We start from the raw sequence: 54,234 nt of genomic DNA, 5'->3' as shown, positions 1-54,234 counted from the left end.
TTATATCTTAAATTTGATGAAAAATATTATCAAGATATGAAAAAAGTTATAGATGATGTTTATAATAGTTGGTTAAAAGAATTGGAGAATTATAAAAATTAGCGGATTGTATGGAGGAGAAATGAGAAAATTAGATGATGTAAAACTTGGAAAATTTTTAAGTCTTATTCTTAGACATAAACCAGAAACAATAGGAATAACTTTAGATAAAAATGGTTGGGTAAATGTAAATGAGTTAATAGAAAAAATAAAACTTTCAGGTAGATATATTGATATGGAAATACTGGAAAGAATAGTTAGAGAAAATAATAAGAAGAGATACTCTTTTGATGAAAATAAAAAGAAAATAAGAGCTAGTCAAGGACACTCTATTGAAGTAGAGTTAAATTTAAAAGAGATGACACCTCCAACTATTCTATATCATGGAACAGCAACTAGATTTTTGGAAAGTATTAGAGAAAAAGGGATAATAAAAGGAAATAGGCAATATGTTCATCTATCTAAAGATATAGAAACAGCTAAAAATGTTGGAAAAAGACATGGGGAAGTAGTTATTTTACCAATAGATATAGAGGGTTTAAAGAAGATAGGACATAAATTTTATCTATCAGAGAATAAAATATGGTTAAGTGATGACATTCCAAGCAGATATATTTTATGGGATAAAATTATTTATTAATATAAGAAGGAGCTATGGATATAAAATATTTTAAAGATGTAGATTTTAATACTGATTATTTTGAAACAACAATAGAGGTTTGCAATAAAAAAGTTCAACTTGATATAAATACTGGTGCAGTTCTTGAAGAAAATAATTGGGTAAAAGAATATGAAGAATATATATCGTTATCAAAGGATTGAGGGAAATATACCAAAGATACTTATTATGAATCTATTATAAAAAATATAAAAGAGTTAAATCACTATTATAGAAGAAATTAATAAAATAGTTAAAAAAAATTCCAAAGGAAGATTATACAAAAGAGAGGTATAAACCTACTTGGAGTTAAGGGGGAGTTTATGGGAATTTTAACAAAAGAAGTAATTAAAAAATTGGAAAAACAGGAATATGCAGTGGATGTTTTACCAATACTGGATAAATTTCAAGAAGAACACAATTATTCTGATGAAGAGATGAATAGCGATTTAGAAGTTGTACTTTGGAAATCTTATGCTTACATAAACGTGAATAAGTATGAATTTTTTGAATTGACAGAAAAAGTCCTTTCTAATGTTAAAGAAGAGGGAGTTAAAAATCATGAATGGTGTTATAGATATGCTTGTGCAATAGTTTATTTAAGAAGATTTGAAGAAGCCTTAGAATATTGTAAAAAATCTGTAGAGATTAATCCTGATTTTGTTTGGGCATGGTTGGAACTTGCAAAGATTTATTATAAGTTTGGTTTATTAGATGAAGCTTATAAAGCAATTGAAAGAGGTTTGCAGTTGAAACCCAATGAGTATACTTTTTTAACTTTAAAGGATGATATAGATAATAATAGAGGATTTGCTTTTTGTCTTACTCACTATGTTGATGAGGAAGCAGACAAAGATGAAGACAGGGAAGAACTTCTTAATATTGAGGATGAAAAGCTCTATAATGAATTTTTAAATAGAAGTGAGCTAGAAAAAGAGATTATAATTTTAGATGAATTAGAAAAATTTCAAGAGATAATAGATTTAATATCTTCTCTTCCTAAAGAAAAATTGACTAATAATATTATTTATTCTCTTTCTAAAGCATATCAAGATAATGGTGAAGTTGAAAAAGCTATACAAACTTTATTTACAATGGAAGATGAAGAAAAGAATACGGCTCTTTGGAATCATCGAATGGCATACTTATATTTACAAATAAATAGTATAAATCCTGATCTGCCACTAAATATAGAGAGCTTGGAAGAAGCTGAAAAATATATTAGAAAATCCTTAGAGATAGATCCTAAAGGAGAAAAATCAACGATATTGTATATGATAATATGTACAAAGCTGGGGAAAAGTAAGGTTGAATCAGAAAAATATGAGGATGGATTAAAATATCTTTTGAAGGCCAGAGAATTAGCATTAGATGAAGAACATATTATTTTGACTGAGGAAGATTTAGGATGGGCATATGATCACATGGAAGAGTATACAAAGGCTTATCCTTATTTACAAAATGCTGTTTTATTGGGAGTAGATGATATTTGGGTCAATTCTGAATTAGGATTTTGTTTGGGTGGATTAAAAAAATTTGAAGAGGCCATAAAATATTTTGAAAGAGCTATTGAGCTGGGAAGAAATGATAGCTGGATATATGAAAGAATTGGAGTTGCATATGAAGAATTAGAAAAATATGATGAAGCTTTAAAATTTTTCTTAAAAGCCAGTAAAGTTAAGGCAAGAAATACTGATTTAAGTTGGTTACTTTCTGAAATTGCTTGGATTTATAATAAGAAATCAGATTATGCAAAAGGATTGGAGTACTTAGAAAAGGCAAAAAAATTAGGTAGAGATGATATTTGGATTAATTCTGAATTTGGTTGGGTATATAATGAGTTGAAAGATTATCCTAGAGGATTAAAACATTTATTAAAGGCTCAGGAACTTGGAAGGGATGACCAATGGATCAATTATGAATTAGGATATTCTCTTGGTAGAATGGAGAGAGGAGAGGAAGCTTTAGAATATTTGTTTAAAGCAGAAAAGTTAGGAAAAACTGATGAGTGGCTTTTTTCTGAGATTGCCTACTGTTTAAATAGGGTGGATAGATATGAAGATGCTTTGCCATATCTTATGAAAGCCAGAGAAAAAAGGGAAGACAGTTGGATAAATTCAGAAATTGGTTACTGTTTGAATAGACTAGAAAGATATGAAGATGGATTGTTTTACTTAGAACAAGCAGTGGAAGAGAGCAAAAATGACGAATGGTTTAATTCGGAAATGGGGTTTTGTTTAAAAAATCTGGGAAGATATGAGGAAGCTTTAAGTTTTTATAAAAAGGCTGAAAAACTGGGCAGAAATGATGAGTGGTTAAATTGTGCCTTGGCTGAGTGCTTAGAAAACTTGGGGAAAATAGAACAGGCTATCGTTAAATTGAAAGAAGCTCTTACTTTTGAAGAGTGTGATGAATTATTTATAAAAGGTGAACTTGGAAGATTATATGGACAAGAAAAGGGAAATTATAGTGAAGCTTTAAAATATCTGTATGAAGCTGAAAAAATAAAAAATGATGATATATGGATTTGCTCAGAAATAGGTTGGAATTTATCAAATATCTGTGATGAAATTGAAAATACTCAGGAAAAAACAGTTAATCTTCAAAAAGCTTTGGAATATCTAAATAGAGCTAAGGAACTTGGAAGAGATGATTCGTGGCTTATGTCTCAAATAGGGTTTATCTATAAAAAATTTGGTAAATTAAATGAGGCTATTTCTTATTTCGAAAAGGCTAGAGTTAGTGACATGAGTAATCAGTGGATAAACTATAATTTAGCTGCTATGTATAGAGAAACAGGAGAAATAGAAAAAGCCTTGAACTTACTTGAAGTAGTTATAGAAAGTGGACAGTTTAAAGGGTGGACAGATTTAGAACTCGCCTGGTGTTATGCTCTAATTGACGAGAAAGAAAAAGCAAAGGTATACTTAGATGAAACAAGGAAGTATATTGGTAGAGAAATTGAATCAGATCCAGACGTAAAAAAAGATTTTGAAAGTGTTAGGAAGTTAATTTCCAGCACTGTATATTTTTCTTGATTGATATGTTTGCGTAAAACATTGAAACTTATCAGAAAGACTAAAAAGGGAGAGATAATATATGTGGTTTTCTGGACAGAAAAAGGAAATTTCTAAGATTGATATATTTGAAAATAAAATAGTGATTGATGATAAAATTTTAAGTTTTCCTTTGGCACTTGCTGATATTGAAGAGGTTTTAGGAAAGCCTAGTAGACAATATAAGACTAATAGAGAGTGGCAAACTCATCAAAGTATTTTGTATATCTATGATAGTATGGGAATAGTATTCGAGGCTGATTTAATGAATACATTTAAAAATTATTATAAAAAATGCAATGTCTATATTGACGAATACCATACTATATACATGCTAAAACTCTATTTTGGGAATAAGGTTGTGCCGATGTATCACGATACGATAGATGAGTTGCCTAAAAAAATATGTAAAGCCAAAGTTACATTCGAAAGCAGAATTCCGTATTTCTTTTCTGACCGAGGGGAATGTGGAGATTTTAGATTAATTTTGTGGGCTCCCTATGGAGAAGATGTATGTGGAGAGATTGATAATTTAACTTATCCATTATCAATTACTTTTTCACCTAAAAGAATTAGTGAACCTGCAAATTATACAATTAAGAAGAATGTAGAAGACGCTTTGCATTTTGATAATATGAATTTTAAATTATCAATTATTCAAGTATTAATGTATGAATTGGAAGTTTTAGAGCCGTACTTTGATATATATGATTTTGCTTTGCAATATAGGGGTAAAGAGATTGATACTGAAAGCGATAAAATAATAAAGCCAGCTCTTAATTTTTTTAAAAGATTACCCATACCTAAAGCACTTGCATCTAAGGTTGAAGAAATTTATATGGATGGTGGAAATAATATTTATATGAACATTATACCTCAATGGAGCGGAGAAGATGGCACTTTTGATCTGAATGAAATTACCTTGGGAGAATTACAACAATTTCCAAATTTAAAAAAAGCGACGATAATGAGCAGTAATTTTGATGAGATAAAAACTATTTTTGAGAATGCAGGTATTGAAGTAGAAACAGTATAATTATCTAAGATAGCAACTGGAATAGTAAATTTTAGAAATAGATAGAGTGATAAATAAGAGTTTTCAAAGGCAGTGACTTGCATGGAAAATTTAGATATTTTTGAGATAGCATCTAAATATTTTTCTCGAGAACTTATCTGGAATGAATTTAATATATTTTTTGAAAAAACATATATAAAAAATATTCAGCGTCTTTCTAATAATAAAAAATAGGACGATATCAATTTGTGGCAACAAATTCCAAAGGAGATAGTATCGGATGTATAATTTATTTAGCTGGAGAATGGAATATATCTCAGATTACTCTTTCGGCTTTTGTTGCAGATAGATATAAAAATATGGATTATGTGGGACCTTAGTTTTTTGAGATTACAAAATTTTATTTTTTAGTGATGGAGAAAATTACTATGATAACAGATGAAAGAAAAGAAGTTTTAGAGGAGTTAGTATTTAAAGCAAGTGTTGCAGGAAATAAAGATTGCTTTGATATGACAGAAGAAGAATTTGCAGAAGAAATCGAGCAGGATGAAGAATGGATTGTATATAAGGAATTTTCAAAGCAAAGAAAAATTGGATTTGAAGAGTATGCTAATCAAGTTAAAAAAGAAATTCAGAAGATTTGTTCATCTGAAGAACTTCATTTTATGGCATATAGTCATAATTATGACGATGGAACCTTTTTGCTTGAACAAATAATAGATAATCCTAACTGTGCTATTGAGACTGCTCAAATGATTTATTGGCTTTCAGCACCTGATTATTACTATGATGAATTTGGTGGGCCAGAAAACTGTAATGAGGAGTATAATAAAGACTTTGCTGATCTATTGGTTAAAATGAATAATAAAGCAAATGGGAAAGGGTTCATAATTGATAGTGGAATAATGTTTTCTGATGAAATGAATGAGCATATTAAAAATTCTCAGCTTGATTATACAAAAGAAGTATATTCTAAAATTCCTAAATGTTTTAGAAAATAGATATATCTCAGAGCTATGAGGTATTGAATAAATGGAGAATAGTAGTTTGAAGACTATAAAAAAATATGATTTCATAGAGGAAATTAAAAAATGACTGCTACGATGTCATGGATAGCAAAGATGATCTCTTATAGACTTTTTTCTACTCAGTAGTATCTGAACCAGCTGGGTTTGATCCAAAGGATAAATGTGGAATAAAAGTCTATTGGTTTGAAGATTTGTCTGCATTATCAAAGGCGGAATTTCCAGAGGATTTGGATGAAGATTCTATTTTCCCAATGGTGAAAATTAAAATAAAGAATGAGAATTCCTATCCTTGCTGGGATGATTTTACGATTAATGTTCAAAGCTCATTCTGAAAAGTTTGTGTTTGATAGAGAATATGAGGGATATTAATTAAAAGAATGAGAGAGGAGCTAAACAGAATGAGTCAAAATAGTTGATAAAATACTTAAAAATAAAGTCAATGGTTATTAAATTAATAGAGGGGGAATTTATTATGGAAAATACGTCAGTTGGTAAATTTTGTGGAAGTGTTTTGCTTTCTGAAAATATGTGGGACAAACAGCAGTTATTAAATGATTTAAAGGAAGAATGGGGAATTGAAATTTCTCCAGAAGGGACTGAAGAAGATAATGATAACGTTATTGGTGATGTGAATGGTTATAGAATTGTTATAAGCAAATTCCCCATGCCTGTTCCCAATCATGAGGCAGAAGTAAACGCAGAAAATAATTATATGTGGCAGGAGGCAGTGGAAGTCACAAGTACTCACAAAGCACACATTCTTATTGCAGTATTAGGTGATGGGACAGATTTAATAGATCGTGGTCTAATTTATACAAAAATTATGTCAATTTGCACAAAGCAAAAATATGCTATTGGAGTATTTACAAGTGGAGTGGTATTTGAGCCAAACTATTATTTTGATGTTGCACAATCTATGAAAAAGGACGAACTACCTATTCTAAATTGGATATGGTTTGGATTGTATACAACAGACAATGGGATTTCAGGCTATACCTATGGAATGGACGTGTTTGGAAAAAATGAGATTGAAATTTTAGATGCCAAAGATGATGCTGAAAAGATATATGAATTTCTTATCACTTTGGCAAGCTATGTCATAGAAGAAGATGTAGAACTGAAAGATGGAGAAACCATTGGATTTTCAAAAAAGGATATTCATGAGATTAAGCTTAGCAAGGGAGTTGCACTTCCAGAGTAGGATACACTTAAAATCTCCTATGAAGTGAAGAAAAAACATTGGTGGAAGAGATAAGAAATAATGAAATTTTATGTGTCAAAGTTAAACCTAATTTTGATTATAGAGAGAATTGATTGTTGGTGCTTTAAAAAAGAAGAACAGGAACATTTAATTATTCTATGCGATGCGTATTTGAGATACATGGGGATAACGATCCAATTCCTATTAAATGGAGAAATTATATGAAAAGGTGTAGAAACTTGAGAGAAGAACAAGTAAATAATATTTTGAATATCATTATAGAAACGGACTATAGTGGTCATGTTTGTAGTATGAAATATTTATAGTAGGAAGGCGGTAATAGCTTGAAAATCATAAGTAAATTCAAAGATTTCTACGACTTTGAGATGGTAAAATACGGTATTGATGAAAAGCTAATCTTCAATAGAAAAACAAGTGAATATTGCCATGAACCATCTCAAAATTATGAAGTCAAAAAGGATTCTACCGGAAGAAATCATTTGGTATTGTTGATTGGAGACAAAACATTTTATCTATTAAAAAATGAAATAGAATCTATACACATTTCGATTTAATGGACTCTGAAAACATTATACAAAAATATTTAATCTGGAAAAATAAGAATTATTGGCAAACATTTTACTTAGATCTAAAAAATGGTATAAAGATCCCTCTCATAACTGAATTTGGAGCTTTATTCAATGAGATGTTAAGTGCAAATAGAGATAAAATGCTCCATTATTTTAGCAATTGTATGGGATATTATAGAGGGAAAACCTTAGTTTTAAATGAAAAAATCTCAGGTCAATTTTTAAGTGAACCAATCGTATTGATTGAGTACTTACATACAATCATAGACTTTGATACGAGAAAATGTCATAAAATTTTTAAATTTAAGTACAATCCTAATTTAAGTCAAATGGGCATCTATATAGACTCTGATATTGTCTGGCAGAGTCTGGTAGAATTTCTCTCTCGAAAAAGAAGTGAAAAAGAGGTTATGCCGGAAATTCACAATGATATAAAGATTGAGGAGCATGGCTTTGACTTAAAAACCTCTTTTAAACCTAAGATGAAAAAGAAAAAATAGAGGGAGTTATATTTTTATTGTAAGGACATTTATCTTATGCTATACTTACCATTAATAGAGCATATTAAATACTAAAATTTGGAAGATTGGGGATATGGTTATGAATAAACATTTTATATCAGGAGTGAGAGCATCTATTCCTGCATGCCTTGGTGTTATTCCAGTTGGGATTTCTATAGGAATGTTAGGGGTGCGTGCAGGGTTAACAGAGATTGAAATAATTTTAATGTCTGTAATGGTTATGGCTGGTTCATCTCAATTAATGGCAATTAGTATGATTACACAGGGAGCAGCCTTATCAACTATCATTATTGGAACTTTCTTTATTAACCTGCGTCATATAGTAATGAGCAGTTCTGCAATGCATAGAATAAAAGGAACAACATTGTTTAAACGGCTTTTAGGTGCTTTTGCACTGTGTGATGAATCTTTTGCTGTTTTTTCCCTATCAGATAATAGTGATTATTCATTTCTTTTAGGTTCTAATACTGCTTTATATGTCAGTTTTGTTGGAAGTACGGTTATTGGTAGTTTTATAACTAGTTTTTTACCACAAATTGTTGTTGATAGCTTTGGTATTGCATTTTATGCAGCTTTCTTGGGATTACTTGTTCCTGGAATTAAGCATAATGTAAAATTAATTATGCTGGTTATCATAACTGGTCTTTTAAACTGTATTTACCAATGTTTTTTACCTGCAAGCTGGTCGGTAATTTTGTCTATGATATCTGGTGCACTGATAGGTGTATGGTTGGTAGATGATGAAACTTTAGTAGCAGAAAAGGAGGCATAAAATGAACTATCCTATTATTTTACTTATTATTGGAATGGCACTTGTTACATACATCCCAAGAGCATTGCCTGCTGTTGTTGTTGAACATCTTACTTTTTCTCCAAAGGCTAAAAAGTTTTTAAGTCTTATTCCTTTTACAGCAATGGCATCACTTATCTTTCCAGGTATTGTCTTTGTTGATAATGAAAGACTTGAAATTGGTATCATTGGAGGGGTTGTTGCAGGATTACTAGCATGGAAAAAATGTCCTGTTATTATTTGTGTTGTTGTTGCTATTCTTGTAGATATGGTTTTATATTTGATGTTTTGAAGTTTGAAAACGGACGATTTTTTAGCTTAAAATGGTGGAAACAATGAAATGAAGAGAGTTTGCAATAAAAAAACCGTATATTTATATAAATATACGGTAATTATTCTCAAATGGTGCCCGGAGCGGGACTCGAACCCGCAAGGCATTACTGCCAACAGATTTTGAGTCTGTCACGTTTACCAATTTCATCACCCGGGCTTTGGGTTTATTATTTCGTTTACCTGTCTATATTACAATATTTCGGCTCTTTTGTCAAGGAAAAAATTAGTGATATTTTTATCTGAATAAGCTGTTGAATTCATTAGGTATTTCACTTGTAAAAGAGAATACCTCTTTTGTTATTGGATGTGTAAAAACAATTGAGTGTGCATGAAGTCCCAATCTCTTAATTGGGTTAGTAGTTGCACCATATTTTTTATCTCCAATTACACTGTGTCCAAGCTCCTGCATATGAACACGAATCTGATTTTTTCTACCAGTTTCAATATTTACTTCTACCATAGAGTATCTCTTATTCTTTTTAAGAACCTTGTATGTAGAGATAGCTTTCTTTCCTTCCTCTTTATTGTCAGTAGAATAAGTTATATAAGCCTTGTTCTCAGCAAGGTAAGAAGTAATAGTATCACTGTCTTTTTCCATAGTTCCTTCTACCACTGCAACATAAGTTCTTTCTTTTACCATATCATTCCAATTTGTCTGTAAAATATCCTGAGCCTTTGCAGTTTTAGCAAAAAGCATAACTCCTGATGTATCTCTATCTAAACGATGTACAACAAAAATCATATTTTTAGGATCTTTTTCCTTCAGATATTTTTTTAGAATAGAGTAAGCTGTATTATCCTTTTCTTTAGCAGTAGCCACTGAAAGAAGACCTTTTGCCTTTTCAATAACTATTATATCCTTATCCTCATAAAGAATAGTTACCCCTTTAAGATCCTGTTTACTTATTTTTGCTTTACCAATGCTTACAGTTTGACCTGCCTTTAAAAGATAGTTATATTGTGATACAACCTCGTCATCAACTAGGACTCTTTTATGTGTAAGCATAGATTTTATACTGTTACGACTGTTTTCAGGCATTTTTTCCATTAAAAACTTCATAAGTTCCATACTGTTATCAACTTTAAATACTGTATTTTGTTTAGCCATATTTTCCTCCATTAATATATTTACTCCCTATTATATCACATCTTTCAAAGAAAAAATATATTTAAATAGAGGGAATAAAAATTAATCAAAATAATGGAAATATGATATAATATGAATGGACAATTTGTATTAAGGAGGGAAAGTAAGATGGGAATTAAAGTATTAGAATGTAAAGAGGAAAAAAATAGATTTAGTATAGTAGTTGAACCTAAGGATATATTTTATGTAGATGGAAAAGGCGGACAGCTTGGAGATAGAGGTACTATTGGAAATTCAGATGTTTTAGAAGTATTAGAAGGTAAGATCTATGTAAATCGTAGATTAGAGGTTGGAGAACATGACTATACTATTGATGAAGGAAGACGTAAAGATATAGCTCAGCAACATACAGCACAGCATACTTTTTCAGCAGTAGCTTTTAATGACTATGATTATAATACTGTGGGATTTAGAATGAGTGATGATTATACAACAGTTGACCTTGATTCTAATGATCTTACAGATGAGATAATAAACAAGATAGAGAAGAAAGTAAATGATATTATAAATTCAGGAATTGATATCAAAATCTACACATTAAACCATGAGGAGGCTATGGAGAAAACAGGACTTCGTAAACCAATAAAGGAGAAAATAACTGGTGATGTAAGATTTGTTGAGATACCTCATATAGATCTTGGAGCATGTGCTGGATTTCATGTTGGGAACACAAGAGAGATGAGACTTTTCAAGATTATAAATTATGAAAGAGTAAAAGGTGGATATACAAGATTCTACTTTATAGCTGGAGATAGAGCACTTAAAGATTATTCATACAAGCATCTGATGAGCAGAGATCTATGTCATATGTTCAGTTGTAAAGAGAGCCAAATACTTGATATGGTAGATAAGATGAATGAGGCAAAACAGGAGCTTGAAAATGAAATGAAGAGCCTTGCTTTTGAATATTCAGAACTTTTAAGTAAAAAACTTTTAGCTGAAGCTGTAAAAATTGGAGATCACAGAGTTGTACTATATTCAGGAAATAAACTTGTAGGAGAGGATCTTCATAAAAATATAAGTGATGGGGATGTTATACTTATTACAAATCATGGAGAAAATTACTCAGTTGCTTCACAAAGTGTTGATTGTAAAGGGTTAATTGGATATATTATGAAAAATGAAAGTGGAATAAAAGGTGGAGGAAGCAAGGTAAGAGGAAACTTTAAAGGTGTAATTAGTCAGGACAGGCTAAAAGAGTGTGTTGAGGGGTATATAAAGAGTATCTAATTTAGTTGTAATTCTTTGTATATTCTGATATAATACATTGCTAATGAATTAATATGGAGGAAATAATGTCAGAAAAAATAAATTTACTTAATTTAAATCAAGAGGAACTAGTAGAATTAGTTGTTTCACTGGGGATGAAGAAGTTTTACGGGAAACAGTTATTCAACTGGTTACATAAAAAAATAGTTAGAGATCTTAATGATATAACAAACCTATCTTTAAAGGATAGAGAACTGCTTTCTGAAAAAGCATATATACCATTTTTAAATCTTTTAAGACATCAGGTTTCAAAAATAGATAAAACAGAAAAATTCCTATTCCAATTAGAAGATGGAAATACAATTGAAACTGTACTTTTAAGACACAAGGATAAGAGAAATACACTATGTATCTCATCACAGGTTGGATGTGCAGTAAAATGTGCATTCTGTGCTACAGGACAAGGTGGATTTGTAAGAAACCTTAATGTAAGTGAGATTATAAATCAGGTGTATACAGTTGAAAGAAGACTTGTAAAACAGGGAACAAACCTTAATAATATCGTATTTATGGGAATGGGAGAACCATTACTTAACCTTTCAAATGTGTCAAAAGCACTTGAGATACTATCAAATGAAAATGGAATAAATATCTCAAAAAGAAAGATCACTATCTCTACTTGTGGAATAGTACCAAGTATAGAAAAAATCTTACTTGAAAAACTTCCAGTAGAACTTGCAATCTCTTTACACAGTGCAATAAATGATAAAAGAGATCAGATTATTCCAATCAATAAAAAATATCCATTGGAAGATTTACATGCTGTTTTACAGGAATACCAAAGACAGACTAAGAGAAGAATTACATTTGAATATATCTTAATCAATAACTTCAACGTATCTGAAAATGATGCAAATGCACTTGCAGACTTTGTACATGACTTTGATCACGTTGTAAATCTAATCCCTTGCAACCCAGTTGAGGGAACAGATCTTGAAAGACCATCAGATAAGAAGATAGAAAAATTTGTAAATTTCCTTGAAACAGTTAGAAAGGTAAATGTTACAATAAGAAGAGAAAAAGGTACTGATATAGATGGTGCCTGTGGACAATTGAGACAGAAAACTCCTAAAAAATAACTAACTGATTAGGGAGGAGAGTTATGAAGTTAAAGAACTTTTTGAAATTTCTACTGGTTATCATTATAGTCGGTGGAATAGCAACAGCAGGAGCTGGTTTTTATATTTTAAATAAGTATTACAAAGCTCTTCCTGATATTTCAAATATCATTGAGGAGTATTCTCCATCAGTACCTAGTACTGTTTATGATAGAAAAGGTAGAGTAATAGATGTAATTTCAAAAGAAACAAGGGATATAGCAAAGTTTAAAGAGATACCTCTGAATGTTAGAAATGCATTTTTAGCTATTGAAGACAAAAAGTTTTATGAACATCATGGTATCCATTTTAAAAGACTTATAGGAGCTATTGTAGCTAACCTAAAAAGTGGACGTGCAGTGCAGGGAGCGAGCTCATTTACTCAGCAACTTGCAAGAAATGCCTTTCTTTCACATGAAAAGAGTCTTGACAGAAAGATAAAAGAGGCACTTATTACCTTTGAGATAGAGAGAAAATATACAAAGGATGAGATATTTACAAAATATTTAAATGAGATATATTTTGGAGCTGGAGCATATGGTATAAAAACTGCTGCAGAGAGATTCTATAGAAAGGATATTTCTCAGGTAAATCTTCCTGAGGCAGCTTTACTTGCAGGTATTCCAAATAGACCTGAAAGATATAATCCTACCAGAAAGCTCGATAATGCTCTAAATAGAATGAGACTTATACTTTCTGAGATGTATAAAGATGGTAAGATAACAAAAGAGGAGTATGACAAGGCTTTAGCACATAAATTCTACAATGATAAAAATCTTCCAAAGGATTTTGTAATGGATGATAATACCACTATAATATATGGTGATAAAAACTTTGTAGAGTACAATGTACCTGACTTTTCAACTCTTGTTTTGGATATTCTTTCAAAGGAATTTGAGGAGAACACCCTGTATACAGGTGGACTTAAGATATATACAACACTTGACCTTGATATGCAGAAAGTTGCAAAAGAGACTTTTGAAAACTACCCTCTTTTAAAAAGAGAGAATATGCAAGGTGGTATGATTACCATTGACCCAAATAATGGTGAGGTAATAAGTATCGTTGCAGGTAAGAACTTCAAAATTGGTGGATTTAATAGAGCCACAATGGCAAAACGTCAGTTAGGTTCATCTTTTAAACCATTCCTATACTTTACAGCTCTGCAAAATGGATTTGAACTTAATACAATAGTTGAAGACAGATATCTGCAATATGGTAACTGGATACCTAAAAACTATGGTAGCAGATACAATAGAAATATGACTTTAGTTACAGCTCTTGATAGATCTGTAAATACTGTATCTGTTCAGCTATTAGAAAAAGTTGGAATAAGTACTTTTAAGAAAAATATGGCACTTTTAGATCCAGAACTTAAAATACCTGATAACCTTACAGCTTCTTTAGGAACTGTTGAACGTACACCACTTCAGCAGGCACTTAATTACAGTGTATTTGCAAATGGTGGATACAAGATAGAACCTGTAATTGTAACATCTGTTGTAGATAAATATGGTAACGTGCTTTATGAAAATCATGGTAAGAAGGAAAAAATCTATGACAGTCTGGATACAAGCCTTATTACATATATGTTAAAGAGCTCTGTAATGTTTGGAAGTTCTAATAGAGCTTCAGTTTATGATGCTAATAAACGTAGAATTGAACAGGGTGGTAAAACTGGAACAACTAATGAAAATAGAACTCTTTGGTATGCTGGAATCACTCCTAACTATGTAACAACTGTCTATGTTGGGTATGATGATAATAAGCCTATACCAGGACGTATAAGTGGTGGTACAGGTGTTGCTCCATTGTGGGGAGAATATTATCAGGCACTTGTAAATAAGGGAATGTATGACACTACTGCTAAGTTCTCTTTCCTTGATAACTATTTAAAATCTGGAGATCTTGTAAATGAGACTTTATCACTTACATCTGGACTTTTGGTAGACAGTGGAAGAAACTTTGTTATGAGAAGAGGAAGGGTTGAGATAGAAAGTGATGCTAAGTATTCTAAGGGAATACAGGGAATCTGTGAAAATATGGGATATTATAATAATACTCAAGCTGTGACTCCAAATACTGGAAATCAGAATACACAGATGCCAAATCATGATATCAACAACCAACCTGATACAAATGAGTCTACTGACCCATTGTTACAAAGACTTTTAGGAAATTAGACATTAAGCTGTGTGAATAATTATTTGCACAGCTTTTTTTTATTTAATGTTATAAAATAAAATTCTCTTAGCTATCAATTTTTTCTATTTATTTTGCTCACAGAAAGAAAATCCGAAACTCACTTCGTTCAGACAGTCGAATTTTCAGTATTCTGTTTCGCTACATAAATTACGAAACAATTTCTAATGCCCGTGAATTTTATTTTTTATAAGAACAGTATAATAGAAAAATCCATATTTTAGATGAAATAAAAAAAATAAATGGTAAAATAGAAGTGTAGGGCTAGAGATTACAGAATTAAGGGGGAGGAATATGGAGAAAAATTTTACTTGGATAGATTTTTACAAGGAGTTTGCTACTAAGCTTGTTGAATATGAAAACAGAAGGGAATTACTTTTGGATAATATTTATAAAACATTAGAAGAGAGTAAGATAAAATCTAATTATTTAGGAAAAAATGGAGAAAGAACAACAGACATAGATCCATTTACGATATTTGGTATCTTTAATAGAGGTTTAACGAATGAAAATAGAAAGAAAATAGTTGAAAATATTAAGAGAATTTTTGATATAAATGAAAAAGTAGATGAGATAAACTTTGGAGGCATTCCACTGCTGAATAATCAGGCAGCACTTTTTTATAAATTTGAAGATGAAAGAGAAGAAAGTGATATACCAAATTTGTGGAGGTTATTTAAAGCAGCAGTCAATTACTCAGAAGAAGCGAATGAAACTAATACAAATACATTTATAATGAGTCTGGATGATTGTTTAAAAATAAAGGGAATTAGATATAACATAACTCTTGGTTTATTCTGGATAAGACCTGATACCTATATAAATCTTGATAGCAAAAATCGTGAGTTTATATTAAAAAATAAGGGTTTCTCAGAAGATATAAAAAATCAGCTTAGTTCACTGGAAGATGAATTAACAGGGGAAAAATATCTTGAATTTTGTAATAGTTTAAAAAAAGAAATAGAAAATAATAGATTTGAATTTAAAAATTTTGTGGAACTTTCTTGGAATGCCTATGAAAAGCAGGACAATGAAACAAATTATCCAGTGTGGGTAGAATACTTTCAAGAGTTTGCAGATAAACTCTTAGAATATAAAAATAACAGAAAAGTTATTGCTGATATGGGAATGGAGATATTTAGAATCATATGGAAAGATATATCAAAATTTACAGAAACGGGAGAAGATCCAACAAATCTGGATCCTTTTACAATTTTTGCAATGTTTACCAGAACAATGGCAGATGAGAGCAGAATAACTTTTCTTACAAAATTTAAGGAGTATTTAAATATCAAAGCAGATGTACCTAAAGAATTTCCAGGGCTGCCAATTTTTAGTAATCTTCATACACTTTTCTATGATATCAATGATTCTAACAAAGAGGTAGTTATAGATGAACTGTGGAATTTTTACGAGATAGCAATAGATTATAGTAAAAAAGAGAATAAAAATAATAGAGAGAGGTTTATACAGTCATTTGATAAGCTCCAGACTTTTAAAGGGGTGAAAACCAACATAACCTGTGGGCTTTTCTGGATGAGACCTTTGAACTTTTTCTATTTTGAAGGAAAGGCAAGAAATTTTCTAACTAAATTAAATGGCTTAAATAAAGAGGCAGTAAGCACTATAGAGGGATTTAGAAACAAGATATCTGGGGAAGATTATCTAAAAATATGTAAGATTATAAACAGTGAGCTAGATTCAGGAAATTTAGATTATGATAATTTGATTGAACTATCTATAGCTGTGCAAAGGGGAGAAGTGGAAATGGTTAAAAACAAAAACATTATACTTTATGGACCACCAGGAACTGGGAAAACATATAATACTAAAATATATGCAGTAGCAATTTGTGATGGGAAAAGTATAGAAGAAGTTAAAAAAGAAAAATATGAGGATATTTCAAAAAGATATGCAGAATTACAGGAAGGAGAAAGGATAAAATTCAGTACATTTCATCAATCATATAGCTATGAGGAATTTATCGAGGGGATAAAACCTTGCTTTGATGAAGATAATAAGCTTGATTATGAGTTGAAAGATGGAATATTTAAGACCTTTTGTAAAAAAGCAAAGGGGATAGAAAGCAAAACTAATATATTAGATGAAAAGAGTGTATTTTTAGAAAAAAGGGCTCCAGTAATATGGTGTGTACATTTAAAAAACGAAAAACAGGATTTGAAAGAGTATTGTTTTGATCATGATGAAATAAGAATCGGTTGGGATGTTAACAACGTAGAAACAGCTGATGAATTTGAAGAACAATCATCAGTTAAAAATATGAAAGTAAGGATGCAGATTGGGGATATTGTACTGATTTTTAAAAATCAAGAGGGATTAGTTGATGGAATAGGAATAGTGGAAAGCGATTATGATTATTCTGAAGATGTTTTTCCAGATTATCCAAGAATGAGGAAGATTAGGTATATAAAAAAGAATGAAGAGGTAGATGTTTTTGATTTAAATAACAAAAAGATATTTACCAGATATACAGTTTTTCCACCTGCTGCAATGAATGAAAAGAATAAATATCTTGAATTATTTAAAAAAATAGGATATTCAGAAGAGGAGTATAGAAAAGAACTCAAAAGTATAATAGATAAAGAAAAAGAAAATCCAAAACCATATGTTTTTATAATTGATGAGATAAACAGAGGAAATATCTCAAAAATATTTGGAGAACTTATAACTCTTATTGAAGAGAGTAAAAGGCTGGGAAAACCTGAAGAGACTTTGGCTATTTTGCCATACTCTGGGGATGAGTTTTCAATACCTGATAATCTTTATATTCTTGGAACAATGAATACAGCGGACCGTTCTATTGCAATAATGGACAGTGCATTAAGAAGAAGATTTGTATTTAAAGAGATGATGCCTGATTCAGCTTTACTTGAAGGTATTAAGGTTGAAGATGTAGATATAAAAAACATGTTTGAGATAATGAATAAAAGGATAGCTTACCTATATGATAGAGATCATACAATAGGTCATTCATATTTTATGCCATTAAAAGATGACAATAGTATAGAAAATTTAGCACTGATATTTAGAGAAAAAATTATCCCTTTATTACAGGAGTACTTCTATGAGGATTATGAAAAAATACAACTTGTATTAGGGGACAATCAGAAAGAGGATAGTGTGAAATTTATAATTGATAAGAAGGTTGAAAAGGGATTATTTGGAGATAGCACTGAAAGTTTTGATTTTTCAGAAAAAATATATGAGATACAGGATGGTGCATTTTTAAATCCCGACAGCTATATTGGAATATATCAAAAGAATATTAAGGATTGATAACTATGAAAAAAATAGTAGTTAGGGAGTATGATAGAATTCATAGTTTTAACAGCCAATTGGATAGCTTTGTTGAAAAAGTGGAATTTGAAAAGTTAAAAAGATTTATATTTACAAAAGAAAATATTGGAGAAGATAGCCCATTAAGTTTTTTTGATATAGGTTATCACAGGGAAATTGGAGAATATATTCAGATTCAAAACTATGTAGGGGTAATAGAACTGGGAAATAGCTTTCAAATAGAGATATTACCTAAAATAGCTGGATATAATAGCTTTAATGAAACAAGAGAAATTTTAATGAATATGATAAAGGCTATGGACAGATTCCCCATGAAAATATATAGAAGTGCCAACACAAGAGCCTATGAAATGAATATTTTTGAGATATTTATCAACATGTATCTTGTAGAAGCAATGGAGATAGTAAAAAGAGGATTGGTATCTGATTATGTAAATATGGAAGATAATCTTAGATTTTTCAGAGGGAAATTTCAGATAACTACACATGTAAAAGAAAATTTCAACAGAAAAGATAAAACCAGGATGCAATTTGATGAGTACAATATGGATATAGCTGAAAATAGGGTCATGAAAAGATGCATAGAGAGATTGAGAAAGATTTCAAGGAATGCTAAAAATCAGAAATTGGCAATAAGACTGCTTCCACATTTTGATAGAGTTAAAGATACGAAAAATATTGAAAAAGAATTCAAAGAGATTGTAATAAGCAGAAAGAATAAGCACTATAAGAGTATTATAGATTGGTCCTGGATAATATTAAAGGATAAAAGTTTTTCATCAGTTTCAGGTGATAATAGTACAAGGGCTTTACTCTTCCCAATGGAGCAGCTATTTGAAGCTTATGTTGGAAAATGGATAAAGAAAAAATTTGCAGAGTTTGGGTATGAAGTTACTTTACAGGCAAAAGGGAAATATCTCTTTGATGAGCCTAGAAGTTTTAGATTGATTCCTGATATTGTTATTAAAAAGGATGGAAAAACTATTGGAATAATGGATACAAAATGGAAAATACTTAGTAATGATATGTCAAATTATGGAATTTCTCAAGGGGATATGTATCAGATGTTTGCCTATTCCAAGCTCTATAATTGTGAGAATATATTTTTGCTTTATCCCAAGAGTGGCATAACTGATGATGAGATTAGCTATATCGGGCATGATATTAATGTAAGGATATGCTTTATAGATTTGAAAGATATGGAACAAAGTATAAATAATTTGTTAAGTCATTTACAAATGTCTTATAATAATAATTAGTTTTATTTAAGCCTCCTAAAATTATAGGAGGCTTTTTTACAAAAAAATGAGGTTGCTGTATCCATAAAAATAAAATTCCCTAAGCTATCAATTCTTTCTATTTATTTTGCTTACAGAAAGAAAATTTGAAACTCACTACGTTCAAACAGTCAAATTTTCTGTATTCTGTTTCGCTGCATAAATTACGAAACAATTTCTAATGCCGTGAATTTTATTTTTATATCATGAATCATTTTTTATAAAAAAATAGCCTTCTATATCACTATAGAAAGCTATCTCAGTTCTTATATCAAACTAGAATGGGAATTCATCATCGTCTTCAGTTTCACTAACATCATTATCTGGTACGCTGTGGAAATCTGGTTCAGCAGCACGAGATTGTGTAGGTTTTGGAGCTGAGTATTCAGGTTCATAAGGTTCATATGGGTCTGGACCATTGTATGAACCAGATGAATTTTTAGGTTCTAAGAATTCTACAGTGTCAACGATAACATCGTAGCTAGTTCTTTTCTCCCCATTGAATTCATATCTATTCATCTGAAGTCTTCCTGTTACACCAGCTTTTTTTCCTTTTCTTAAATATTCCCCTATTAATTCTGCTGTTTTACCAAAAGCAACACAGTTTATAAAGTCAACTTCATCTTTTGAAAATGCTCTATCTACAGCAAGTGAAAATCTTGAGTATGCTTTTCCACTTTGCCCAAATTTCAATTCTGGATCTCTTGTTAATCTTCCAGTAAGAATTATTGTATTCATTATATATACCTCCCAAAAATAATTTATTCCTAATTAATTAAGTAACATTATTATATCATATCTTAAATTTACTTACAATTTTATATTGGACTAATTTTCTGTTCTTTTTTTATAACTAAGGTTCTTGAAGACTTGATAGAAACAGGCAATTTCATTTGTGGCTGTACGAGAGAACCAGAGTTAATAATGCTCAAAAATGAAAGTGATAAAAGAAAAAATAAAATCGAATGGAAATAGCGGTTATAAGGAGTGTAGAGAAGTTAATAACTGGAAAATTTATTGACAAATCCTGTTATATCATATATAATTTAAATATGATATAGACCTCTTCACACCTCTGACAATGTCATGTGGCCCATGTTGGGGTCGTTTTTTTTAGGGAGAGAATAAGATGGTTGAAAATCATTGGAGTATAGATTTCATTAGTTCACAGTTAAAGCAACCAACAACATTTGAAGAACAGTTAAACAAATTAGAAAAAAGAAATTTGATTATAGAAGACAGAGAATATGCTTTACAAATATTAAAAAGAATAAATTATTATTATATTACTGGATATTTACATAACTTTAAGGAAAAAGATAGTGATAATTATATAAATGGTATAACTTTTAATCATATATATAAAATAATTAAGTTTGATATGAGATTGAGAAGCATATTTTTATATGCAATGGAAATGATAGAAAGAAGTTTAAAAACTAATATTTCCTATTATTTCTCACATAATTATCCCAATGGGAATATTTCTTATTTTTTTGATAGAGATTTTGAAAATAAGGATAAACATTCTAAGTTTATAAGTTATGTAAAAAAGAATATAGATAATAATGAAGATTTGCCATTTATTCAACATCATAAGCAAAATTATCAAGGTTATTATCCCACATGGGTAGCAATAGAAGTTTTTACATTGGGGAATTTAGAAAATTTTTATTCTTTATTAAATACGCCTACACAAAAGAAAATAGCCAAAGAATATGATTGTAGTAAATTTCAATTGGCAAATTGGATAGAAGCAATGAGAAGATTTAGAAATATGTTGGCACATGATACAAGATTATATAATTCAAAAGTAATCTTCACTCCAGCAAAGAAAAAAGAAAATAATATAACTACTAATAAAATTTTTGATTATGTATTGGTAATGAAATATTTAGTTTTAGACAAAGAGGAATGGGATAATAAAATAATAATAGATATAAGAGATGTTTTCAATGAGTTTGCTTCATATATAGATATAAAATGCATTGGTTTTCCAGAAAATTGGGAGACTATATTAAAGAACAAATAATTTTTAACCTCAGTAGCATTACTGAGGTTTTTTTATACAAAAAATTAAGAACACTTGATAATCCTGAGTATAAAAAAAGAGGGTATAACTATTATGGAAAGTCGAATAATAGCGATGTCCTTATCCTATGTTGTATTAGAAAACAACTGCAAAAAAGATTAGAACCTCGATATCTAGGAGTATTAGCGTGAGTTGCAACCCTTGTAATCTCGTGTATTACTAATTCTTTAATTTTATGTTATAATATTTTAGTAAATGTAAAATCCAAGGAGGAAACTATGGAAAAGAAAAGAGCGGTATTATTGGATGTAAGTGCTATGATGTTTAGAGCTTACTATGCTAATATGAGTTTTAGAACAAAAAATGAACCTACAGGAGCTATTTACGGATTTGTAAATACTTTATTGAGCATAATAAATGAATTTTCTCCTGATTATATTGGAGCGGCTTTTGACGTTAAGAGATCATCACTTAAAAGAAGTGAAGCATATAAAGAGTATAAAGCACATAGAGAGGCTGTACCTGAAGATCTTTTAAAACAGATACCAAGGATAGAAGAGCTTCTTGATTGTTTAAATATCAATAGATATAAAGTGGAAGGATACGAGGCAGACGACGTATTGGGAACGCTTGCAAAGGATTTTTCAGATGAGGGAATAGAGACATATGTAATTACAGGGGATAAAGACCTGGCTCAGATCTTAGATGAAAATATCCACATTGCACTTTTAGGACAAGGTGCAGATGGTAAATTTAAGATACTTTCAACAGATGATGATGTAATAGAGCATCTAGGTGTACCTAGTGACAAGATTATAGAGCTATTTGGACTTATTGGAGATACAAGTGACGGTATTCCAGGTGTAAGAAAAGTTGGACCTAAAAAGGCTATTCCAATGATTGAAAAGTATGGAACACTTGAAGGTGTCTATGAAAATATAGATAAACTTACTGAGATTCCAGGAATTGGTAAGACAATAATTAAAAATATGGAAGAGGACAAAGAGCTTGCTTTCCTAAGTAGAAAACTTGCTACTATCTGTAAGACTCTACCTATAGATTTTAAAGTTGAAAATATGGGCTTTAAAATGGATAGAGAAAAACTATATGAGCTTTTTAAAGAGCTTGAATTTAAAGTATTTATTAAAAAACTTGGACTGGGAGAAGAGGAAAGTGCTGCTCCAGTTAAAAAAGTTGAAAGAGTATTTGCTTTGATAAAGGATAAAAAAGATTTTGATAAGATGCAAAAGACTCTTTCTAAAGTTGGAAGAATAGGTATATATTATACAGATCTTGGTATTGGAATAAGTTCTGAAGAGAACGACTACTATCTTCCATTTGCAAAGAAAAGTGAAAGTAAGATAGGAGAAAATATCTCACTATTTGGTATGGAACCTCAAAAGAAAGAGGAGAGTGAAGATATTGATATTCAGGAATTTTTTGACGGATACAAGGGAAAAATCATTACTTACAATCTGAAAAAGTTCTTAAATCAGGGAATGAAAATATCAAACTGTGATATGGATGCTATGATAGGATACCACCTTATAAGCTCTCAAACTACTGAAGATGTAGAACTTCCTATTACTAAACTTACAAATGCACCACTTCAAAGTTATGTAGATAAATTTGGAAAGGAAAAACCAGAAAATCTACCTGAAGATGAGTATGGTAAATTTGTAACTCAAAGATCTTATGGGCTTTTAGAATCATATAAGATACTACATGAAGAGCTAGATGACAGAGATCTTCTAAAGGTGTTAAATGAGATAGAGATGCCACTTATTGAGATACTTTCAGCTATGGAAAGAAAGGGTATAAAGATAGATCCTGAGTATTTCAGCAAATATGGAAAAGAACTTGAAGATGCATTAGATGGGCTTCAAAAGAGTATATATGAGATAGCAGGAGAGGAGTTTAATATCAATTCTCCTAAACAGCTTGCAGAGATTTTATTCTTTAAACTTAACCTTCCACCTGTTAAAAAGACTAAAACTGGACTTTCAACTAATGAGGAGGTTTTAGAGACTTTAAAAGCAAATGGAGCAGAGATTGCATCATATATACTTGATTATAGAAAACTTTCAAAACTTAAAAATACATATGTTGATGCTATACCAAAATTAAGAGATGAGGAAAATAGAATTCACACTACATTCAATCAGATAGGAACTGTAACTGGAAGACTTTCATCATCAGATCCAAACCTTCAAAATATTCCTGTAAAATCAGATGAGGGAATAAAGATAAGACAGGGATTTGTAGCCGAAAGTGGTTGCGAACTTATGGGAATTGACTACTCTCAAATAGAACTTAGAGTTCTAGCTCAACTTTCTGGAGATGCAAATCTAAGAGCTGCGTATAATAATAATGCAGACCTTCACAGTTTAACTGCAAGAAAGATATTTGACCTTCCAGATGATGTAGAGGTTGGAAGAGAACAAAGAATTATAGCTAAAACAATTAACTTCAGTATCATATATGGTAAGACTGCTTTTGGACTATCTAAAGAGCTTGGAATTACACCTAAAGAAGCTGGAGAGTATATAGATAAGTATTTCAATCAATATCCTAGAGTTAAGGAATTTGAACGTGAAATAGTTGAGCAGACTGAAAAGAATGGATTTACAGAAACTTATTTTGGAAGAAGAAGAATCATAGATGGAATCAATTCTAAAAATAAGAACATTAAAAATCAGGCTGAAAGAATGGCAGTAAACAGTGTAATACAAGGTACTGCTGCTGAAATAATCAAAAAAGTAATGATAGCTGTTTATGATTATATGAAGGATAAAGAGGGAATCTCACTTCTTCTACAGGTTCATGACGAACTTATATTTGAAATTAAGAAAGAAAAAGTGGAAGAATATAAAAAGGATATTGAAAATATCATGAGAAATAGTGTAAAATTTAATGATGTTCCTTTAGAGATAAATACTAATATAGGAGTAAACTGGGCAGAAACAAAATAAATCTATAGGGAGGATAAGATGTCTTATACCTATGATGTCAAATTAGAGATTTTAAATAATGATTTAATAACTGATCTGGAGAAAACAGCAGAGATATCTGCTGTTTTACACAGTAAAAATGCATTTTATGATAAAAAAATAGAGCTTCGTCTTGAAAATATCTCTCTTGCAAAGAGAATATATAAATTTATAAGAGAGACAACAGAGCTTAAAATTGAGGTAAAATACCTGGTATCCAAAAGATTGGGAGAGCATAATGTATATATTATAGCTATTCCAAATCAGAAGGGATTTAAAAAATTCTATGAGATTATGCATAATTTCTCATATGAGATAATACTTGCAAGTGAGGAGATACTTAAAGGATTTATAAGAGGGGTATTTCTATCATGTGGATATATTAAGGACCCTAAAAAAGAGTATGCACTGGATTTCTTTATGGATGATGAGGAAACTGCAGATAAGTTTTACAATATTCTTTTGGAAAAGGGTAAGAAAGTATTTAAGACACAAAAGAGGAATAAACCTCTGGTATATCTTCGTAACTCAGAGGATATAATGGATATTATGGTACTTATAGGTTCTCTTCAGTCATTTTTTAAGTATGAAGAGATGACTATGATTAAAGATCTTAAGAATAAGACTATAAGAGAGATGAACTGGGAAGTTGCCAATGAAACAAAGACACTAAATACTGGAAATAACCAGATAAAAATGATAAACTATATTGAAAAGACAATAGGACTTGATACACTAAGTTCTGTTCTGCAGGAAATAGCATACGTAAGACTTGATAATCCTGAAAGTTCACTTCAGGAGATAGCTGATATGATAGGAATATCAAAATCAGGAGTTAGAAATAGATTCAGAAGAATCGAAGATGTATATAATAATTTAATCAAGGAAGAAACTGAGGAAGAAGAATGAGAATAATAAGAAATATACTTGAGTTGGAAGAAAATCTAAAGAACACATATGTAGCTATTGGAACATTTGATGGAGTACATTATGGACATCAAAAACTTATAAAAGAGGCAGTGGAAACTGCAAAGAAAAAAGGTGGTACATCAGTAGTATTCACTTTTTCAAGTCACCCTTTGGAGCTTATAAACAAGCATAGAGCTCCTAAAAGTATCAATACAATAGAGGAAAAACTATATCTTCTTGAAAATCTAGGTGTAGACTGTGTTATATTACAACCTTTTAACAGGGAGTTTGCAGATCTTACAGCAGAGGAGTTTGTAGATATTTTAAAGGAAAAAGTAGGAAGTGTAGAGGTCTTTGTTGGATTTAACTTCTCATTTGGTGAGGGAGGTAAATCAGATACAGGAGATTTAATCAAACTTGGAAATGAAAGAGGGATATTAGTTCATGAGATACCAGCAGTTTATCTTGATGGAGAGCTTATTAGTTCAACATTTATAAGAAGTCAGATATCAGATGGGAATATAGAGGATATAAATAGATACCTTGGACATTATTTTGTAATAATGGGAGAGGTAGTGCATGGTAAAAAACTTGCTGGAGAGATCTTAGGTTTTCCAACTGCAAATATAAAACTTGCACAGAGAATCTATCCAAAAACTGGAATATATGGTGCAAGAGTTAAAATTGAAGGAGAAGATTTCTATAGAGATGGAGTTGTAAATATTGGGGTCAATCCAACACTTAAACCAGGAGAAAAGAGCGTTGAGGTAAATATTTTAAACTTTGACAGACTTATCTATGGAAAGATTGTAGCTGTAGAGCTTATTAAATACCTAAGAGAAGAGAGAAAATTTAATTCCATTGAGACATTAAAAGCTCAGATAGCTTCTGATGTACAGGAATGGAAAGATATTGTAAGTGAGAGAGATAATGGAAATAGTACTGAAGATAGATAACTTTGAAGGTCCTTTGGATCTTCTTCTTCATCTTATAGATAAAAAAAAGGTGAAGATTGCAGAGATTAAGATTTCTCAATTGATAGATGAATATTTGGCAGTTTTAGAAGAGGCAAAGGAAGAGAATCTTAAAATAAAAGTTGAATTTTTAGTTATTGCTTCTGAGCTTTTAGAGATTAAGGCTTCTGCACTTCTACAAATAAATGAAGAGGAGAATAAGGAGAAGGAGTTAAAAAGAAGACTTGAAGATTATAAACTTTTCAAAGAGGTCTCACTAAAACTTGCAGAACTTGAAAATGAATACAATATATCATATTCCAGAGGAGAGGGTAGAAAGATAATTAAAAAAGCTCCTAAGGAGTATGATTTATCAAAACTTAAGGCTTCTGACCTGTATAGTGCCTATAAGAGGTATCTTGTGGAGTTTGAAGAAGAGGTTATGGAGCTGAAACTTGATAAAAACTATACCTTAAAAGATGAGATGGATAGTTTATACTTAAAATTATATAAAGAGAACAGAACTTTTGATTCATTATTTAGAGAGGCAGAGAATAGAATGCATCTAATATATATATTTCTCTCAATACTTGAGCTTTATAAAGAGGGACTTATTCTGATAGAAGGGGATGTTGTATCAAAAATAACTAGATAACAAGGAGTTTAAACAGATATGTTAAGACAGGGAATTTCAGTTGGTGCAATTACATTTATAAGTAGAATTACAGGTTTTTTCAGAGCATTTTTAATAGCTTATTATTTTGGGTCATCAGGAGTCACTGATGCCTATTTCAGTGCCTTTAAAATCAGTAACTTCTTTAGACAGCTTCTGGGAGAGGGAGCTTTGGGAAATTCCTTTATACCTTTGTATAACAAACTGGAAGAAAATGAGGGAGAAAAAAGAGGAAAAGAGTTTATTTTCTCCGTTTTAAATCTTCTATTTATATTTTCAACAGTTGTAACTATTATAATGATTATATTTTCAGATGGGATAATATCAGCTATTGTTGGAGGGTTTCCACCTGAAACAAAGGCTTTGGCATCAGAGCTTTTAAAGATAATGTCTATATATTTTGTCTTTATAAGTCTATCTGGAATGATAGGAGCAATGCTTAACAACTTTAGACACTTTCTGGTTCCTGCATCTACATCTATATTTTTTAACCTTGCAATAATAGGGTCTGCAATCCTATGTGGTAGAAAATATGGAATAAATGCTCTTGCATGGGGTGTTGTAATTGGTGGAGTATTGCAGTTTTTGGTAGTTTTGCCAACTTTTTTTAAAATAGTAAAAACTTATTCTTTTAAAATAAATTGGAAAGATCCATATATTAAAAAACTGGTAATTATGACTCTGCCTATGCTTGTAGGTATAATGGCAAGACAGCTTAATACAGTTGTAGACCAGTGGTTTGCATCAGGTCTTGAGACAGGTGCTGTAACTGCTCTTGAAAATGCTACAAGACTGTATTTACTACCTGTAGGGGTATTTGGAGTGTCACTTAGTACAGTTATATACCCATCACTTGCACAGGCTATTGCAAAGAAAAAAACAGATATAGCTGAAAGATATATTGTAAAAGGACTGAATATCCTTCTATTTTTAGTAATACCATCAATATTTGTTCTTACTTTTTTCAGTGAAGATGTAGTAAGACTTACACTATCATATGGTAAATTTGGTGAGGATGCTGTTAAAGTTACATCTGAAGCACTTCTATATTACTCTGTTGGACTATATTTCTATACAGGGGTATTTTTAATGACTCGTGCTTTCTATAGTATGGAAAACAGCAAATTTCCAGTGATATCTTCAGCAATCTCAATAGTTATAAATATAGTTTTAAACTTTGTATTCATAGGACCATTTGGATATAAAGGACTTGCACTATCTACTGCTATTGCTGCTGGAGTTAACTTTATGCAGCTTCTATTTGAGTATAGAAGAAAATATATCTGCTTTAATCTTAAAAATACATTTAAATTCCTTATTAAAAGTTCAGTTATATCATTTATTGCTTTTTTAGTAAGTTTTAAAATAGATTTCTCTTTACTTAAACTTGTTGTATTTGGAGTTATCTATCTGGCTTTTTGGGGAAGGGACCTTTATAAAAATAAAATGGAAGTGTTTTAATGAATAGGGAGCTTAACTATAGTATTTATACTCCAGAGGATATTGCTAAAAGTATGGTGGCAAGAGGACTTGCACTGTATTTTTCAACAGGAGATATAAAGGAGAAAATGGATAAGATAAGGATATGTGACATTTCATGTGGAAATGGCAATCTTTTAATTCCTGCTATAGAACAACTTATAATCCTTTCTAAGAAGGTGTATGGAGAGTATACTTTTAAAAGTCAGTGGGTAACAGGTTATGATATTGATGCTTTTGCTCTTGAAGAGGCGAGATGCAAGACAAAGAGATTATTAAAAAAGTATGGAATTTCATGTAATGTAAAATTTCAGGAGATGGATTCTCTTTCTTTAGAGGGGGAAAAATACAATATCATATTTGGAAATCCACCATATCTTGGTGAGAAAAACAACAGAGAGATATTTAGAAATATAAAGTCTACTGAGTTTGGGAAAAAATACTATGAGCCCAGAATGGACTATTTTTACTTTTTTATAGAAAAAGCAGTTGAGCTTTTGAAAAAAGATGGAATAATGGTATATTTAACTACTAACTACTGGCTTAGAGCAGACAGTGGAGTAAAGTTAAGAGATACCCTTAAAGTAAATGGAAAGTACAGTGTGATGAAGATATTTGACAGTTCACTTTTCAGTGAGGCAACTGGTCAGCACAATATAATCTTTATCTGGAAAAAATCTCTGGAAATATCTGATATAATAGAGGTAGATATTTCAGGGGATAAGTTCACAACTTCAAATAGTGAAATATATGATAATAATGGAAAAATTGTCCTTGCAGATAGAAAAAGCAGGGAATTTAATAGACTGTTTATAGAAAAATCAAACTATATATTAGATGACCTTGTAAATGTCAATCAGGGGATAATCTCTGGGCATGATAAGGCATTTGTATTTGATAAATATGAAAATGAGTTTAAAGAGTATCTTAAGCCCTTTTACAAGAGTAAGGATATAGGGCTGTATTCCAATGAGAAAAATCAGTACTGGATATTGTATCTGGATAAGGATACGCCTTTAAATGAGAAACTTGAAAATTACTTAAGACCTTTTTATGATAAACTTGCAAAAAGAAGAGAGGTTGTATTTGACAGAATCAAATGGTGGCAATTGCAGTGGGCAAGAGAAAAGGAGATATTTGAAGGTCCTAAGATTTTAGTTAGACAGCGTTGTAAGACTAACCGTTTTTCTTATGATGATGGGAAGTTTTATGGAAGTGCTGATATATATTTTATAACTGGGAAAAATCCTCAGGTAAATCTTTTCTATATTTTGGGATTTATGAACTCAAAGATATTTTTGGAGTGGTTTAAATTAAATGGTAAGTTTAAAGGGAAAAACTATGAGTTTTATGCTACACCTTTAAAAGAGACACCTATATATTATCCTGAAAATAGTGATGAACTTGGATATATTGAGGATTTAGTTAGAAAACAGATAAAAAATTATGATGAAAATATTCAACAGGAGATAGAAAATTATTTTATAAAAGTTTATTGTAAATAAACTGGAGGTGACAAAATGGATGAGTCAAAGAACAGAAAGAAGAAGATAGGACTTCCACCAGGTAGTATTCTATACACAGGTGAAAATCCTCAACATAAAGTAAATATAGAGATGATTGCATATAATGACAGTGTAATTAAAAGAGAGATATTTGATGAAGATGAAAATTTAGATGTCCTAAAAAAAGATTTTAAAGGGGTAAAATGGATAAATATTGATGGGATACACAATATTGCCCTCATTAAGAAGATTGGAGATTTATTTAATCTGGATAACCTTGTAATGGAAGATGTGGCAAACTCCACTCAACGTGCAAAGGTAGAAGAAAGAGAGGATTATCTTTTTATAGTTCTTAAGATGCTTAATATAAATCTCATATCTAAGGATATTACATATGAGCAAATCTCTTTTATAGTTGGAGAGGATTATCTGTTGACCTTCCAGGAGACACCAGGAGATGTACTTGATTCTGTAAGGGCAAGAATTGAGTCTCCAAACTACAAGATGAGAAAGAAGAGTATAGGTTATCTTACATATGCAATATTAGATAGTATTGTTGACTATTATTTTATGGTTTTAGATGAAGTGGAGATAGAGATAGATAAGCTTGAATCAAAGGTTATAAATGATTCTGAAAGAGAAGACCTTCAATCTATAATCACATTGAAACAGAAGGTTTCTACACTGAAAAGAACTATTGGACCAATCAGAGAGCTTATTACAAGACTTCAGACTAAAAGTGTTGCAGAGTATTTAAATGAGGATATAAAGATATATCTGACAGACCTGTCTGACCATGGAATAATTGTTTATGATACTTTGGATATACTGAATACTCGTGTTACAGAGCTTATTCAGTTGTATCACTCTACAATCAGTAATGGAATGAATGAGATAATGAAAATTCTTGCTATTATATCAACTGTATTTATGCCATTGAGCTTCCTTACGAGCCTTTATGGTATGAACTTTGATAATATGCCTGAACTACACACCAGGTATGGATATTTCTTCCTTTTAGGAGCTATGTTTGTGCTGGTACTTGGTATGATTGCGTATTTCAAAAATAAGAAATGGTTCTAATAGAAAATAAGGCTGAGATTAACTGAAAAAAGTTGGATCTCAGCTTTTTTTTTATTCCTGGAGTAATTAATTTAAAATTCTCTAGGCTATAAATTCTTTCTATTTATTTTGCTTGCAGAAAGAAAATCCGAAACTCACTTCGTTCAGACAGTCGGATTTTCCGTATTCTGCTTCGCTTCATAAATAACGAAACAATTTCTAATGCTAAGAATTTTAAATTATAATGTTGTGAAAAGATGAATAAAATTCTCTAATCTATAAACTTTTTCCATTTATCTCGCTTACAGGAAGCGAATTTGAAACTCACTTCGTTCAGACAGTCGGCTTTTCCGTATTCTGCTTCGCTTCATAAATTACGAAACAATTTCTAATGCCGTGAATTTTAAATTATAATGCTGTGAAAAGATGAATAAAATTCTCTAATATATAAACTTTTTACATTTACTTTGCTAATTTTATAGAGTTTCCTCTTACATCTACCTCAATGCTCCCAATTACTTCATCTCCATCAATCACAGTATAATAACTGCAAAGATTAGCAGTAGAACATGAGTGATTTGGAATTATCTCTATCTTATCTCCTATTTTAAGATCTGTCTTTCCATCTATATGTATCTTTCCAACCTCTTCAGAAAGTGAGTCAACTATAGCTTCAGGATGTCCAACTACAGTTCCATATCCAACAATAGATGAATTCCCATGAGCACCTTTATCAAGTCCTAAGCATTTTGCTCCAGCATCACAGAGATAGAGATCCTCTCTTGGATGAGAAATAATTGTAGCATAGACTCTTAGAGCACAATCTTTCTCTTTGGCTTTTCCCAGAGATAGCTGAATTGTATCTAAAAAGACATAGTTACCAGGATGGTATACATTTATATTCTTATCAGTTATAGCACCAGCAAATGTAGGTGTAGAACCACTTGTAACATACTCAGGTTCATAACCTGCTTCTTTTAAAAATGTAACTGCTTTGTTTAAAGAGTCACACTCATCTTTTACATAGCTTTCAATCTCTTCATTAGATGTAGCACCATATACATGTCCTGGATGAGATGAGATACCTCTGAACTTTAATCCCTTAAACTCTTTTAACCTGTCAGCAAACTCCACAACCTTTTCAGGAGCTATTCCAAATCTATGTAGACCGCTGTCTATAATTATTGTGTAGCTTACCTCAACTCCATTTTTGACAGCTTGGTCATTTAATAGTTTTGCACCCTCATATGAATCTATTCTTGTAATAAAATCACTTTTCTTAGTAAGAGCTATTACCCTATCAATGCTCTCTTTACTTGCCACAGGGTATGCATACATAATCTTTGGAATATTGTTCTCTGCACATGCTTCAGCTTCATCTAAAGTTCCACACAGGACACCAGTTGCCCCAGCTTCCACCTGCATTTTCAAGATCTCCATACTCTTATGTGTCTTCATCATTGGCCACATCTCTTTGTGATAATTTGTACATAATGCCTGATAAAGTTTTATATTGTTCTTTAAGGCTTTTAAATTTAACACTATTGCTGGAGTCTTTAGTTCAACTTTTTTCATAAAATCTCCCCCTTCATATTTATATGTTTCAATTCAATTATACCATTAAAGTGTCAATAGTAGGGGAAATTAAAGAAAAAAAACACAAATTTTTTTCTTAAAAATTAAATTGTATTAAACTTTATTAAAAATTATAAAAGTTTTGTATTGTCATAATTGAGATTTGTATAGTATAATAAAACATTGTTTTTACTATTCCGATAGTGGAATGATTATATTTTTACCTTGAATAAAAAAAGTTACCAAAATAAAAATTAATTATAATTAAATTTTTTTAAAAAATATCCTGTATATCAATAAAAAATATGTGGAGAAAAGGGCACAGATAGTGTATAATTAGGATAACAATATCATGTATGAAAGGATAGCTATGAGTATGGGTGTAGAAATTAATATTGGCAAAAGAGTAAAAAGTGTACGTTTAGCAAAGGGAATTCTTTTAAAAGATTTGGCAAAAGAATGTGGAATCTCATCTTCTATGTTAAGTCAGATTGAAAAAGGCAATGCCAATCCTTCTTTAAATACCATCAAAACAATAGCAAAAGCACTGGAAATTCCAATGTTCAAGTTTTTTATTGAACCTGAAATGAGCTTGTATTCAGCAAATGTACTAAAAAAAGAGGACAGAAAGGTAATTTTGGATGAAGGGGTTATATATGAGGTATTAACACCTGAGGGAACTAAAAAACTTGAATGTATGAAGATGGTTCTAAGTAAAAAGAACAGTGAATCATCTAAAAAGCCTTTATCACATGAGGGGGAAGAAGTTGCTTTAGTGCTTAGTGGGAAAGTAAAGATCACTATTGGAGAAGAAGACTGTGAGATGTTAGAAGGGGATTCTATACAGATACCTGCCTTAATCCCACATAAGTGGACGAATATTCATGAGAAAGAGAGTGTAGTTGTCTATACAGTTACACCACCAGGTTCTTAAATAGAAAACTGAGCTCAAATCTGGGTTCAGTTTTTTTATAGTTAATTTTTTTCGCCTCTTTAAAAATCCATATAATTATGCTATTAATATATTGGAGAGGTGTTAAAATGAGAAGAGTTATTCTGCACTATGATATGGATGCATTTTATGCTTCTATAGAGATAAGAGATAACCCAAAATTAAAAGGTTTGCCAATAGTAGTTGGAAGCAGTATAGTCACTACAGCCAGTTATGAAGCAAGAAGATTTGGAATACACTCTGCAATGAGTACATTTGAAGCTAAAAGACTATGCAGCAATCTTATAGTTGTTCCTGTAAATAAAGATAAATATATTGAGATATCTGATTTTATACACTCACTTGTTTTAAAAATCACTGAGAAGATTGAGTTTATAGCTTTAGATGAGGGATATATAGATATGACTGGAATTTTAACTGACCCATCTGAATTTGCCAGATTTGCACAAAAATTCAGAGAGCGTATATTCTATCATACCAAACTTACCTGCTCTGTAGGAATAGGCTTTAATAAGCTCACAGCTAAAATGGGAAGCAATATGAATAAACCTCGTGGTCAGTATATATTTTACGATAAAAAACAGTTTGTGAAATATATTAAAGAGAAGGATATAGGAATTATTCCAGGAGTTGGGAAGAAATTCAAAGCTGTTCTTAATAAAAACAATATTTTCTTAGTAAAGGACCTGTATCCGTATAGTTTAAATGAGCTGGTTGCAACATATGGTAAGGCAAGAGGAGAACTTTTATACCTATCCATAAGAGGGATTGACCACTCAAAAGTTGAGTATGACAGAGAGAGATTTTCAATCGGTAATGAAAACAGCTATAGATATGCTATAACAGATGAAGTGGAGTTAAAAAAAGAGTTCTTTGATATATTCAATCACTCATATGAAAGATTAGTTGAAAAAAAGGTTCTTGCTAAGACAATAAATATAAAGCTTAAATTTGAAAAAGGTAAGACAATTACAAGGGCAAAGACCATTTTCGACCCAACAGATGACAGAGATATTCTCTATTTAAATATGGAAGAACTCATTGGAGAGGTGGAATTACAATTTCCAATAAAACTTGTAGGTGTGTCATTTAGCAATTTAATCAAAAAATCTGTTAGGCAATTGACATTTTTTTAGGTATAATAGGATTATACAGATATCTGGGGGGATTATATGTTATTACTGAGTTTATTTTTATTTTGTGGATTATTTGCAGCACTTACTTATGGAATTGAGCTAATCTTACCACCTTTTGGTAAGTTGTATTTTAAGGATTTGCTGGATATATTACACTCATTATCAATGACTCTGTCAGTTAAGACAGCTATTCCATTAAAAACATGTTTTATTCTTACTGTACTTATCATATCAATCATTCCTTTTATAATTACTTTATTTTTAAATCTGAGATTGAAAAAACTTAGAAAAAAACCATCTAAGTATAGATTGAAATAATAAAGTTGATAAAAAAAGTAGAAAAATTTGATATCTATAGTATAATAGTAGATATCTTTAATATAATATGATAAAAGGAGAGAATAAAATAATGGACTGGAAAGAACTTACAATAAATGACAAAGAGGTCATTGATGAATACACCAAAGGAAGATTTACTACATGTGATTTGAACTTTTCAAATCAGGTGCTTTGGAGTGAGGGAGAGAATACAAAATTTAGAATAGTTGATGATGTTCTTATATTAAAAGGTACATATATGGATAAGGACTACTACTATATGCCTATTCCTAAAAGTGAAAGTGAAGTAAATCTTAAATCATGGAAAGAGGTAATAAAAGGTATTCTAAATGAGGGTGGACAGATTGTATTTGTTCCTGAATACTGGAAAAATCTGTTGGAGAAAGATTTTGTATTAGAAGAACGTCGTGACAGCTTTGACTATGTTTACAATGGATTTGACCTTGCATACTTAAAAGGAAGAAAATACTCTAAGAAAAAAAACAGGATCAACAACTTTAGAAAATCATATATTTACGAATATGAAAAACTTAATGATGATAATGTAAAAGATGTAGTTGATTTTCAAAATCACTGGTATCATGACAATGGAAGTTTAGAAGTACTTAAAAATGAACATTTAGGTATTTTAAATCTTCTTAAAAATTATAAGTATTTGGGAATAAAAGGTGGCTTAATAAAAGTTGATGGTAAGATTGTTGCCTATACATTAGGTGAACAGTTAACAGAGGATTATGCAATCATTCATATAGAAAAAGCATTAAACGACTATACTGGAAGCTATCAGATGATTAATCAACTTTTTATTCAAAATGAATTTGAAAATCTGAAATATATAAATAGAGAAGACGATTTTGGAGATGAGGGACTAAGAGAAGCAAAGGAATCTTATCATCCAGAATTTCTTTTGAAAAAATATGAAATAACTGGGGTTAGATAAAAAAAGGACAACATATGGTGTTCAATGTGAGGAGATGAATTTATGAAAATATTTAGAAACTTAGTGTTTTCTATTTTTTTATCTTTTTTATTTTTAGCTTGCGATGGAGAACAAAAAACCACTGCTATTCCAAAGCCTGAAATAGAAGTTACAGCTTTAGAAAGTACAGATAAAAGTGATTATTATGAATATAATTTAAGAATTCCACAGATATCAAATGCTGAAAGTGAAGACATAGTCTATTTCAATCTTACTATGCAAGAGAATATCCGTACTATAATTGATGATTTAGCAAATAAAGATGAGTGGGGAATACAGGATGCCAATATCTCTTTTGAAGAGCATAAAAATGATTACAATATGGTATCTATCACTTTACTGAGAAGTATTCACACAGTTGGTGGAGCTCATTATGATACAACACTTGAAGCTTATAACATAAATAAAAAAGATAATTCATTGATGACTTTTGAAAAACTTTTTAGTGATGATGATATTGAGCATTTTAATATGCTTATTAATGATAAAATAAGAAACCATGTACAGATAAAAAATATTCAAGGTGCTCCATGTGACTTATATGAAGAAGCTGAAGCAGATATAAGAAATGCTGTTTTCTATTTTGAAGGAGAGGACTTGGTATTTGTATTTCAGGAATATGATTTAGGACCTCACTCAAGTGGTATGCCTGTTTTCAAATTTAGTAGAAAAGAGATTAAAAAGCATATAAATTTGGATATATAATAGGGAAAATTAAAAAAAGTTGCGGACTATATAAAAAAAATGTTATAATACTCCTTGTTATAACAAAAAATTGTAGGTGAAAATAATGGAAATGAAAGATATAATAGCCAAAGTAAATTATTTCTCAAAATTGGCAAGAGAAAGAGAACTTACAAAGGAAGAACAGGAAGAAAGAGAAAAATACAGAAAGATGTATCTTGAAAAGTTTAAAGCACAGGTAAAGGGACATCTGGACAGTATTAAAATCGTTGATAATATAGACGACGGAAAAGATGATAATAAATTAATATAATTTTTACGGGGGCATATAGAAATGGAAAAAGTTACAGTAAAATCTCTTTTTAGAGAGACAGAAAAATATTTAGATAAAGAAGTGGTAATAACTGGTTGGGTTAAAAAAATGAGAGACCAGAAAAACTTCGGATTTATGGAAGTTAATGATGGATCTTTCTTTAAAGGAATTCAAGTAGTATTCACAAATGAATTACCAAACTACGATGAAATTTCTCACTTATCTATCATATCTTCAGTAGAAGTAAAAGGAAAATTAATAAAATCACAAGGTGCAGGACAGGATGTAGAGATCGCTGCAACTGAAGTTAATGTATTCCAAAAAGCTGATTTAAGCTATCCATTACAAAATAAAAGACATACTTTTGAATTCTTAAGAACAAAAGCTCACTTAAGACCAAGAACAAATACATTTGCTGCAGTATTCAGAGTAAGATCTGTTGTTGCTTATGCAATTCACAAATTCTTCCAAGAAAATGGATTTGTATATGTTCACACTCCAATTATAACAGGATCTGACTGTGAAGGTGCAGGAGAGATGTTCAGAGTAACTACTCTTGATCTAAACAATCTTCCTAAAAAAGAAGATGGAACAGTAGATGAGTCTAAAGACTTCTTTGGTAAAGAAACTAACTTAACAGTAAGTGGACAATTAAGTGGAGAAACTTTCTGTTCAGCATTTAGAAATATCTATACATTTGGACCAACATTTAGAGCAGAAAACTCAAATACAGCAAGACACGCTTCAGAATTCTGGATGATAGAACCTGAAATCGCTTTTGCTGACCTTAATGCAAATATGGAACTTGCTGAAGCAATGGTTAAATATATAATCAAATATGTTATGGATGAGTGTCCTGAAGAGATAGAATTCTTCAATAAATTTATTGAAAAAGGATTAATTGACAAATTAAATAACGTATTAAATAACGACTTTGCAAGACTTACATATACAGAAGCAATTGATATCCTATTAAAATCAGGTAAGAAATTTGATTATCCAGTAGAATGGGGAATCGACTTACAAAGTGAACATGAAAGATATCTTGCAGAACAACACTTTAAGAAGCCAGTATTCTTAACTGACTATCCAAAAGATATTAAAGCTTTCTATATGAAACTTAATCCAGATGGAAAAACAGTTAGAGCAATGGACTTATTAGCTCCTGGAATTGGAGAGATAATAGGTGGATCTCAAAGAGAAGATAGCTTAGAAATTCTTGAAAATAGAATCAATGAGTTAGGAATGAACCCTGAAGATTATGAATTTTATTTAGATTTAAGAAGATTTGGAAGTTTCCCACATTCAGGATACGGTCTTGGATTTGAAAGAATGATTATGTATATCACTGGAATGACTAACATCCGTGACGTAATCCCATTCCCAAGAACACCAAATAATGCAGAGTTTTAATTAAGTTGATTTTATGATATATATATTATATTTCTTTATAGCTTTGGGGTTGCTATTTTATATCTTGACATATCCATACAAATTTAGACTGGCTAGAAAGTTAAGACGTGTTCTAGGTTTTGGCCAAGTAACACATATAAAAAATATTGATAAGGATTTTAGCTCAATATCTCAGGAAGTTTTGGATAAATATCTGAGAATAGAGAAAAAAAGATTTTCTAATAGTAACTATATTAAAGAAAATTTAGAGTATACAATTATCACCAATAGAGATGTGGATAGGGATGACATCCCATGTCTTGTTCTTTTACATGGACTTAGAGACTCATCAAATGATTGGCTTGATAGAGCTAAAATTTGTGAAAATTATCTGCTGTTGAGATTGAATAATAAAATTGATCCAATCAATATTATTTTAATTGATTCAGGATATCAGGGAACAAGTTGGTATACCAATTTTTATAAAAATGACAGTTTTAGATATGAAGATTACATTATGAAAGAGCTTATTCCAATGTTTAAAGGCATCTTTCCAAAATCAAAGTTTGGAATTGCCGGTTTCTCAATGGGGGGATATGGAGCTTTTAAATTAGGACTAAAGCATCCAGATGTCTTTGATGTAGTTGGAAGTTTTTCAGGTGCAATCAGTATTATCAGAATGAGTGTAAATAGAAGAGTAATAAGACTATTTAAATTTTTGTATATACCTAAGTTTTTATTTAAAAGCGAAGATAAACTTCAATTCTTAAATGTTTTCAGTTCATGGGGTTATGAGATTCTAAAAGAGGATCCATATACTCTTACTAAAAAGCTTGATATCAACAAGTTTAAAGATAAATATTTCTATGCAAGTGTTGGAGAAAATGATGTTGTAAGCCATCTTATGCTTCAGCAATGGACTGATACAGTTGGAAGAATGAAAAAATATAAATACAACTTCATTGGATATCTATGTGAAGATGAGGTTCATACATGGGAGTATGTGTCAAGAGACCTTGCTAACTTCCTTGTATATTTTGATGAAAAGATAAAGTAAGAGCAGAAAGACTGACTTGATTTGTATTTACTGGTCAGTCTTTTAGTTATTATAAAGAGTTAATTTTGAGGAGTTCAAATGAAAAAAGTAATAAAAGAGATTATTGTAGTTGAAGGAAGAGATGATATAACTGCTGTTAAAGTTGCTGTAGATGCTGAAGTTATTCAGGTAAATGGATTTGCAGTTAGAAAGAAAGAGAATATTGACAAGATAAGAACAGCAGAAAAAAATAAGGGGATAATTGTACTTACAGACCCTGATTTTGCAGGAAATGAGATTAGAAAACATATACATAAATTTTTCCCAAATGCCAAAGATGCCTTTATAAATAGAAAAGAAGGAACTAAGGATGGAGATGTAGGAGTTGAAAATGCTGCTCCAGAGGCTATAATTAGGGCTTTAGAAATGGCCAGATGTACAGTTGAAGCAGATGTTCAGGAAAACTATAAAATGGCGGATTTGATAGAATTAGGACTTGTGGGACACGAAGATTCTAAAACTAAGAGAGAAAACCTTGGAAAAGCATTAGGAATTGGGTATTCTAATGGAAAACAACTACTTTCAAAATTAAACCGTTATGGAATAACAAGAGAAGAGTTTGATAAAGCTGTAAAAACTATATAAAAAAGGAGCTGTAACAAATCTGTGACTTAGTGGTGCACCACAACTATCATAGATCTGTACAGCTCTTTTTAATTATTTACCGTTCAATATCAAATTCATTTTCCAGTTCAAACATCTCATCATAAGAGATCTCATCTTCTAATCCTACCCATTTAGAAAACTCTTTTCTAACAGCTGGGTCACTTGAGTCAAAATACTCTTTTGCTTTCTCTTTACTACTGTGTAGTTTTTCTATCTCTTCTCTCCATTTCTTATATAGTTCCTTAAGATTTTTCATATAAATCCCTCCCTCAGATTACATATATAAAGACTGAAATACAAAAATAAAAATGAAAAACAAAACCAGTGCTAAAGGTGCAATTTTAAGTATGATTTTGAATATATCATTGTCACCAGCATAATCACTATCTTTTTCCAAAATAAAATCTTTGATCTCCTTATCAGTAGTAAGCTTTCCCTCAGCTATTTTCTTTGCTGCTTCATCAAGTATCTTATTTTTCACATGCTCTTTAGTAAGTGGAGATAATTGATTAGTAAAAATTTGTTGGTGAACTTTCTGTCTTGCTTTTTCAAGTTTTCTCTTTTCATCAAGTTTCATATTTTCACCTCTATTCCTGACAAAGTTAATAGTTATATCTTCTATATATTGAAAATATTATCATACCTAGAAGTATCAAAAATAGGCCAATACATATATAAATATTAAGTGGCGTATTTAAAAATAAAACAGAATAAATTACAGCAGCAACTGGAAGTAAAAACATCCAGTAAGCCACATCAACTGTATTATGACAAACTTCGATTCCTTTGCTCCAAAAATAAAATCCCAATATACCAGGGAAAATAGCAAGGTATAAAAGATGGAAATAAGATTTATAACTTAGATCCTTTATTACTAATATTGTATCATAATTCATAAGGATAATAAATATACTTCCAGTAATTAAACTGTATGCCATAGCTTCTATAGGTCGATATTTCTTTACTACGAGCTTTTGCAAAATACTGTAAAAGGAAAAAAATACAGTTGCAACAAACATATAAAGAATACCAGTGTTTATTTTAAACTTATTCATATTGACATAGAGGGCTATAACTCCAACCATTGAAATAAAAAGGCCAAGTTTAGCAAGTCCCGTTGTACGTGTCCTAAAAAGACTATAGCTTAAAAATATAATCATTATTGGACATAGTGCATTGGTAAAATAGATATTGTGTGCAGGTAGTGTTTCAATCCCCTTATGAAGAAAATAAATATATGCAGTGTACCCAAAAATCCCACACAGGGAAAATTTTACCAAATCCATAAATGATGGTATCTGCATTTTTAAAATAAAAACTAAAAACAGTAAAATAATTGATGCTAATAAAAATTTAAGCGTATGAACCTCTCTCAGGTTCAATGCGTCTGTAGATATAATAATATTAGTAGATACAAAAGATGTAGACCAGAGAAAAATTGACAAAAAAGCATATATTCTGGCCGTGCTTTTTTTAGATGCCATATAATACATATCTCACAACTCCTAATAATATTTTATACAGAATAACATTTTATTATACAGATTTTGGTATGCCGTTACAGTGCTTTAGAATATCAGCAATAATGTCAAATCCAGCATCAATTTCATCAAGGTTTGCTGATACAATACTGATTCTAATGTTGCAAGATGTTCGACCAGTGGAATCAAATAAAAATCCAGGAAGTATTGATAGACCTCTCAACCTACATTTGTAGTAAAACTTTTCCCCATCGATATAGTTAGCAAGCTCTATCCATAGGAAAAAACCTCCTTTAGGTATATGTGTAATTCTCAAATGTGGAATATTATAAAGTTTATTTATTACATATTCCATCTTTTTAGAGAAAATCTCTCTCAATTTTTCAAGGTGTTCTTCCATCATTCCATTTTTTATATATATCTCAAGAAATTTTTGATTTATTCCAGATGTAGTAGTATCTACAAAGTATTTATTTAAGCTGAATTTTTCTAAAAATGATTTTGGAGGTATAAACAGTGCCAAACTTATACCAGGCATTACACTTTTAGAAAATGTTTTTAAGTAGAATACTCTCTCTTTAGTATCTATAGATTTTAAAGAGGTTGGAATATTACCATCATAGTAGAAATCACAGAAACATTCATCCTCTATGATATAAAAGTCATATTTTAGAGATAATTCCAAAAGTTTTCTTTTCTTTTTCTCTGACCAGGTAATTCCAGTTGGATTCTGGAAATTGGTCATTACATAAATAAAATCAATTTTTTTTCTTTTTAAAAGCAGTTCAAATTCTTCCATGTCCCAACCATCAGGAAGCAGATTGATATTTTCAATATTATAGTAATTTTCAAATATTCTAACAGCATTCTGATATGTAGGTTTAGATAGTAGCATGGTTTTTTTTGGCATTTGATTGAATGTTGTACATATAAGGCTCAGGATGCTCTGTGTACATGTGCCGATAATAATATCATCTTTACTAACATTAATTTTAAATTTCTTTAAATAGTTTGGTATTACTTTTCTTAAACTTTCAAGACCTTGAATGTTTTGATATCCAAGAAGTATTTTACTTTCCTCTTTATCTGAAAGTATTGCTCCTAAAATCTTTCTATATGCCTCTGTAGGAAAGAATTCACTTGGTGGAGCTCCGTTAGATAGATTAATTTCCCCTTTTTTATTATCCTGTCCTAATTTAAAAGTGTTTAAAATCGGTGCCATTCTTTCACTGACATCAAGATTATAACCTTTCTTTATATAGCTTCCTTTTCCCTGGATACTGAATAGATATCCCTGTTCTTCAAGAGTTTGAAATACTTTTAAAACAGTATTTGGATTTACATCGTATTTTATAGATACCTGTCGTATTGAATAAAAGCGAGAATTTTCTTTCCAATTATTTTGTAGAATATCTCGCTTTAAAATCTCAAATAACTGAGTAGAAATAGTAATTTGTGAATCTCTGTTTATTTTCGTGCGCATATATCCTCCTTGGGTTTTTGAACTGTACTATGACAGTTTTTAGGAAAAACTATTGATTTATAGTTCATTTTATACTAACATTATACTATAGAAACAAATAAATTAAAAGATTTTACTTAAACAAACTTATAGGGGGTTAAAAAATGGAAAACAAAAAATTTGGATTCGGAACAACAGCAATACATGCTGGAGCAACAAAAAATGGATACGGAGCATTAGCAGTACCTATTTATCAAACATCAACTTTCGTATTTGATTCTGCAGAACAAGGTGGAAGACGTTTTGCTCTTCAAGAAGATGGATTTATCTATTCTCGTTTAGGAAACCCTACAACTGCAATAGCAGAAGCTAGAGTTGCAGCATTAGAAGGTGGAGAAGCTGCAGTAGCAACATCATCAGGAATCGGAGCAATCTCATCAACTCTATGGACATTCTTAAAAGCTGGAGATCACGTTATAACTGATACAACTCTATACGGATGTACATTTGCTTTAATGAACCACGGATTAACTAGATTTGGTGTAGAAGTTACTTTCTTGGATACATCAGATGCTGAAGCAGTTAAAAAAGCAATGAAACCTAATACACGTGTTGTATACTTAGAAACACCTGCAAACCCTAACTTAAAAATTGTTGACCTTGAAAAAATAGTTAAAGTAGCACACACTAACCCAAATACATTAGTAGTAGTTGATAATACATTCGCTACTCCATATTTACAAAATCCTTTAAAATTAGGTGTAGATATTGTAGTTCACTCAGCTACTAAATATATAAATGGACACGGAGACGTAGTTGCTGGATTCGCTGTAAGTAGAAAAGAATTAGCTGATCAAATCAGACTTGTTGGTGTAAAAGATATGACAGGAGCTGTATTAGGACCTCAAGAAGCTTTCTACATCATCAGAGGATTAAAAACTATGGAAATCAGAATGCAACGTCACTGTGCAAATGCTAGAAAAGTTGCTGAATTCTTAAATAATCATCCAAAAGTAGAAAGAGTTTACTACCCAGGATTAGCATCTCATCCAGGACATGAAGTTGCTAAAAAACAAATGAAAGACTTTGGAGCAATGATTTCATTTGAACTTAAAGGTGGATTCGAAGCTGGTAAAACACTTCTAAACAATGTTGAACTTTGCTCACTGGCAGTTTCACTAGGAGATACTGAAACTCTAATTCAACACCCTGCATCAATGACTCACTCACCATACAGTAAAGAAGAAAGAGAAGCAGCAGGAATTACTGACGGATTAGTAAGATTATCAATAGGATTAGAAAATATTGAAGATATTATTGCTGACTTAGAATACGGATTAGATCAAATTAAATAGTAATTTGAAAATTAAATTTATATAGTGTATATAGGCGTAGTAGATATCTACTACGCCAAATATATAATATTGTTAATTAATCTTTTTATAAAAAAAGAATATTGGAGTAATTGACTAAAAATTGCTTCTTTTGAGCAATACATAGGAATAAAATATTACATTTCAATACTCAAGGGGAGGTTATCATCTTGGATAAATTTATAAATGAAATTAAAAATATAGTTGAAGAAAATAGACCAATATATGAGAATCTTTGTAATTATTTATGGGATAATCCTGAATTAGGATTGGAAGAGTATAAATCTGCAGAGGAAATCATTAAAGTAATGAAAGAAAAAGGTTTTTCTGTAGAAACAGGTATTTCTGGAATGAAAACAGCTTTTGTAGCAACAAAAGGATCAGGAAAACCAGTTATAGGTATATCTTGTGAATATGATGCATTACCAGGACTTAGCCAAGTAGCGTCTAAACCAGTAGAACAAGCAATAGAAAATCAGGAAGCAGGTCATGGTTGTGGACACAACCTTTTAGGTAGTGGAACTGTGGGTGCGGCTCTTGTTATTGCCGATTATCTTGAAAGACACAATATCCCTGGAACTGTTAAACTATTTGGATCTCCTTCAGAAGAAAGGGACGCAGCCAAAGTTTTTTTTGGACGTGACGGAGTCTACAAAGGAGTAGATTTTGCTTTTACATGGCATCCAGCTTTTTATAACGCAATATGGGATGGAGGATCATTAGCTAATACCATAGCAGTGTACAAATTTAAAGGAATACCTTCACATGCTGCTGCTGCACCTGAATTAGGAAGATCCGCTTTAGATAGTGCTGAACTGATGAATGTTGGTGTAAATTACTTAAGAGAACATGTTGTATCAGATGCAAGAATACATTACTCTTACTTAGATGCTGGAAGTAAGGCACCTAACGTTGTACAACCAAATGCAACTTTATACTATTTCATAAGAAGTAATAAAATTCAGGATTCAACAGAGATATATCATAGAATAAATAATATAGCTAAAGGTGCTGCAATGATGTGTGGTACAGAAGTTGAGATAGACTTTAAAATAGCTATTGCAGATTTTGTTCCAAACTTAGTTATGTCTAAAGTTTTATATGATTCTATAAAAGAATTTGGTTTACCTAAGTTTGATGAAAAGGATATAAAACTAGCTAAAGAGTTTTATAATTCTTTAAGTGATGAAGCACGTAACAGTGCAAGAAAACAGCTTATCAACCAGTTAGGAACAGAATTAGCAGATAAGATGATTTCAAATGGGTTAGATACAGAGATGGCTCCATTTGATGGAAAATACGGAGCACCTCAAGTTATAACATCAGATGCAGGAGAGTTAAGCCATTATATTCCTACAGCACAGATGTTTATGGCTACAGCTGCAGTTGGAACTCCATTGCATTCATGGCAAATGTGTTCTCAGGCAAAATCAGATATTGCTAAAAAAGGACTTTTTGCAGCAGTTGGTGGAATGGCAACAGCAGCAATCAATATGGTAAAACATCCTGAACTTATTGAAAAAGCTAAAAAGGAATTTAAAGATGTAGTAGGAGATTATGTTACATCTGTTCCTAAGGAGATTAAACCAAGAAATCCAGAAATAGAAAAATAGAATATAGGGTTACAGAGCAATTACTAAAAGTGGAGGTTTTTTATGTTTAATAAGAATAAAGAAAAGAAAAGCAGAAATATAAATCCATATGCATTGTTATTTGCGGTAATAATAATTGCTGGATTACTAAGTTTTGTTGTAAGTCCTGGGGCTTATGAAAGAGTTGTTGTAAATGGCAGAACAGTTATTGATCCAACATCATATCATGCTGTTTCTCGTTCACCAGTTGATTTTCTAGACTTTTTTAGAGCAGTTCCATATGGACTTATTGGTTCAGGAAGTATTGTATTCTTAATACTTATAGTTGGAGGAGTAGTTGAAGTACTTACACAGAGTGGGGCTTTAGGAATGGGTATTTCAATGCTGGTTAAAGCTACAGGTAAAAAGAAAGACAGTAATGCACTGATTTGGATTTTTATGATTTTCTTCTCAATACTTGGTGGATTTTTAGGGTGGATAGAAGCAGCTATTCCTTTTGTACCAATAGTAATTCCAATTATTATCTCTCTTGGTTATGATGCAATGACTGCAGCTGCAGTTGTAATCTTAGGACTATTTGTATCATTTGCTATTGGGCCAACAAATATGTATACAGTTGGAGTAAGCCATGAAATTGCTGAATTAAAATTATTTTCTGGTATGGGATTCAGAACTGTTGTATTTGTGATATTTGTTGCTGTTGCTATGATATATACAGTAAGGTATGCAAATAAAGTTAAGAAAAATCCAGAACTATCACTAACTAAAGACGTAGATGTATCTGATCTTAAGATGGATTTTGAAGAGTTAAATAAACAGGAAATGACTTTTGCTCAAAAATTATCACTTATAACTTTAGCTATTACATTTATATTCATTGTATTTGGTATGATGAAACTTGGATGGAATATAAATGATATGACAGCTGCATTTCTGGCTTATGGAATTCTGTTAGGAATAATCAATAAGATGGGTGTAGATACAATAGTTAATCATATGATACAAGGTATGAAAAACTCAATAAATGGTGCTTTAATAGTTGGTATTGCAAGAGGGGTACAATGGATACTTGATGCAGGTGGAGCAGTTGACCCAATAATTCACACATTATCAAATGCAATTCAAGGTTGGCCACCAGTAGCTTCAGCAATTGGTATATTTATCATAGTATCTCTTCTTAATGGTCTTGTTCCTTCAGGATCAGGAAAAGCAATGGCTTTGATGCCTTTAGTTATTCCTTTAGCAGATTTAGTTGGTTTAACAAGACAGACTGCAATATTAGCTTACCAGTTTGGTGACGGTATAACTAATATGACATGGTTTACATACGGAACACTTTTGATGTTGTTATCTTGGTCAAGAGTTCCATTAAAAAAATGGTATAAGTTCTTGATGCCACTCATTGTTATATTAACTATTATTGCACTGATTTCACTTGCTGTTGCAGTAAAAATAAGTTATGTATAATTGATAAAAATTATCTTTAAAACAGAAGAGATTTTTCTCTTCTGTTTTTTTAAAAAAGCTTTTTTTAACTGTACTATGACAGTTTTTAGTAAAAAGTATTGATTTATAGTTCAAATTATACTATTATTATACTATAGGAATTTATGTTGAATTCTGTAAAAAAATACGAGGGGGTTTAAAATGAAAGAAAAAAATTTTGGATTTGGAACAAAAGCAATACATGCTGGAGCAACAAAAAATGGTTATGGTGCATTAGCAGTACCTATTTATCAAACATCTACATTCGTATTTGATTCTGCAGAACAAGGTGGAAGACGTTTTGCTCTTCAAGAAGATGGATTTATTTATTCTCGTTTAGGAAACCCTACAACTGCAATAGCAGAAGCTAGAGTTGCAGCATTAGAAGAAGGAGAAGCAGCAGTTGCAACATCATCAGGAATTGGAGCAATCTCATCAACTCTATGGACATTCTTAAAAGCTGGAGATCATGTTATAACTGATACAACTCTATATGGATGTACATTTGCTTTAATGAATCACGGATTAACTAGATTCGGTGTAGAAGTTACTTTCCTAGATACATCAGATGCTGAAGCAGTTAAAAAAGCAATGAAACCAAATACTCGTATAGTATACTTAGAAACACCTGCAAACCCTAACTTAAAAATAGTTGACTTAAAGAAAATAGTGGATGTTGCACATACTAATCCTAATACATTAGTAATAGTTGACAATACATTTGCGACTCCATATTTACAAAGACCTTTAACTTTAGGTGTAGACATAGTTGTTCACTCAGCTACTAAATATATAAATGGACACGGAGACGTAGTTGCTGGATTCGCTGTAAGTAGAAAAGAACTTGCTGACCAAATCAGACTTGTTGGTGTAAAAGACATGACAGGAGCTGTATTAGGACCTCAGGAAGCTTTCTATATCATCAGAGGATTAAAAACTATGGAAATCAGAATGCAACGTCACTGTGCAAATGCTAGAAAAGTTGCTGAATTCTTAAATAATCATCCAAAAGTTGAAAGAGTATACTACCCAGGAATAGCTACTCATCCAGGACATGAAGTTGCTAAAAAACAAATGAAAGACTTTGGAGCAATGATTTCATTTGAACTTAAAGGTGGATTTGAAGCTGGTAAGACATTACTAAATAATGTAAAACTTTGCTCACTGGCAGTTTCTTTAGGAGATACAGAAACTCTAATTCAACACCCTGCATCAATGACTCACTCACCATACAGTAAAGAAGAAAGAGAAGCAGCTGGAATTACTGACGGATTAGTAAGATTATCAGTTGGGTTAGAAAATATCGAAGATATTATTGCTGATTTGGAATATGGTTTAGATAAAATATAAAATATATTAAGATGGGGGAAAATATATGATAGAAAAGCAAATCAAAGGAAGTTTTAAAGGTTTGATTCCGTTTATTGTTTTTATCGTTATTTATTTAGGAACTGGGATTGTGTTACACTTCCAAGGCGTAGAACTGGCTTTCTATCAATTACCTGGACCAGTTGCAGCAGGAGCTGGTGTAGTTGTTGCATTCCTATGCTTCAAAGGGAAAATTGAAGAAAAGTTTAATACATTCCTCAAAGGATGTGGGCATGAAGATATAATTACTATGTGTATAATATATCTACTTGCTGGAGCATTCGCATCAGTTTCAAAAGCAATGGGTGGAGTTGACTCAACAGTAAACTTTGGAATAACTTATATTCCACCTCATTATATTGCAGTTGGATTATTTATCATAGGGGCATTTATTTCTACAGCCACTGGTACATCAGTTGGTGCAATTGTTGCACTTGGACCGATAGCAGTTGGGCTAGGAGAGAAAAGTGGAATTTCTATGGCACTTATTCTTGCATCAGTAATGGGTGGAGCAATGTTTGGAGATAACTTATCAGTTATATCTGACACAACTATCGCTGCAACTAAAACTCAAGGAGTTGCAATGAGAGATAAGTTCAGAATTAACTTATTTATCGCAGCGCCAGCAGCTATTGCAACAATAGTATTGCTTTTCATCTTTGGAAGACCAGATGTAGTTCCAGAAGCAATGGTACATGACTATACATTTATTAAGATATTACCTTATATATTTGTTCTAGTCATGGCACTTGTAGGAGTAAACGTTTTCGTAGTTTTAGCTTCAGGAGTTGTACTTTCTGGAGTAATAGGGTTAGCTTATGGAAACTTTACACTATTGGAATTTGGTAAAGAAATATATAATGGATTTACAGGAATGAATGAAATATTCCTATTATCAATGATCACAGGTGGAATGGCCAGCATGGTTACAAAAGAGGGTGGAGTTCAATGGGTTATTGATAAAATCCAAAACATGGTAATAGGTAAGAAAAGTGCAAAATTTGGAATTGGTATGCTAGTAACAGTTACAGATATAGCTGTTGCAAATAACACAGTTGCCATAATTGTTAATGGTCAAATTGCTAAACAATTAGCTGTTAAATATGACGTAGACTTAAGAGAAAGTGCTGCTATTCTAGATATATTCTCATGTATTGCACAAGGAGCTATACCATATGGGGCACAGATGTTAATTCTGTTAGGATTTACTCAAAATGGAGTATCTCCAGCACAACTAATTCCATTACTTTGGTATCAAATGTTACTAGGGGTAGTAACAATAGTTTATATTATGATACCTAAGATTAGTGATGCAGTTCTTGCATTTGTCAATAAAACTCCGGTATCTGAAAAATTAGAAGAAAATGCAGATTTTGAATAAAAAATATGATATAATACTAATATGTATTAAGATCATAAGTCTTTTTTAAAGTATTTAAGGAAAAGGTATCACCAAATAACGAAAAATATTATTATTTGGTGATACGCTTTTTCAGTATGAGGGTTGTTTGAAATTATATTTGTAACAATGTGATTGCCTACAATTATTATAAATATACTTTTAATATATTTATATTTTAGTAGATAAATATTTTTAAGTTAAGTTAAGAAATGGTACTAGTAAAAGGAGGAAGTTAAATTATGAAAAAAGTAATGAAAACCATGGATGGTAACGCAGCTGCGGCTTATGCGTCTTATGCATTTACAGAAGTTGCTGGGATCTATCCTATCACTCCATCATCACCTATGGCAGAGTATGTTGATGAATGGGCTTCTAAAGGAATGAAAAACATTTTTGATGTTCCTGTAAAATTAGTTGAGCTACAATCAGAAGGGGGAGCTGCAGGATCAGTTCATGGATCTCTTCAAGCAGGTGCACTAACAACTACATATACAGCTTCTCAAGGATTACTACTTAAAATTCCTAACATGTACAAAATTGCAGGAGAATTATTACCAGGAGTTATTCATGTATCAGCAAGATCACTTTCAGTTCAAGCTCTATCAATCTTTGGTGACCACCAAGATATATATGCAGCTAGACAAACTGGATTTACTATGATTGCCAGTGGATCAGTTCAAGAAGCTATGGACTTAGGTACAGTAGCACACTTAGTTGCTATTAAATCAAGAGTTCCAGTATTACACTTCTTTGATGGATTCAGAACTTCACACGAAATTCAAAAAATTGAATTGATGGATTACGATGTATGTAAGAGATTAGTTGACTACAAAGCAATTCAAGAATTCAGAGACAGAGCTTTAAACCCAGAACATCCAGTTACTAGAGGTACAGCTCAAAACGACGACATTTACTTCCAAACAAGAGAAGCACAAAGCAAATTCTATGATGCAGTACCTGATATCGCTGCTCACTATATGGAAGAAATTTCTAAAGAAACAGGAAGAGTTTATAAACCATTTAAATATACAGGAGCTAAAGATGCAACTCGTGTAATTGTAGCTATGGGATCTATATGTCAAGCTGCAGAAGAAACAGTTGAATACTTAGCAGCAAAAGGTGAAAAAGTTGGATTATTAACAGTTCACCTATACAGACCATTCTCTAGAGAATACTTCTTTAAAGAAATGCCTAAAACAGTTGAAAAAATTGCAGTAATGGAAAGAACTAAAGAGCCAGGAGCTCCAGGAGAACCATTATTACTAGATGTAAGAGGAATCTACTATGGTAGAGAAAATGCACCAGTAATCGTTGGTGGAAGATATGGACTTTCTTCTAAAGATACTACTCCAGCTCAAATCAAAGCTGCTTTAGATAACTTAAAACAAGACCAACCAAAAGATAACTTTACAGTTGGTATCATTGATGACGTTAAATTCACTTCACTAGAAGTTGGAGAAACTTTACCAGTTGCTGATCCATCTACAAAAGCTTGTCTATTCTATGGATTAGGAGCAGACGGTACAGTTGGAGCAAACAAAAACTCAATCAAAATTATCGGAGATAAAACTGATTTATATGCACAAGGATACTTCGCATATGACTCTAAAAAATCAGGAGGAGTTACTAGATCTCACTTAAGATTTGGTAAGAACCCTATTAAATCTACATATTTAGTTTCAAGTCCTAACTTCGTAGCATGTTCAGTTCCTTCATACTTATATCACTATGATATGACTTCAGGTATCAAAGAAGGAGGAAAATTCCTACTAAACTGTATTTGGGATAAAGAAGAAGCAATTCGTCTAATTCCTAACAACGTTAAGAGAGACTTAGCTAAAGCAAAAGCTAAATTATTTATAATCAACGCTACTAAACTTGCTGAAGAAATTGGATTAGGAAGAAGAACTAATACAATAATGCAAGCTGCATTCTTCAAATTAGCTGAAATTATTCCATTTGAAGAAGCACAACAATATATGAAAGACTATGCTTTAAAATCTTATGGTAAAAAAGGTGACGACATAGTTCAATTAAACTATAAAGCTATAGATATGGGAGCTTCAGGAATCGTTGAAATTGAAGTTGATCCAGCTTGGGCTAACTTACCAGTTGAAGAAAAGAAAGTAGAAGCTGTAGAAAACGATACATGTAACTGTAAAACTGAAGTACTAACTAACTTCGTAAAAGATATCGTTAATCCAATAGGAGCACTAAAAGGAAATGAACTTCCAGTATCAGCATTTAATGGAAGAGAAGATGGAACATTTGAAAACGGAACTGCTTCATTCGAAAAGAGAGGAGTTGCAGTTAACGTACCAGTTTGGCAACCTGAAAACTGTATCCAATGTAACCAATGTTCATTCGTATGTCCACATGCTGCTATCAGACCTTTCTTAATTACTAAGGAAGAAAAAGATGCATCACCAGTAGAATTAACTACAGTTAAAGCTATTGGAAAAGGATTAGAAGATGTAACATACAGAATGCAAGTTACTCCACTTGACTGTGTTGGATGTGGATCATGTGCTAACGTATGTCCAGCTCCTAAGAAAGCTTTAATCATGAAACCTCTTGCTGAATCAATTGAAAGCAAAGAAGACGTTAAAGCTACTTACTTATATGGAAAAGTATCATACAAAAATGATAGATTATCAACTTCAACAGTAAAAGGATCTCAATTCTGTCAACCACTATTTGAATTCAATGGTGCTTGTCCAGGATGTGGAGAAACTCCTTACTTGAAAGTTATTTCTCAATTATTCGGAGACAGAATGATGGCTTCTAACGCATCAGGATGTTCATCAGTATACAGTGGATCTGCTCCATCAACTCCATATACTAAAAACTGTAATGGAGAAGGACCATCATGGGCTTCATCTCTATTTGAAGACAACGCTGAGTATGGATTTGGTATGCATATAGGTGTTGAAGCTTTAAGAGATAGAATTCAACATGTAATGGAAAAGAATATGGATACAGTATCTCCTGAATTAAAAGATCTATTCCAAAAATGGATAGAAGGAAGAGCATATGCTGCTGCAACTAGAGAAGTATCTCCTAAGATTATAGCTATATTAGAAAAATCTAATGAAGAATATGCAAAAGAAATCATGGGATTAAAACAATATCTTGTTAAAAAATCTCAATGGATCATCGGTGGAGACGGATGGGCATATGACATCGGTTATGGTGGATTAGACCACGTTCTTGCAACTAACGAAGATATCAACGTAATCGTTATGGATACAGAAGTTTACTCAAATACTGGAGGACAAGCTTCTAAAGCAACTCCTACAGGAGCAGTTGCTAAATTCGCTGCAGCAGGAAAACCAATTAAGAAAAAAGACCTTGCAGCTATCTGCATGAGCTATGGACACATCTATGTTGGACAAGTTTCTATGGGAGCTAACCAACAACAATACTTGAAAGCTATCCAAGAAGCAGAAGCTCACAAAGGACCTTCAATTATAATTGCTTATGCACCTTGTATTAACCACGGAGTTAAAAAAGGTATGGATAAATCTCAATTAGAAATGAAGTTAGCTACAGAATGCGGATACTGGCCAATATTCAGATACAATCCTGCATTAGAAGCTGAAGGAAAGAACCCTCTTCAAATAGACTGTAAAGAACCTAAATGGGAACTATATCAAGATTACCTAATGGGTGAAACTAGATATATGTCATTGAAGAAAACTAACCCAGCTGCTGCTGACAGATTATTCAAACAAAACCAAAAAGACTCTCAAAAGAGATGGAGACAATATAAACGTCTAGCAAGCTTAGATTATTCTGAAGAAGCTGACAAATAGTACCATATAACATAAAGAAAAGGGGACTCACATGAGTCCC

46 protein-coding genes and 1 tRNA gene are annotated in these 54,234 nt (G+C 31.3%); 39 read left to right on the top strand and 8 right to left on the bottom strand.

Annotated elements, in window-relative coordinates; translation table 11 throughout:
• Nucleotides 1-121: 121 nt before the first annotated feature.
• The 11 genes from IX290_RS02150 (at nt 122) to IX290_RS02100 (ending at nt 9,190) form a co-directional block, all read left to right on the top strand.
• Nucleotides 122-679 carry an RNA 2'-phosphotransferase gene (locus IX290_RS02150; protein ID WP_211491555.1) on the top strand — a complete coding sequence of 186 codons (558 nt, stop codon included), beginning with the start codon at nt 122-124 and terminating at the stop codon, nt 677-679.
• A gap of 14 nt (nt 680-693) precedes the next feature.
• Entirely contained in the window at nt 694-861 is a 168-nt protein-coding gene (locus IX290_RS02145) for a hypothetical protein (protein ID WP_211491554.1), read from the top strand.
• Nucleotides 862-1,020: 159 nt separating this feature from the next.
• Nucleotides 1,021-3,735, top strand: a complete 2,715-nt coding sequence (locus IX290_RS02140) for a tetratricopeptide repeat protein (RefSeq protein ID WP_211491553.1) — start codon at nt 1,021-1,023, stop codon at nt 3,733-3,735.
• A gap of 61 nt (nt 3,736-3,796) precedes the next feature.
• Nucleotides 3,797-4,789 carry a hypothetical protein gene (locus tag IX290_RS02135; protein WP_211491552.1) on the top strand — a complete coding sequence of 331 codons (993 nt, stop codon included), beginning with the start codon at nt 3,797-3,799 and terminating at the stop codon, nt 4,787-4,789.
• 227 nt (nt 4,790-5,016) lie between these two features.
• Nucleotides 5,017-5,148, top strand: a complete 132-nt coding sequence (locus IX290_RS11735) for a hypothetical protein (RefSeq protein ID WP_256436427.1) — start codon at nt 5,017-5,019, stop codon at nt 5,146-5,148.
• A gap of 48 nt (nt 5,149-5,196) precedes the next feature.
• Nucleotides 5,197-5,769 carry a DUF4274 domain-containing protein gene (locus IX290_RS02125; RefSeq protein WP_211491551.1) on the top strand — a complete coding sequence of 191 codons (573 nt, stop codon included), beginning with the start codon at nt 5,197-5,199 and terminating at the stop codon, nt 5,767-5,769.
• Between the two features lie 499 nt (nt 5,770-6,268).
• A complete protein-coding gene (locus IX290_RS02120; RefSeq protein WP_211491550.1) occupies nt 6,269-6,997 on the top strand; it encodes a DUF4261 domain-containing protein in 729 nt (242 codons plus the stop codon).
• 344 nt (nt 6,998-7,341) lie between these two features.
• On the top strand, nt 7,342-7,572 hold the full coding sequence (locus IX290_RS02115) for a hypothetical protein (protein WP_211491559.1): 231 nt from the start codon (nt 7,342-7,344) through the stop codon (nt 7,570-7,572).
• Nucleotides 7,572-8,087 (top strand): hypothetical protein, encoded by a 516-nt coding sequence (locus IX290_RS02110; protein ID WP_211491549.1) that lies wholly within the window; start codon nt 7,572-7,574, stop codon nt 8,085-8,087. Before IX290_RS02115 ends, IX290_RS02110 begins: the two co-directional genes overlap by 1 nt.
• Before the next feature lie 94 nt (nt 8,088-8,181).
• Nucleotides 8,182-8,880, top strand: a complete 699-nt coding sequence (locus tag IX290_RS02105) for an AzlC family ABC transporter permease (protein WP_349290732.1) — start codon at nt 8,182-8,184, stop codon at nt 8,878-8,880.
• Between the two features lies 1 nt (nt 8,881).
• Nucleotides 8,882-9,190 carry an AzlD domain-containing protein gene (locus IX290_RS02100; RefSeq protein ID WP_211491547.1) on the top strand — a complete coding sequence of 103 codons (309 nt, stop codon included), beginning with the start codon at nt 8,882-8,884 and terminating at the stop codon, nt 9,188-9,190.
• Between the two features lie 111 nt (nt 9,191-9,301).
• On the opposite strand, the gene IX290_RS02095 is transcribed toward IX290_RS02100, so the two are convergent.
• Both IX290_RS02095 and IX290_RS02090 read right to left on the bottom strand, forming a co-directional pair.
• Nucleotides 9,302-9,388 (bottom strand) — tRNA-Leu (locus IX290_RS02095).
• A gap of 78 nt (nt 9,389-9,466) precedes the next feature.
• Nucleotides 9,467-10,339, bottom strand: a complete 873-nt coding sequence (locus IX290_RS02090; RefSeq protein ID WP_249168807.1) for an RluA family pseudouridine synthase — start codon at nt 10,337-10,339, stop codon at nt 9,467-9,469.
• 147 nt (nt 10,340-10,486) lie between these two features.
• Between IX290_RS02090 and IX290_RS02085 the strand changes: the two genes are divergently transcribed.
• The 5 genes from IX290_RS02085 (at nt 10,487) to IX290_RS02065 (ending at nt 19,523) form a co-directional block, all read left to right on the top strand.
• On the top strand, nt 10,487-11,608 hold the full coding sequence (locus IX290_RS02085) for an alanyl-tRNA editing protein (protein WP_211491545.1): 1,122 nt from the start codon (nt 10,487-10,489) through the stop codon (nt 11,606-11,608).
• Nucleotides 11,609-11,670: 62 nt separating this feature from the next.
• Nucleotides 11,671-12,726 (top strand): 23S rRNA (adenine(2503)-C(2))-methyltransferase RlmN, encoded by a 1,056-nt coding sequence (gene rlmN, locus IX290_RS02080; RefSeq protein ID WP_211491558.1) that lies wholly within the window; start codon nt 11,671-11,673, stop codon nt 12,724-12,726.
• 23 nt (nt 12,727-12,749) lie between these two features.
• Nucleotides 12,750-14,927, top strand: coding sequence for a transglycosylase domain-containing protein (locus IX290_RS02075; protein WP_211491544.1), 2,178 nt, complete (start codon nt 12,750-12,752; stop codon nt 14,925-14,927).
• A 313-nt stretch (nt 14,928-15,240) separates the two neighbouring features.
• Entirely contained in the window at nt 15,241-18,243 is a 3,003-nt protein-coding gene (locus IX290_RS02070; RefSeq protein ID WP_249168805.1) for an AAA family ATPase, read from the top strand.
• Nucleotides 18,244-18,248: 5 nt separating this feature from the next.
• Entirely contained in the window at nt 18,249-19,523 is a 1,275-nt protein-coding gene (locus IX290_RS02065; protein WP_211491543.1) for an McrC family protein, read from the top strand.
• A 294-nt stretch (nt 19,524-19,817) separates the two neighbouring features.
• On the opposite strand, the gene IX290_RS02060 is transcribed toward IX290_RS02065, so the two are convergent.
• Nucleotides 19,818-20,279, bottom strand: a complete 462-nt coding sequence (locus IX290_RS02060) for a single-stranded DNA-binding protein (RefSeq protein ID WP_211491542.1) — start codon at nt 20,277-20,279, stop codon at nt 19,818-19,820.
• Nucleotides 20,280-20,670: 391 nt separating this feature from the next.
• Here IX290_RS02060 and IX290_RS02055 point away from each other — a divergent pair, with 391 nt between their 5' ends.
• The 8 genes from IX290_RS02055 to corA all read left to right on the top strand — a co-directional run bounded on the left by IX290_RS02055 (nt 20,671) and on the right by corA (nt 31,165).
• A complete protein-coding gene (locus IX290_RS02055; protein ID WP_211491541.1) occupies nt 20,671-21,573 on the top strand; it encodes an Abi family protein in 903 nt (300 codons plus the stop codon).
• Between the two features lie 278 nt (nt 21,574-21,851).
• The gene (gene polA / locus IX290_RS02050) at nt 21,852-24,545 is read left to right on the top strand and encodes a DNA polymerase I (protein ID WP_211491540.1); all 2,694 of its coding nucleotides are present in this window, start codon (nt 21,852-21,854) and stop codon (nt 24,543-24,545) included.
• Between the two features lie 18 nt (nt 24,546-24,563).
• The gene (gene whiA, locus IX290_RS02045) at nt 24,564-25,472 is read left to right on the top strand and encodes a DNA-binding protein WhiA (RefSeq protein WP_211491539.1); all 909 of its coding nucleotides are present in this window, start codon (nt 24,564-24,566) and stop codon (nt 25,470-25,472) included.
• Complete coding sequence (locus tag IX290_RS02040; protein WP_211491538.1) at nt 25,469-26,428, top strand: bifunctional riboflavin kinase/FAD synthetase; 960 nt, start codon at nt 25,469-25,471, stop codon at nt 26,426-26,428. The genes whiA and IX290_RS02040 overlap by 4 nt, the downstream gene beginning before the upstream one ends.
• Nucleotides 26,403-27,080, top strand: a complete 678-nt coding sequence (locus IX290_RS02035) for a ScpA family protein (protein ID WP_211491537.1) — start codon at nt 26,403-26,405, stop codon at nt 27,078-27,080. Before IX290_RS02040 ends, IX290_RS02035 begins: the two co-directional genes overlap by 26 nt.
• Before the next feature lie 18 nt (nt 27,081-27,098).
• Nucleotides 27,099-28,559, top strand: a complete 1,461-nt coding sequence (gene murJ, locus IX290_RS02030) for a murein biosynthesis integral membrane protein MurJ (RefSeq protein WP_211491536.1) — start codon at nt 27,099-27,101, stop codon at nt 28,557-28,559.
• The gene (locus IX290_RS02025) at nt 28,559-30,082 is read left to right on the top strand and encodes a TaqI-like C-terminal specificity domain-containing protein (protein WP_211491535.1); all 1,524 of its coding nucleotides are present in this window, start codon (nt 28,559-28,561) and stop codon (nt 30,080-30,082) included. The genes murJ and IX290_RS02025 overlap by 1 nt, the downstream gene beginning before the upstream one ends.
• Nucleotides 30,083-30,097: 15 nt before the next feature.
• A complete protein-coding gene (gene corA / locus IX290_RS02020) occupies nt 30,098-31,165 on the top strand; it encodes a magnesium/cobalt transporter CorA (protein ID WP_211491534.1) in 1,068 nt (355 codons plus the stop codon).
• Nucleotides 31,166-31,606: 441 nt separating this feature from the next.
• On the opposite strand, the gene IX290_RS02015 is transcribed toward corA, so the two are convergent.
• On the bottom strand, nt 31,607-32,719 hold the full coding sequence (locus IX290_RS02015; RefSeq protein WP_211491533.1) for an alanine racemase: 1,113 nt from the start codon (nt 32,717-32,719) through the stop codon (nt 31,607-31,609).
• 376 nt (nt 32,720-33,095) lie between these two features.
• Here IX290_RS02015 and IX290_RS02010 point away from each other — a divergent pair, with 376 nt between their 5' ends.
• The 9 genes from IX290_RS02010 to rnmV all read left to right on the top strand — a co-directional run bounded on the left by IX290_RS02010 (nt 33,096) and on the right by rnmV (nt 40,195).
• The gene (locus IX290_RS02010; protein WP_211491556.1) at nt 33,096-33,653 is read left to right on the top strand and encodes an XRE family transcriptional regulator; all 558 of its coding nucleotides are present in this window, start codon (nt 33,096-33,098) and stop codon (nt 33,651-33,653) included.
• A gap of 107 nt (nt 33,654-33,760) precedes the next feature.
• Entirely contained in the window at nt 33,761-34,807 is a 1,047-nt protein-coding gene (gene dinB / locus IX290_RS02005) for a DNA polymerase IV (RefSeq protein WP_211491532.1), read from the top strand.
• 36 nt (nt 34,808-34,843) lie between these two features.
• On the top strand, nt 34,844-35,125 hold the full coding sequence (locus IX290_RS02000) for a hypothetical protein (RefSeq protein ID WP_211491531.1): 282 nt from the start codon (nt 34,844-34,846) through the stop codon (nt 35,123-35,125).
• Nucleotides 35,126-35,216: 91 nt separating this feature from the next.
• Entirely contained in the window at nt 35,217-36,086 is an 870-nt protein-coding gene (locus IX290_RS01995) for a phosphatidylglycerol lysyltransferase domain-containing protein (protein WP_211491530.1), read from the top strand.
• Between the two features lie 42 nt (nt 36,087-36,128).
• Nucleotides 36,129-36,830 carry a DUF3298 domain-containing protein gene (locus IX290_RS01990; RefSeq protein WP_211491529.1) on the top strand — a complete coding sequence of 234 codons (702 nt, stop codon included), beginning with the start codon at nt 36,129-36,131 and terminating at the stop codon, nt 36,828-36,830.
• 85 nt (nt 36,831-36,915) lie between these two features.
• Nucleotides 36,916-37,122 carry a DUF896 domain-containing protein gene (locus IX290_RS01985; RefSeq protein ID WP_211491528.1) on the top strand — a complete coding sequence of 69 codons (207 nt, stop codon included), beginning with the start codon at nt 36,916-36,918 and terminating at the stop codon, nt 37,120-37,122.
• Between the two features lie 21 nt (nt 37,123-37,143).
• Nucleotides 37,144-38,535, top strand: a complete 1,392-nt coding sequence (gene asnS, locus IX290_RS01980) for an asparagine--tRNA ligase (protein ID WP_211491527.1) — start codon at nt 37,144-37,146, stop codon at nt 38,533-38,535.
• A gap of 13 nt (nt 38,536-38,548) precedes the next feature.
• The gene (locus IX290_RS01975; protein ID WP_211491526.1) at nt 38,549-39,571 is read left to right on the top strand and encodes an alpha/beta hydrolase-fold protein; all 1,023 of its coding nucleotides are present in this window, start codon (nt 38,549-38,551) and stop codon (nt 39,569-39,571) included.
• A gap of 78 nt (nt 39,572-39,649) precedes the next feature.
• Entirely contained in the window at nt 39,650-40,195 is a 546-nt protein-coding gene (gene rnmV / locus IX290_RS01970) for a ribonuclease M5 (protein ID WP_211491525.1), read from the top strand.
• 76 nt (nt 40,196-40,271) lie between these two features.
• Here the strand turns inward: rnmV and IX290_RS01965 are convergent, their stop codons facing one another.
• From IX290_RS01965 to IX290_RS01950, 4 genes are read right to left on the bottom strand one after another with little or no spacing between them, the layout of a single operon-like run.
• Complete coding sequence (locus IX290_RS01965; RefSeq protein WP_211491524.1) at nt 40,272-40,472, bottom strand: hypothetical protein; 201 nt, start codon at nt 40,470-40,472, stop codon at nt 40,272-40,274.
• Between the two features lie 18 nt (nt 40,473-40,490).
• Nucleotides 40,491-40,793: a hypothetical protein gene (locus tag IX290_RS01960; RefSeq protein WP_211491523.1), complete on the bottom strand. Its 303-nt coding sequence runs from the start codon at nt 40,791-40,793 to the stop codon at nt 40,491-40,493.
• Between the two features lie 25 nt (nt 40,794-40,818).
• Entirely contained in the window at nt 40,819-41,709 is an 891-nt protein-coding gene (locus tag IX290_RS01955) for a DMT family transporter (RefSeq protein WP_211491522.1), read from the bottom strand.
• A 43-nt stretch (nt 41,710-41,752) separates the two neighbouring features.
• Entirely contained in the window at nt 41,753-43,180 is a 1,428-nt protein-coding gene (locus tag IX290_RS01950; protein ID WP_211491521.1) for a PLP-dependent aminotransferase family protein, read from the bottom strand.
• 143 nt (nt 43,181-43,323) lie between these two features.
• Here IX290_RS01950 and megL (IX290_RS01945) point away from each other — a divergent pair, with 143 nt between their 5' ends.
• The 6 genes from megL (IX290_RS01945) (at nt 43,324) to nifJ (ending at nt 54,194) form a co-directional block, all read left to right on the top strand.
• On the top strand, nt 43,324-44,514 hold the full coding sequence (megL, locus tag IX290_RS01945; protein WP_211491520.1) for a methionine gamma-lyase: 1,191 nt from the start codon (nt 43,324-43,326) through the stop codon (nt 44,512-44,514).
• 188 nt (nt 44,515-44,702) lie between these two features.
• Nucleotides 44,703-46,145 (top strand): amidohydrolase, encoded by a 1,443-nt coding sequence (locus tag IX290_RS01940; protein WP_211491519.1) that lies wholly within the window; start codon nt 44,703-44,705, stop codon nt 46,143-46,145.
• 42 nt (nt 46,146-46,187) lie between these two features.
• Nucleotides 46,188-47,591 (top strand): YfcC family protein, encoded by a 1,404-nt coding sequence (locus IX290_RS01935; RefSeq protein WP_211491518.1) that lies wholly within the window; start codon nt 46,188-46,190, stop codon nt 47,589-47,591.
• A 180-nt stretch (nt 47,592-47,771) separates the two neighbouring features.
• Entirely contained in the window at nt 47,772-48,959 is a 1,188-nt protein-coding gene (gene megL, locus IX290_RS01930) for a methionine gamma-lyase (protein WP_211491517.1), read from the top strand.
• A gap of 25 nt (nt 48,960-48,984) precedes the next feature.
• Nucleotides 48,985-50,358, top strand: coding sequence for a Na+/H+ antiporter NhaC family protein (locus tag IX290_RS01925; RefSeq protein ID WP_211491516.1), 1,374 nt, complete (start codon nt 48,985-48,987; stop codon nt 50,356-50,358).
• Nucleotides 50,359-50,618: 260 nt separating this feature from the next.
• A complete protein-coding gene (gene nifJ, locus IX290_RS01920; protein WP_211491515.1) occupies nt 50,619-54,194 on the top strand; it encodes a pyruvate:ferredoxin (flavodoxin) oxidoreductase in 3,576 nt (1,191 codons plus the stop codon).
• Nucleotides 54,195-54,234 lie beyond the last annotated feature (40 nt).

Source organism: Fusobacterium sp. DD2, assembly GCF_018205345.1.
Taxonomy (GTDB): Bacteria; Fusobacteriota; Fusobacteriia; order Fusobacteriales; family Fusobacteriaceae; genus Fusobacterium_A.
Note: the sequence above shows the minus strand (reverse complement) of the source record. Positions and strands in the feature narration are given on the sequence as shown.

Bases quoted from the DNA above. Each gene is read 5' to 3' on its own strand.
- IX290_RS02150 (WP_211491555.1), top strand. From the start codon at position 122: ATGAGAAAATTAGATGATGTAAAACTTGGAAAATTTTTAAGTCTTATT.
- IX290_RS02145 (WP_211491554.1), top strand. From the start codon at position 694: ATGGATATAAAATATTTTAAAGATGTAGATTTTAATACTGATTATTTT.
- IX290_RS02140 (WP_211491553.1), top strand. From the start codon at position 1,021: ATGGGAATTTTAACAAAAGAAGTAATTAAAAAATTGGAAAAACAGGAA.
- IX290_RS02135 (WP_211491552.1), top strand. From the start codon at position 3,797: ATGTGGTTTTCTGGACAGAAAAAGGAAATTTCTAAGATTGATATATTT.
- IX290_RS02125 (WP_211491551.1), top strand. From the start codon at position 5,197: ATGATAACAGATGAAAGAAAAGAAGTTTTAGAGGAGTTAGTATTTAAA.
- IX290_RS02120 (WP_211491550.1), top strand. From the start codon at position 6,269: ATGGAAAATACGTCAGTTGGTAAATTTTGTGGAAGTGTTTTGCTTTCT.
- IX290_RS02110 (WP_211491549.1), top strand. From the start codon at position 7,572: ATGGACTCTGAAAACATTATACAAAAATATTTAATCTGGAAAAATAAG.
- IX290_RS02105 (WP_349290732.1), top strand. From the start codon at position 8,182: ATGGTTATGAATAAACATTTTATATCAGGAGTGAGAGCATCTATTCCT.
- IX290_RS02100 (WP_211491547.1), top strand. From the start codon at position 8,882: ATGAACTATCCTATTATTTTACTTATTATTGGAATGGCACTTGTTACA.
- IX290_RS02090 (WP_249168807.1), bottom strand. From the start codon at position 10,339: ATGGCTAAACAAAATACAGTATTTAAAGTTGATAACAGTATGGAACTT.
- IX290_RS02085 (WP_211491545.1), top strand. From the start codon at position 10,487: ATGGGAATTAAAGTATTAGAATGTAAAGAGGAAAAAAATAGATTTAGT.
- IX290_RS02075 (WP_211491544.1), top strand. From the start codon at position 12,750: ATGAAGTTAAAGAACTTTTTGAAATTTCTACTGGTTATCATTATAGTC.
- IX290_RS02070 (WP_249168805.1), top strand. From the start codon at position 15,241: ATGGAGAAAAATTTTACTTGGATAGATTTTTACAAGGAGTTTGCTACT.
- IX290_RS02065 (WP_211491543.1), top strand. From the start codon at position 18,249: ATGAAAAAAATAGTAGTTAGGGAGTATGATAGAATTCATAGTTTTAAC.
- IX290_RS02060 (WP_211491542.1), bottom strand. From the start codon at position 20,279: ATGAATACAATAATTCTTACTGGAAGATTAACAAGAGATCCAGAATTG.
- IX290_RS02055 (WP_211491541.1), top strand. From the start codon at position 20,671: ATGGTTGAAAATCATTGGAGTATAGATTTCATTAGTTCACAGTTAAAG.
- polA (WP_211491540.1), top strand. From the start codon at position 21,852: ATGGAAAAGAAAAGAGCGGTATTATTGGATGTAAGTGCTATGATGTTT.
- whiA (WP_211491539.1), top strand. From the start codon at position 24,564: ATGTCTTATACCTATGATGTCAAATTAGAGATTTTAAATAATGATTTA.
- IX290_RS02040 (WP_211491538.1), top strand. From the start codon at position 25,469: ATGAGAATAATAAGAAATATACTTGAGTTGGAAGAAAATCTAAAGAAC.
- IX290_RS02035 (WP_211491537.1), top strand. From the start codon at position 26,403: ATGGAAATAGTACTGAAGATAGATAACTTTGAAGGTCCTTTGGATCTT.
- murJ (WP_211491536.1), top strand. From the start codon at position 27,099: ATGTTAAGACAGGGAATTTCAGTTGGTGCAATTACATTTATAAGTAGA.
- IX290_RS02025 (WP_211491535.1), top strand. From the start codon at position 28,559: ATGAATAGGGAGCTTAACTATAGTATTTATACTCCAGAGGATATTGCT.
- corA (WP_211491534.1), top strand. From the start codon at position 30,098: ATGGATGAGTCAAAGAACAGAAAGAAGAAGATAGGACTTCCACCAGGT.
- IX290_RS02015 (WP_211491533.1), bottom strand. From the start codon at position 32,719: ATGAAAAAAGTTGAACTAAAGACTCCAGCAATAGTGTTAAATTTAAAA.
- IX290_RS02010 (WP_211491556.1), top strand. From the start codon at position 33,096: ATGGGTGTAGAAATTAATATTGGCAAAAGAGTAAAAAGTGTACGTTTA.
- dinB (WP_211491532.1), top strand. From the start codon at position 33,761: ATGAGAAGAGTTATTCTGCACTATGATATGGATGCATTTTATGCTTCT.
- IX290_RS02000 (WP_211491531.1), top strand. From the start codon at position 34,844: ATGTTATTACTGAGTTTATTTTTATTTTGTGGATTATTTGCAGCACTT.
- IX290_RS01995 (WP_211491530.1), top strand. From the start codon at position 35,217: ATGGACTGGAAAGAACTTACAATAAATGACAAAGAGGTCATTGATGAA.
- IX290_RS01990 (WP_211491529.1), top strand. From the start codon at position 36,129: ATGAAAATATTTAGAAACTTAGTGTTTTCTATTTTTTTATCTTTTTTA.
- IX290_RS01985 (WP_211491528.1), top strand. From the start codon at position 36,916: ATGGAAATGAAAGATATAATAGCCAAAGTAAATTATTTCTCAAAATTG.
- asnS (WP_211491527.1), top strand. From the start codon at position 37,144: ATGGAAAAAGTTACAGTAAAATCTCTTTTTAGAGAGACAGAAAAATAT.
- IX290_RS01975 (WP_211491526.1), top strand. From the start codon at position 38,549: ATGATATATATATTATATTTCTTTATAGCTTTGGGGTTGCTATTTTAT.
- rnmV (WP_211491525.1), top strand. From the start codon at position 39,650: ATGAAAAAAGTAATAAAAGAGATTATTGTAGTTGAAGGAAGAGATGAT.
- IX290_RS01965 (WP_211491524.1), bottom strand. From the start codon at position 40,472: ATGAAAAATCTTAAGGAACTATATAAGAAATGGAGAGAAGAGATAGAA.
- IX290_RS01960 (WP_211491523.1), bottom strand. From the start codon at position 40,793: ATGAAACTTGATGAAAAGAGAAAACTTGAAAAAGCAAGACAGAAAGTT.
- IX290_RS01955 (WP_211491522.1), bottom strand. From the start codon at position 41,709: ATGTATTATATGGCATCTAAAAAAAGCACGGCCAGAATATATGCTTTT.
- IX290_RS01950 (WP_211491521.1), bottom strand. From the start codon at position 43,180: ATGCGCACGAAAATAAACAGAGATTCACAAATTACTATTTCTACTCAG.
- megL (WP_211491520.1), top strand. From the start codon at position 43,324: ATGGAAAACAAAAAATTTGGATTCGGAACAACAGCAATACATGCTGGA.
- IX290_RS01935 (WP_211491518.1), top strand. From the start codon at position 46,188: ATGTTTAATAAGAATAAAGAAAAGAAAAGCAGAAATATAAATCCATAT.
- megL (WP_211491517.1), top strand. From the start codon at position 47,772: ATGAAAGAAAAAAATTTTGGATTTGGAACAAAAGCAATACATGCTGGA.
- IX290_RS01925 (WP_211491516.1), top strand. From the start codon at position 48,985: ATGATAGAAAAGCAAATCAAAGGAAGTTTTAAAGGTTTGATTCCGTTT.
- nifJ (WP_211491515.1), top strand. From the start codon at position 50,619: ATGAAAAAAGTAATGAAAACCATGGATGGTAACGCAGCTGCGGCTTAT.